The following is a 56844-nucleotide window of genomic DNA, read 5'->3' on the forward strand; positions in this document are numbered from 1 at the left end:
CCCCGCCGCCCTGCGCCCCCGCCTGCCCTCCCCCCTCCAGGAGGTGGCGGACGACCGTTTCGGCCGGCACGGCGTCGGGCTGCTGCTGAAGCGGGACGACCTGATCCATCCGGAGCTGATCGGCAACAAGTGGCGCAAACTCGCGCCGAACCTCCGGGCGGCGCACGGCCGTACGGTCCTCACCTTCGGCGGCGCCTACTCCAACCACCTGCGGGCCACCGCCACCGCCGGACGGCTGCTCGGCCTGCCCACGGTGGGTGTGGTCCGCGGCCAGGAACTGGCCGACCGTCCGCTCAACGCCTCCCTGGCCCGGTGCGCCGCCGACGGCATGCGACTGCACTTCGTCGACAGATCGATATATCGCCGCAAGTCGGAGCCGGAGACCCTGGCGGCCGTGCTGCGCGCGGCGGACGCGGAGGGCGCGTACGTCGTCCCGGAGGGCGGCAGCAACGCCGAGGCGGTGCGCGGCTGCCGCGATCTCGGTACGGAGCTGCGCGGCCGTGCCGACGTGGCCGCGGTCGCCTGCGGCACCGGCGGCACGCTGGCCGGGCTCGCCGCCGGGCTGGGGCCGGGCCAGCGCGCGCTGGGCGTGCCGGTGCTCAGGGGCGGTTTCCTGGGCGCCGAGATACGGGCGCTCCAGCAGCGGGCGTTCGGCGGGCCGCGGGGTGCCTGGTCGCTGGACGAACGCTTCCACTTCGGCGGGTACGCGCGTACCGGACCCGAACTCGACGCCTTCGCCGAGGACTTCGAACAACGACACGGACTGCCCGTCGAACGTCTCTATGTCGCCAAATTGCTCTATGCCCTCGTCACGCTCGCCGCGGAGGGCGTCCTCCCGCGCGGGAGCACCGTGGCGGCCGTCGTCACCGGCCGCCCCTTCCCTTGACGTCCTACGGGTGCGTCTCCCGGTAGGCCGCGGCCTCCTCCAGGTCCAGTCGGCGCAGCAGGGAGCGGAGCATCTCGTCGTCCATGTAGCGCGCGTCGCGGAGCCTGACGAAGACCTCGCGCTCGGCGCCGATCATCTCGCCGGCCAGCCGCCGGTAGGTGTCGTCGGCGGTCTCTCCGGTGACCGGGTTGGGCTGGCCGAGGCGCTCCCAGACCGCGTTGCGGCGGCGCTCCAGGACCGCGCGCAGCCGGTCGGCGAGCGGCTCCGGCAGGGCGTTGCGCTCGTCGGCGAGGAGTTCGTCGAGGCGCTGCTCGGCGGCCCGGGAGGCCTGCGCCTGGGCGTTGGCCTCGGTGAGCGTCTCGGCCTGGGCGTCCCGGCCGGGCAGCTTCAGCAGCCGGATCAGCGCGGGCAGGGTGAGGCCCTGGAGGACGAGGGTGCCGATGACGGTGGTGAAGGTCAGGAAGAGGATCAGGTTGCGGCCGGGGAAGGGCTCGCCGTTGTGCATGGTCACCGGGATGGAGAAGGCGATGGCCAGGGAGACCACGCCCCGCATCCCGGCCCAGGAGATGATGAACGTGCCCTTCCAGCCGGGGTTGGTCTCCCGTTCGCGGAGCCGCGCGGACAGCATGCGCGGCAGGAAGGTGGCCGGATACACCCACACGAACCGCGCCGCCACCACGACGAGGAACAGGGCGACCGCGTACCAGACCACCGACCAGTTGTCGTCGGTCCCCAGCCCGCTCAGGACGACCGGCAGTTGCAGTCCGATCAGCGCGAACACCGCCGACTCCAGGACGAAGGCGACCATCTTCCACACCGCGCCCTCCTGGAGCCGGGTGGCGAAGTCGACCTGCCAGGCGCGGTGGCCGAGGTACAGCGCGACGACGACGACCGCGAGGACCCCGGAGGCGTGCACCTGTTCGGCGACGGCGTAGGCGATGAAGGGGATCAGCAGGGAGAGGGTGTTCTGGAGCAGCGCCTCCTTCAGGTGCAGGCGCAGCCAGTGGATCGGCACCATCAGCACCAGTCCGATGCCGATGCCGCCGATCGCCGCGACCAGGAACTCGGCGATCCCCCCGGCCCAGGTGGCGCCCTCGCCGACGGCCGCCGCCAGGGCCACCCGGTAGGCGGTGATCGCGGTGGCGTCGTTCACCAGGGACTCGCCCTGGAGGATCGTGGTGATCCGGGACGGCAGCCCCACCCGGCGGGCGACCGCCGTGGCCGCGACCGCGTCCGGCGGCGCCACCACCGCGCCCAGCACCAGCGCCGCGGTCAGCGGCAGGCCCGGCACGATCAGATGGGCGGCCCAGCCGACGGCGACGGTCGCGAACAGCACGTACCCGACGGAGAGCAGGGCGACGGGCCGGATCTGGGCGCGCAGGTCGAGGTAGGAGCTGTCGATGGCCGCCAGGTGCAGCAGCGGGGGCAGGATCAGCGGCAGCACGACGTGCGGGTCGATGTGGTAGTCGGGCACTCCGGGGACGTACGAGACCGCCAGCCCGGCCGCCACCAGCAGCAGCGGCGCGGGGACCGGGGTGCGTCGGCCCGCCCCCGCGACCACCGCGCTGCCCGCCACGAGCAACAGCAGCGGCATCACGTCCATGGCACTCTCGCCCCCATACTTTTTCCGCGCGGTCACCCGCACGCCCGTCGTAATCTGGCAATCATGAAACAGTGCACGCACGCCGACGCGCTGCCACACCCCGAACCCGCGCCGCTCAGCGAGACGTGCCCGGTGTGCCTGGCGCACGGCACGCACCCGGTGCAACTGCGGCTCTGTCTGTCCTGCGGCTTCGTCGGCTGCTGCGACTCCTCGCCCGGCCGGCACGCGACAGGGCATCATGAGGAGACGGGCCACCCGGTGATGCGGACCTTCGAACCGGGCGAGGCCTGGCGCTGGTGCTTCGTCGACCACGTGCTGGCGTGAGGGACGATTCGACGGTCTGACGTCTGGGTACGTCAACCCGGCGCGCGCTCTTCCCAATTGGGCCCGCAGACCCCCTAGCCACTGTGCGTATATGTATGTTTACTATGAGTGACAGCACGGGGTTGGGGTCCCGGGGACAGGATTGTCGAGGGCGCGGTAGCGTCACCGCTGAACCACTCGCGTTCCCCGAGGGGCGACCCTCGACCCCGAACAGCTTGTACCACCTTGGAGGTGAGGGTGTCCCAGATCGCAGGCGAGCCCGCGACCCAGGACTTCGTGGAAGTCCGGCTGCCGGCCGCGGGTGCCTACCTGTCGGTGCTGCGCACGGCCACGGCCGGGCTCGCGGCCCGTTTGGACTTCACCCTCGACGAGATCGAGGACCTGCGCATCGCGGTGGACGAGGCCTGCGCGATCCTGCTCCAGCAGGCCGTCCCCGGCTCCGTGCTCAGCTGTGTCTTCCGCCTCGTCGACGACTCGCTGGAGGTCACCGTCTCGGCGCCGACCACCGACGGCCACGCCCCCTCGCGGGACACCTTCGCCTGGACCGTGCTGTCCGCCCTCGCGGGCAAGGTCTCCTCCGCCGTGGACGAGGACAAGACCGTTTCGATCAGCCTCTACAAACAGCGCGGCGCGGGACCCGGGCCGGCGTGAAGGACGGGGACGGGCCGGTGCGGGACGAAGAGCGCGGCACACGTGAGCTGCCCGCCGAGGGCGGAATTCCACCTTCCGGCGGAGCCGGGCGCATGGCGGACGGCATCGACGGCATCCCCGAGCAGGCCCGGCCGCACCCGGAGGACCCCGGCGACCCGGCGGAGTTCACGGCCGACGGGCAGCGGGACCAGCCGGGCACCGGGCAGCGCACACCTCTGGAACGGCGGAGCGGGGTCACCCCTGTCCGAGCTGCGGCACGGGCTCGGGGAAGGGCAACGGGCGGGACGATGAACGAGCACGAGCGAAACTCGGAGCAGGACGCGGTGGCCACGCGGAGCGCGCAGGGCGCGCAGCACGAACCGCCGGACCGCAGCGGGGCGCGCGCCATGTTCGTCGAGCTGCGCGGTCTGAAGGAGGGCAGCCCGCAGTACGCGGAGCTGCGCAACCAGCTGGTCCGCATGCACCTGCCGCTCGTCGAGCACCTCGCCCGCCGCTTCCGCAACCGCGGGGAGCCACTCGACGACCTGACCCAGGTCGCCACGATCGGCCTGATCAAGTCGGTCGACCGTTTCGACCCGGACCGCGGCGTCGAATTCTCCACGTACGCCACCCCCACCGTCGTGGGCGAGATCAAGCGCCACTTCCGCGACAAGGGCTGGGCGGTCCGGGTCCCCCGGCGCCTCCAGGAGCTGCGTCTCGCGCTCACCACGGCCACCGCGGAGCTGTCCCAGCTGCACGGCCGCTCCCCCACCGTCCACGAGCTGGCCGAGAAGCTGTCGATCTCCGAGGAGGAGGTCCTGGAGGGCCTGGAGTCCGCCAACGCGTACTCCACACTGTCGCTGGACGTCCCCGACACCGACGACGAGTCCCCGGCGGTCGCGGACACCCTCGGCGCGGAGGACGAGGCGCTGGAGGGCGTCGAGTACCGGGAGTCACTCAAGCCGCTGCTGGAGGACCTCCCGCCCCGCGAGAAGCGCATTCTGCTCCTGCGCTTCTTCGCGAACATGACCCAGTCGCAGATCGCGCAGGAGGTGGGCATCTCCCAGATGCACGTCTCCCGGCTGCTGGCCCGCACGCTGGCGCAGCTGCGGGAGAAGCTCCTGGTGGAGGAGTAGCGGCCTACTTCTCGGCGTTGCCGGGCCCACGGATGCCGAGGGCCCGGGTCGTCGCAGGGTTGATCAGCAGCACGAGCGCGGTGACGGCTGCGACGCCGAGGGCGATGCCGGCGGGAATGGACGCGCTCTCGGCCTGGAGCAGGTTGTAGGCGACCGGCAGGGCCATGATCTGCGTGATGATGGCGGGGCCGCGGCTCCACCCCCGCCGGGCGAGCAGCCCTCGCGCGGCGAGCAGCGGCAGCAGCGCGAGTACGGCCAGGGTGATGCCGCCGGTGAGGGCCTGCCGCTCGTTGTCCGGGTCGCCCACGAGCGCGTAGACGGCCATCCAGACGCCGCCGACGAGCAGGACGAGGCCCTCCAGGCCGGTGAGTACGGCGGCGGCCACGAGTCGGTGGGGTCGGTCGGTGTCGTCGCCGGGGACGTCTGGCTTCTGGTCACTGCTCACGTCAGCAGGGTAGCCCGCCGGCACCGGAGCGGGGCCGGGGTGGGTCGCGCACGCCCGGCGCTACGAGGTGCCGCTGCGCCCACCCGTGCCGCCCTGCGGCACGACTGCCCGCAGCTAGGCGGAACTGCTGCCCGCAGCTAAGCGAGCGACGAGGTGCGGGCGCCGTACTGCGGAAGGGGACGTGTCAGGGGGTGTCCGCCCGCAGTGGTTCGCGCGGAAAACCCCGTTGCCCATCCCGTTGGCAGATCGCGCGGTTCCGAGGACGGACACCCCCCGGCGCCGCCCCGACCCACCACCGGCCGCAGGCGCCCCGCCCGCACCCCCGCCCGCCGGATCCGCACTCCGGACTTCGCCCAGTACCCCCCAGTAGGTACGCTGCCATCCATGCGTGCACTTCTCGTGGTCAACCCGGCGGCAACCACCACAAGCGCACGTACGCGCGATGTGCTGATCCACGCCCTCGCGAGCGAAATGAAGCTGGAGGCCGTCACCACCGAGTACCGCGGTCACGCGAGGGACCTCGGCCGCCAGGCGGCGGAGAGCGACGACATAGACCTCGTCGTGGCCCTCGGCGGCGACGGCACGGTCAACGAGGTCGTCAACGGCCTCCTCCACTCCGGCCCCGACCCGGACCACCTCCCCGGCCTCGCCGTCGTCCCCGGCGGCTCCACCAACGTCTTCGCCCGCGCCCTCGGCCTCCCCAACGACGCCGTCGAGGCCACCGGCGCCCTGCTCGACGCGCTGCGCGAGGGCAGCGAACGCACCGTCGGCCTGGGCCTGGCCTCCGGCACCCCGGGCAGCGAGGACGAGGCCGTCCCGGCCCGCTGGTTCACGTTCAACGCGGGCCTCGGCTTCGACGGCGGCGTCGTGGGCCGCGTCGAACAGCAGCGCGAACGCGGCAAGAAATCCACCCACGCCCTCTACGTCCGCCAGGTGGTCCGACAGTTCCTCGGCGAGACCAGCCGCCGCCACGGCACGATCACCCTCCAACGCGCCGGCGAGGACCCGATCGAGGGCCTGGTCGTCTCCATAGTCTCGAACACCGCCCCGTGGACGTTCCTCGGCAATCGCCCCATGTACGCGTCGCCTAAGGCCTCGTTCGATACCGGGCTCGACGTATTCGGACTCAGCCGGCTGTCCACGGCCGCCGTTGCCCGGTATGGCACCCAGTTGCTCACTTCGTCCCCCGACCGGGGGCCCCACGGCAGGCACGCTGTCTCCCTGCACGACCTGACCGACTTCACCTTGCATTCGAAGGCGCCACTGCCCCTTCAGATGGACGGTGACCACCTGGGGCTGCGTACCAGCGTGACGTTCACAGGCGTACGCCGTGCACTGCGTGTGATTGTGTGAGCAGAAAGGGCGGAAGTCCTTTCACTCGAACGTTTAGGCCACGATCCACCCCATGGAAGTACGGCTGTGACCTAGTCGACACCGAGGAATCAAAAAAAACTTTTCGGAAGGGGTTGTATCCGCCGCTGAGGTTTGCGAGTCTCTACGTGGCGATCGGGACGGCCCCCAACAGCGGCCCCCACAGATCACCGGAACCCCTCTCCAAGACACAGGACCACGCCAGGGCAACCTGACGGTCGGCCCTTCACTTGTTGAGGGATTCGTGAAAGCGTTCACATTCACAAGCAATCAGCACGTAATACCAAGGAGAGGTAGCAGCCATGGACTGGCGTCACAACGCCGTTTGCCGCGAGGAAGACCCCGAGCTCTTCTTCCCCATCGGCAACACCGGTCCTGCGCTGCTGCAGATCGAGGAAGCCAAGGCCGTCTGCCGTCGCTGCCCCGTCATGGATCAGTGTCTGCAGTGGGCGCTCGAGTCCGGTCAGGACTCCGGCGTCTGGGGTGGTCTCAGCGAGGACGAGCGCCGCGCGATGAAGCGCCGCGCCGCTCGCAACCGGGCCCGTCAGGCCTCCGCCTGACACACCCACCCCGCTGACAGCCTGAGCTAGGCGGCGCGTACAGCGAGTACGCATCTCCCGCCACCCGAGTCGCAGCGCGCAGTACCCCCGATGCGCTGGAGCACTTACAGCAGCAGCGAGCACTGGCCTCGGACCCAAGGGTCCGGGGCCCTTTGCTTTCCCCGAAGACCACCCGCCCCCGCTGCGCCTACTTCTGTGCCCGCACCGGCACGTCCAGCACCACCCGCGTCCCCCGCTCCGGCGCCGGAACCATGTCGAACGTACCCCCCAACTCGCCCTCCACCAGCGTCCGTACGATCTGGAGCCCCAGGTTGCCGGAGGTGTGCGGGTCGAAGCCGTCGGGCAGCCCCACCCCGTCGTCCTGCACGGTGACCAGCAGCCGCGCCTCCTTCGACGTACCACCCCGCACGGCCGACACCTCGACCGTCCCGGTGTCCCCCTCCCGGAAGCCGTGCTCCAGGGCGTTCTGGAGCACCTCGGTCAGCACCATCGACAGCGGCGTGGCGACCTCGGCGTCCAGGATGCCGAAGCGGCCGGTGCGACGGCCGGTGACCTTGCCGGGTGAGATCTCGGCGACCATCGCCAGCACCCGGTCGGCGATCTCGTCGAACTCCACCCGCTCGTCCAGATTCTGGGACAGCGTCTCATGCACGATCGCGATGGAGCCGACCCTCCGCACCGCCTCCTCCAGCGCCGCCCGCCCCCGCTCGGACTCGATGCGCCGGGCCTGGAGCCGCAGCAGCGCCGCCACGGTCTGGAGGTTGTTCTTCACCCGGTGGTGGATCTCCCGGATGGTGGCGTCCTTGGTGATCAACTCACGCTCACGGCGCCGCAGTTCGGTGACGTCCCGGAGCAGCACCAGGGAGCCGATCCGCGTGCCCTTGGGCTTCAGCGGGATCGCCCGGAACTGGATCACCCCGTCGTTGGCCTCGATCTCGAACTCGCGCGGCGCCCACCCGCTGGCGACCTTGGCGAGCGCCTCGTCCACCGGCCCGCGGGAGGGGGCGAGTTCGGCGGTCGTACGTCCCAGGTGGTGGCCGACCAGGTCGGCGGCGAGGCCCATCCGGTGGTAGGCGGACAGCGCGTTCGGGGAGGCGTACTGGACGAGGCCGTCGGCGTCGACGCGGATCAGACCGTCGCCGACGCGGGGCGAGGCGTCCATGTCGACCTGCTGGTTGGCGAACGGGAAGGCACCGGCCGCGATCATCTGCGCCAGGTCGGAGGCGGACTGGAGGTACGTCAGCTCCAGCCGGCTCGGGGTGCGCACGGTGAGGAGGTTGGTGTTGCGGGCGATGACGCCGAGGACGCGCCCTTCCCGTCGTACCGGAATGGACTCGACCCGGACCGGGACCTCCTCACGCCACTCGGGGTCGCCCTCGCGGACGATGCGGCCCTCGTCGAGGGCGGCGTCCAGCATGGGGCGCCGGCCACGGGGGACGAGGTGGCCGACCATGTCGTCCTGGTAGGAGGTGGGGCCGGTGTTGGGCCGCATCTGCGCGACGGAGACATAGCGGGTGCCGTCGCTGGTGGGGACCCACAGCACGAGGTCGGCGAAGGAGAGGTCGGAGAGCAGTTGCCACTCCGAGACCAGCAGGTGGAGCCACTCGAGGTCGGAGTCGTCGAGGGCGGTGTGCTGGCGGACCAGCTCGTTCATGGAGGGCACGTCTGCGAGCGTACCCGGCGGTTTGTGCGGCCCAGAAATGTACGGCCCGTGAACACCCGCGGGCCGCGGCGCCTGGGAGGGACCCTCAACCCTCCCGGCACCGCAGCCCGGAGCAGCATCGGCCGTGGGCTGTGCGGTCCCGGTCGGCCGAAGGATGAGGAGCCGGGGCAGTCAGGGCAGAGAGCGCCGGTTCCTCGATCCGCCTTCCTGTGCGGGGAAGGCGGAGGCTTGTCACTTTCCCTACGCATTGTGGACTAGACCAGTTGGGTGTGTCCATGCGCGGGCGGTATTTGTTGTCGGAGACTGACTGGACTTGACGCCCGGCAAGCCTAACCCGCGCACGACTGCCGTGGGGCCGGACGGCCGGTCCAATTTGCGCCAACGCACCGGTGCGCCCCCGGTGCGACGACCTGGCCGTCCGGCTCAGCTGGTCTCCGTCACCTTCGCCAGCGCACGGGGCGCGTCCGGGTCCTGGCCGCGGGCGATGGTCACCTCATGGGCCAGCAGCTGGAGCGGGATGATCTCCAGGATCGGCTGCACCTCCTCGGCGACCCCCTCGGTGGGCAGCACGAACCCGGCGGAGGCGCGTTCGACGTGCTCGCGCGGGCCGATGACGACCAGGTCGGCGCCGCGACCGCGCAGCCGGTCGAGGACGGGCCGCAGCGCCTCGCCGCCCTTGCCGCCGGTGACCACCGCGATCACCGGGGAGACGTTGTCGACCATGGCGAGGGGGCCGTGCAGCAGATCGGCGCCGGAGTAGGAGAGGGCGGGGATGTAGCTGGTCTCCATCAGCTTCAGGGCGGCCTCCTTGGCCGTGGGGTAGCCGTAGCCGCGGGAGGTGATCACCATGCGCTCGGCGAAGCGGTACCGGGCGGCCAGGGCGCGCACCTCGTCGTGCCGGGCGAGCAGCTGGCCGGCCAGGTCGGGCAGCACCCGCGCGGGCTCGCCGTCACCGCCGCGCAGGCCCTCCACGAAGAGGTAGAGGGCGAGCAGGGAGGCCGTGTAGGTCTTGGTGGCGGGCAGGGCGCGCTCGGGCCCGGCGAGGATGTCGACGTGGTGCTCGCAGACACCGGCCAGCGCCGAGTCGGGGTTGTTGGTGACGGCGAGGGTGAGGGCCCCGGCCTCCCGGGCGGCCCGGGTGGAGTCGACCAGGTCGGGTGAGCCGCCGGACTGGCTGACGGCGACGACCAGCACGTCGGTGAGGTCGGGGCGGGCGCCGTAGGCGGTGGTCGTCGACATGGAGGCGAGCCCGCAGGGCAGCCCGAGCCGGATCTCGATGAGGTACTTGGCGTAGAGCGCGGCGTTGTCGGAGCTGCCACGGGCGGTCAGCAGCACGAAGCGGGGCCTGCGGGCGGCGATCTCGTGGGCCACCCGGCCGACGGGCCCGGCGCCCTCGTCCAGGAGCCGCCGGAGCACGGCGGGCTGCTCGGCCATCTCGCGGGCCATGATGCGGCCGGGCGCGTCGCCTCGGGGGTCGGGTGTCGTGACACTGCTCATCAGGACTCCTCCTCGCAGCCATGAGGGTGGCCTGCCGACGGCTGCCGCTCTCCTCCCATTGCACCCCTTCACGGCAGGCCCCGCTCTGTTAAATTGGACCCGAGATTGGTCTAAACCACATTGCCCGTGACTCCCTCTTCAGAACGGCAGGCCCAGCGTGGAAGTTGTCATCGTTCCGGACGCCGAGGCGGGCGGCGAACTGATCGCCGAGGCCATGGCACAGCTGCTCGGGCGCAAGCCCGACGCCCTGCTCGGAGTGGCCACCGGCTCCACCCCGCTGCCCGTGTACGAGGCGCTGGCGGCCAAGGTGCGCTCCGGCGCCGTGGACGTCTCGCGGGCCCGGATCGCCCAGCTCGACGAGTACGTGGGGCTGCCCGCCGCGCACCCCGAGTCCTACCGCTCGGTGCTGCGCCGTGAGGTGCTCCAGCCGCTCGGGATCGGGATGGAGGCGTTCCTCGGTCCGGACGGCGAGGCGGCGGACGTCCAGGCGGCGTGCGAGGCGTACGACAGGGCGCTGGCCGCGGCGGGCGGGGTCGACCTCCAACTGCTGGGGATCGGCACCGACGGGCACATCGGCTTCAACGAGCCGTGCTCGTCGCTGGCGTCGCGCACCCGGATCAAGACGCTGACCGAGCAGACCCGGATCGACAACGCGCGCTTCTTCGACGGCGACATCGACCAGGTCCCGCACCATGTGATCACCCAGGGCATCGGGACGATCCTGGAGGCGCGGCACCTGGTGCTGCTGGCCACCGGCGAGGGCAAGGCGGAGGCGGTCGCCGCGACCGTGGAGGGCCCGGTCGCCGCGGTCTGCCCGGCCTCCGCGCTCCAGTTGCACCCGCACGCCACGGTCGTCGTCGACGAGGCCGCCGCGTCCGAGCTGAAGCTCGCCGACTACTTCCGGCACACCTACGCCAACAAGCCGGAGTGGCAGGGCATCTGACGGAAACGGACGAACGCCGGGCACCCTCAGCGAGGGGCCCGGCGTTCTCCTTCGGGTCACCGCCCGGCGAGAACCTCCGCCGCCGCGCGCCCGCAGACCCGCGCCGCGCCGTAGGTGGCGATGTGCGGCGCGCCCCGGGGCGGCGCCTGCGGCACCCCCATCTCGACGACAACGGTGTCAGGACGGGCCGCGAGCAGGGTGGTGAGGGCCGCCGCCATCCACGGGTGCCGGTGCTCGTCGCGGACGACGGCGACGATACGGCGCTCTCCGGCCGCCGCCAGCACCGCGCCGCCCGCGACGCTGCCGGTGAAGGTGCCCGACTCGGTGCCGGGCAGGAATTCGGCCAGCTCGGCGGCCACGCCCCAGGGCGTCTCGTCACCGACGGCGATGTTGGCGACCGGCGTGAGCGCGGCGACGTAGGGCGCCCCGGTGAGCGGGGTGAGGTCGCCGGTGATCCGCAGGGCCCGGCGGGCGGCGCGCAGGCCCACCTCGTCGTCGGCGGTGCCGGACGGCCGGGACACCCCCGCCGTCCACTGGGCGAGCGCCCGCACCCGTTCCGCCGCGTCCGCGAGGCGTTCCTCGGCCAGTTCACCGGCGCGCACGGCGGCCACCAGGGCGTCGCGCAGCCGTCGTACCGTGTCGTCGTCGGCGAGGCCGCCGCCCACGCAGATCGCGTCGGCGCCGGCGGCGATGGCGAGGACGCTGCCGCGTTCGATGCCGTAGGTGCCCGCGATGGCCTGCATCTCCATGCCGTCGGTGACGATCAGGCCGTCGTAGCCGAGTTCGCCGCGCAGCAGTTCGGTCAGGACGCGGGGCGAGAGGGTCGCCGGGTGGTCCGGGTCCAGGGCGGGGACCAGGATGTGGGCGCTCATCACCGCCTTGGTCCCGGCGGCGATGGCGGCGTGGAACGGGGCCAGCTCGCGGGCGGCCAGCACCTCGGGGTCGGCGTCGATGCGGGGCATCGCGTGGTGGGAGTCGACCGCGGTGTCGCCGTGGCCGGGGAAGTGCTTGGTGCAGGCGGCGACCCCGGCGGACTGGAGGCCGGTGACGTAGGCGGCGGTGTGCCGGGCGACCAGGCCGGGGTCGGCGCCGAAGGACCGTACGCCGATCACCGGGTTGTCGGGGTTGGAGTTGACGTCGGCGGACGGCGCCCAGTTGAAGTTGACCCCGCAGGCGGCCAGGCGGCGCCCGAGGGCGTAGGCGACCTGCCGGGTGAGGTCGGTGTCGTCGATCGCCCCGAGGGCGTGGTTGCCGGGGAAGGAGGAGCCGGTGCGCACCTCGAGGCGGGTGACGTCGCCGCCCTCCTCGTCGATGGCGACCAGGACGTCGTCGCGTTCGGCGCGCAGCTGGGCGGTGAGGGCGGCCAGTTGGGCGGCGGAGGCGATGTTGCGGCCGAAGAGTCCGACGGAGGCGAGGCCCTCGCCGACGCGGCGCAGCAGCCAGTCGGGGGCGGTGGTGCCGGTGAAGCCGGGCTGGAGGACGGTCAGGGCGTCACGCGTCAGGGTGTCGGTGCCGCTCGCGAATGTGGTCATCGGGTGGCGTTATCCCTTCACGGCGCCCGCGGTCAGGCCACTGACGACCTTGCGCTGGAGGTAGACGAAGAGGATCAGGATGGGGATGGCGAAGAGGGTGGAGGCGGCCATGGTGGCGCCCCAGTCGTCGCCGAAGGCGGTGCGGAAGCTGGACACCCACAGGGGCAGGGTCTGCGACTCCGCCTCCTTGTTGAGCACCAGGACCAGCGGGAACTCGTTCCAGGCGGTGATGAAGCCGAACATCGAGGTCGACATCAGGCCGGGGCCGAGCAGCGGCAGGATCACCCTGCGGAAGGCGGTGACGCGGGTGCAGCCGTCGACCATGGCGGCCTCCTCCAGCTCCCGGGGCACGGCGGCGACGAAGCCGCGCAGCGTCAGGATGGTGAAGGGCAGGATCATCATCATGTAGAAGACCGTCAGCGGGACCAGGCTGTTCAGCATGGAGGCGTCCCGCACGATCATGTAGATCGCGATGACCATGACCTCCCAGGGCGCCATCTGGGCCAGCATGAAGCCGACGATGAAGCCGCGCCGGCCCTTGAACCGCATCCGGGCCAGGGCGAAGGACCCGGCGAGCGCGATCATCAGGGAGAAGACCACCGCGAGGACGGTGACGATCAGCGAGTTGGAGACGTACGTCCAGAAGTGGTCGACGCTGATCGCCGTCCTGAAGTGCTTCAGGGTGGCGTCGGTGGGGAACCAGACGGGGTCCTCGGAGATGATGTCGCCGGTCGGCTTGAAGGCCGTGGAGATCATCCAGTACACGGGGAAGACGCAGCCGACGAACAGGACGACGGCCGTGACATTGGGCCAGAGGCGGCCGAAGAGCGTGCGCTTCACAGCTCCCCCTCCTCATCCTGCTTGAGCACGATCCGCAGGTAGTAGGCGGTGATCCCGAGCAGGATCAGGATGGTCAGGACGGCGATCGCGGCACCCATGCCGTAGTGCTGGTTGCCGACGCCCTCGATGTAGGCGTAGACGGGCAGGATCTCGGTGAGCCGGTCGGGGCCGCCCGCGTTGATGACGTAGACCTGCACGAACGCCTTGAAGATCCAGATGATCTCCAGGAAGGTCGTGGCGTAGAGGAACGGCCGCAGGAACGGCAGGGTGACCGTGGTGAAGCTCTTCCAGGCGCCCGCGCCGTCGAGGGCGGCGGCCTCGTACAGTTCGCCGGGGATGACGGTGGTCGCCGCGTACAGGTTGATGGCGACGAACGGGATGGACATCCACACGATCAGCACGGTGACGACGAAGAACGTCGACATCTGGCTGCTGGTCCAGCTGTAGTCGGCCATGGAGTGCCAGCCGAGCTTGTCCAGCACCCAGTTGACGACGCCGAACCGCTCGGCGAACAGCCACTGGTAGACCGTGGTCGCCGCGATGACGGGCATCGCCCAGGCCAGCACCAGACCGATCAGCAGCGTCAGCCGCATCCGCTTGCCGAGGCGGGCCAGGAGCAGGCCGACCAGGGAGCCGAGGACCATGGTGAGGGCGACGTTGACGGCCGTGAACAGGATCGAGCGCAGGGTGACGCGCCAGAAGTCCTCGCCGGTGAGGACCTCCTTGTAGTTGTCGATGCCGTTCCACTCGGTGACGTGCTGGATCAGCTGCGCCATGTTGAGGTTCTGGAAGGACAGCAGGACGTCCTTCAGCAGCGGCCAGCCCAGCAGCAGCACGGTGGCAGCGCAGGCGGGCAGCAGCAACAGGTACGGGGCGAGCGCGCCGAAGCGCGCCGCCGCTCGCTGTACCGGCCTGTCGGATGCGCCGCCGTCCGCCCCCTTGCGGACGTCCGCCGGGCCTGAGGGCGGCCGTTCGGTCTGCACGGTCATGCTCGCGTTCTCTCTACTCGACCTGACGGAACGCGGGGCGGGGGCCCGACCGGAACCGGGCCCCCTCTCCCCTGTGCCCTTACTGCTGCTGCGACAGGCGCTTGTTGAACTCGTCCTCGACCTGCGCCGCGGCCTCGGCCGGGGACTTGCCGTTGAGCACGGCGGTCATGTACGTCTTCACCGGGTTGGGCGCGTTCTCGACGGCGGCCCACTCCGGGATCAGCGGCGTGGTGCCACCGCCGGCGGCGGCCGGGGCGGCGGCCTCGGCGACGACGTTGCCCTCCAGGTTGGTCTGGAGCGACTCCTTGTTCGGGATGACGCCGTTGAGCTTGGCGAGCTGGCCCTCGAACTCGTCGGACAGGGCGAGCTTCAGGAACTCCTTGGCGAGTTCCTGCTTCTTGCTGCCCGCGGCGACGGCCAGGTTGGAGCCGCCGAGGAAGACGCCCTCGGGCTTGTCGGCCGTCGGACCCGGGATCGTGAAGTAGCCGATCTTGTCCTCGATCTTCGGGTTGGCCTCGATGGCGATGCCCGCCTCCCAGCCCATGCCGATGAAGGCGCCGACGTTGCCCTTGCCGAAGACCTGGCCCTGCTGCGGGGTGGCCTCGTCCTTGTCCTTGGGCGCCTTGGACAGCGACTGGAACTTCTTGTACGTCTCCATGGCGGCGGCGACCTTCGGGTCGTCGAGGTTGGAGACGTACTTGTCGCCCTCCTTCTTGACCAGTTCGGCGCCCTCACCGATCGTCAGGCCGACGAAGTGGTACCAGTTCTGGCCGGGCAGGTAGATCGGCTCGGCGTCGGTCTTCTCGCCGATCGTCTTCAGGGCGTCGTAGAACTCGTCGCGGGTCTTGGGGGTGTCCTTGAGCCCGGCCTCTTCCCAGATCTCCTTGTTGTAGAGGACGACGCGGTTGGCGAAGTACCAGGGCGCCGCGTACTGCTTGCCCTCGTAGATGGAGGACTCGTTGAGGGACTCGGTCCACTCACCGCCGATCTCCGCCTTCAGGTCGGCGAGGTCGGCGAGGCCGCCGGTCTTGGCGTAGGCCGGGGTCTGGGTGTTGCCGATCTCGAAGACGTCCGGCGGGTTCTCCTCGGACAGGGCGGTGGTCAGCTTCTGCTGGATGCCGTTCCACTGCTGGACCTCGAACTTGACCTTCGCCTTGGTCTTCTTCTCGAAGGCGGCGGCCAGGTCGGCCTGCCAGTCGTCGGGCGAGGAGCCGTCCATCACCCAGACGGTGAGCGTCTGACCCGCGTAGCCGTCCGCACCGGCCTTGCCGCCGTCGCCCTCGTCGCCGTCGTCGCCCCCGCACGCCGCGATGGAGACCATCATTGCCGCGACACCGATCGCGGATATCAGCTTGCGCTTCACGCCACCCTCCTCAGGGATGCCACAAACCCCCCTCGTCCCCGCGGTGAGACCGTCAACGCGTGCTGTCCGTGGGGCCGGGACCTGGACCAATGGTGTAGACCAGTACCGGGAGCTTGGCCCAGACCAAATGGCCTGTCAAGGGCCCAGAAGTAGGCCCCGACCAGCCGTTATGGGACCTACATATGCAGGAACCATTACTAAAGAAGGCGGTGAAAACACCTCCAGACAGGACCCTTGTCGGGTAGACCACTGATGGACCACCTGGGGGTGCTGGACTAGACCAACGGTGGGAGCGGGGGTATACAGAGGGGATCACGGACCGTGCGGGGACCCCGTACGCGCAGCCGTGCCACGATGTGGGCCGTGGCCGACGGACGTCGGTCGTGCGGGACCGGGAGCCGGGAAGGCGGAGCATGAGCACCGACGTCAGCAGTGCGGAGAACGAGGGCGGGGCAGGCGTCCGTACCGCGCGCGTGCCCAAGTACTACCGCCTGAAGAAGCATCTGCTCGACATGACGGAGACCCAGGCACCCGGCACCCCCGTACCGCCGGAGCGCACGCTCGCCGCCGAGTTCGACACCTCCCGCACCACCGTGCGCCAGGCCCTCCAGGAACTCGTCGTCGAGGGCCGGCTGGAGCGCATCCAGGGCAAGGGCACCTTCGTCGCCAAGCCCAAGGTCTCCCAGGCGCTCCAGCTCACCTCCTACACCGAGGACATGCGCGCCCAGGGGCTGGAACCCACGTCCCAGCTGCTGGACATCGGCTACATCACCGCCGACGACACCCTCGCCTCCCTGCTCGACATCTCCACCGGCGGCCGGGTGCTGCGCATCGAGCGGCTGCGCATGGCCAACGGCGAACCGATGGCCATCGAGACCACCCACCTGTCCGCCAAGCGCTTCCCGGCGCTGCGCCGTTCCCTGGTGAAGTACACGTCCCTCTACACGGCCCTCGCCGAGGTGTACGACGTCCATCTGGCCGAGGCCGAGGAGACCATCGAGACCTCGCTGGCCACCCCGCGCGAGGCCGGACTGCTCGGCACCGACGTGGGCCTGCCGATGCTGATGCTCTCCCGGCACTCCCTGGACCGGGACGGCCATCCGGTCGAATGGGTGCGTTCGGTGTACCGCGGCGACCGCTACAAGTTCGTGGCGAGGTTGAAGCGTCCACAGGAGTAGTGCACGGGGTGTAGCGCACCTGCTGATCCTGCTCTACCGTCCTCCCGTCAACAGACCGTCATGACCTACGCCATGGCAGCGACGGGAGGACGACCCGGTGCGCACCGCGAACGCTCGAACCATCGTCATCTGGACCCTCGTAGCGCTGGTCGGAGCCACCGGCTGGACCGTGCTCGCGCTCTCCCGCGGCGAGGAGGTGTCCGCCGCCTGGATGGTCGCGGCGGCCCTCGGCTCGTACGCGATCGCCTACCGCTTCTACGCCAGGTTCATCGCCCGCAAGGTGCTCAAGGTCGACGCGACCCGGGCCACCCCGGCGGAACGCCTCGACAACGGCATCGACTTCCACCCCACCGACCGGCGGGTGCTGCTCGGCCACCACTTCGCCGCGATCGCCGGGGCCGGACCGCTGGTCGGCCCGGTGCTCGCGGCGCAGATGGGCTATCTGCCCGGCACGATCTGGATCATCGCGGGCGTCATCTTCGCGGGCGCCGTGCAGGACATGGTGGTGCTGTTCTTCTCCACCCGCCGCGACGGCCGCTCGCTCGGCCAGATGGCCCGGGAGGAGATCGGCCCGTTCGGCGGGGCGGCGGCGCTGCTCGCGGCCTTCGCCATCATGATCATCCTGCTCGGCGTGCTGGCCCTGGTCGTCGTCAACGCCCTCGCCGAGTCGCCGTGGGGCACCTTCTCCATCGGCATGACCATCCCGATCGCCCTGCTGATGGGCTTCTACCTGCGGGTCCTGCGGCCCGGCAAGGTCGTCGAGGTCTCCCTCCTCGGCGTGGCGCTCCTGCTGCTCGCGCTGGTCTCGGGCCGCTGGGTAGCCGAGTCGTCCTGGGCGGAGGCCTTCACCCTGGCGCCGTCCACCCTGGTCATCTGGCTGGTGGCGTACGGGTTCATCGCCTCGATCCTGCCGGTGTGGATGCTGCTGGCGCCGCGTGACTACCTCTCCACCTTCATGAAGATCGGCACCATCGGGCTGCTCGCCCTCGGTGTCGTCGTCGCCCTGCCGACGCTGAAGATGCCCGCCGTCACCGACTTCGCCTCGCGCGGCGACGGGCCGGTCTTCGCGGGTTCGCTCTTCCCGTTCGTCTTCATCACCATCGCCTGTGGCGCCCTGTCCGGCTTCCACTCCCTGATCTCCTCCGGCACCACCCCGAAGATGATCCAGAAGGAGACCCAGGTCCGGATGATCGGCTACGGCTCCATGCTGATGGAGTCGTCGGTGGCGGTGATGGCGCTGATCGCGGCGAGCATCATCGACCCGGGCCTGTACTTCGCGATGAACGCGCCCGCAGGCGCCATCGGCACCACGGTGGAGAGCGCCTCGCAGGTGGTGACCGGCTGGGGCTACCAGATCTCCCCCGAGGAACTCGCCGCCGCGGCCCGTGCCGTCGAGGAGTCGACGCTGCTGTCCCGGACGGGCGGGGCGCCCACGCTGGCCGTCGGTGTCTCGGAGATCTTCTCCCAGGTGACCGGCGGGAGCCTCAAGGCCTTCTGGTACCACTTCGCCATCATGTTCGAGGCCCTGTTCATCCTGACCGCGCTGGACGCGGGCACCCGGGTGGGCCGGTTCATGCTCCAGGACACCCTCGGCAACGTCTACAAGCCGTTCAAGAACGTCAGCTGGAAGCCCGGCCTGGTCATCACCAGCGCGATCGTGTGCGGACTGTGGGGGTACTTCCTCTGGGTGGGCGTCCATGAACCGCTCGGCGGGATCAACCAGCTCTTCCCGATCTTCGGCATCTCCAACCAGCTGCTGGCCGCGGTCGCCCTGGCCGTGTGCACCACGCTGCTGGTGAAGTCCGGGCGCCTCAAATGGGCCTGGATCACCGGCGTCCCGCTGGTCTGGGACGCCACGGTCACCCTCACCGCCAGCTGGCAGAAGGTGTTCTCCAGCGATCCGCGCGTCGGCTTCTTCGAGCAGCGCGGTGTCTACCAGGCGGGCATCGACCGCGGCGAGGTCATCCCGCCCGCCAAGGACATGGACGACATGCACACCATCGTCACCAACTCCACGGTGGACGGCGTGCTCTCCGCGGTGCTGGCCCTGCTCATCGTGGTCGTGGTCGTCGACGCGGCCCGGATCTGCGTGCGCCACATCCGCCGCCCGGCGCTGTCCACGCTGCACGAGGCGCCGTACGTCGAGTCGAAGATCGTCGCCCCGGCGGGGCTGTTCCCGACCCAGCGGGAGAAGGAGGAGGCGCGCGATGCCGTCGGTGCTGACCCGCGCGTTTAGGAACGTGCGCTGGTATCTGCGGGAGCTGACCGACGAGTCGGCGTACGACCGTTATGCGGCCCACTTCCGCAGAGATCACCCCGGCGTCCCGGTGCCGTCCCGACGCGCGTTCGAGCGGATGCGCACGGACCGGCAGGAAGCGGACCCGCGGCAGGGCTTCCGCTGCTGCTGACCGCGGAAACCGGTTTCCCGACATGTGAACAAGGGGTTCCGTTTCCGCCGTCCCCTGACCTAGATTGCCTGCGCGTTACACAGGTGATCAGTGAGGGGACGGAGCCACCGGATGCCAATAGCGTCGGAAGTGACGGAAGAGAACAGAGAGCCGGTGGTGACGCCGATCCGCGTCATCATCGCCCTCTGTCTGATAGCACCCTTCGTATCCATGCTGTGGGTCGGTTCCTACGCGAAGACCGAACCCACCCTCTTCGACATCCCGTTCTTCTACTGGTACCAGATGGCCTGGGTCGTGCTCTCGGCGGTTCTGACATCGTTGGCATACCACCTGTGGCAGCGTGACCAGCGCGCCCGCGCGTCGCAGAGGGGTGCCGGGGAATGAACGACGGCGTGAACGGCGTCGCGCTCGCCGTCTTCGTCCTCTTCTTCGTCGCCGTCACCGTGATGGGCTTCCTGGCCGCACGCTGGCGCAAGGCCGAGAACGAGCACAGCCTCGACGAATGGGGCCTGGGCGGCCGGTCGTTCGGCACCTGGATCACCTGGTTCCTGCTCGGCGGCGACCTCTACACGGCGTACACCTTCGTGGCGGTCCCGGCGGCGATCTACGCGGCGGGCGCGGCCGGGTTCTTCGCGGTGCCGTACACGATCCTCATCTACCCGATGATGTTCGTGTTCCTGCCCCGCCTGTGGTCGGTCTCCCACAAGCACGGGTACGTCACCACCTCGGACTTCGTCCGTGGCCGCTTCGGCTCCAAGGGTCTTTCGCTGGCGGTGGCCGTCACCGGCATCCTCGCCACGATGCCGTACATCGCGCTCCAACTGGTCGGCATCCAGGCCGTCCTGGACGTGATGGGCGTCGGCGGCGGCGAGAACACCCACTGGTTCGTCAAGGACCTGCCGCTGCTGATCGCCTTCGGCGTGCTGGCGGCGTACACCTATTCCTCCGGCCTGCGCGCCCCCGCCCTGATCGCGTTCGTGAAGGACACGCTGATCTACCTGGTGATCGCGGTCGCCATCATCTACATCCCGATCAAGCTGGGCGGCTTCGACGACATCTTCGCCGCGGCCAGCCAGAAGTACGAGTCCGCGGGCGCGGGCGGCCTGGCGCCGAACGCCGCCTCGCAGTGGACCTACGCCACGCTGGCTCTGGGCTCGGCGCTCGCGCTGTTCATGTACCCGCACAGCGTGACCGCCGTCCTGTCCAGCCGCAGCCGGGACGTGATCCGCCGCAACTCCACGATCCTGCCGCTGTACTCGCTGATGCTCGGCCTGCTCGCCCTGCTGGGCTTCATGGCCATCGCGGCCGGGATCAAGGTGGACAACGGCCAGCTGGCGATCCCGCAGCTGTTCGAGAACATGTTCCCGGACTGGTTCACGGGCGTCGCCTTCGCCGCCATCGGCATCGGCGCGCTGGTCCCGGCGGCCATCATGTCGATCGCGGCCGCGAACCTCTTCACCCGCAACATCTACAAGGACTTCCTGAAGCCGGACGCCACCCCGGCCCAGGAGACCAAGGTGTCCAAGCTGGTGTCCCTGCTGGTGAAGGTGGGCGCGCTGGTCTTCGTCCTCGGCATGGACAAGACCGTCGCCATCAACTTCCAGCTGCTCGGCGGCATCTGGATCCTCCAGACCTTCCCCGCGCTGGTCGGCGGACTGTTCACCCGCTGGTTCCACCGCTGGGCCCTGCTCGCGGGCTGGGCCGTCGGCATGCTGTACGGCACCATCGCCGCGTACGGCGTCTCCTCGCCGACGCAGGCGCACTTCGGCGGCTCGTCGAAGGAGATCCCCGGCATCGGCGAGATCGGCTACATCGGCCTCACGGCCTTCGTGCTCAACCTCGTCGTCACGGTCGTCCTGACCTTCGCCCTGAAGGCGGCCAAGGCCCCCGAGGGCATCGACGAGACCAGCCCGGAGGACTACACGGCGGACGCCGGGGATCCGGGAGTACAGGTCGAGCTGCCGCCTGCGACGGCGGACACCGCACGCACCTAGGGGCGCGGGGCTGTATCGATCTGCGGCTCCGCCGCGTGGGCGCGGACACCCCCCGCAACCCGCAGCGGGCCGCCTAAAGCGAGTGCTACGGCGGCCCGCTCTCGTTCACACTCACCCCCATGGACATCCGGATCCGCCCCATTGACCCCACCGAACACAGCACTCTCGGAGAGATCACCGCACACGCCTACCTCCACGACGGCCTCCTCGACTTCGGCGAGAGCGACGCCTACCTCCACGAACTGAGGGACGTCACCAAACGCGCCGCCACCGCCCAGGTCCTCGTGGCGACCGCCGACGGCCGAGTCCTCGGCGGCGTCACCTTCGTACCGGCCCCCGGCCCCATGTCGGACATCGCCCGCCCCGGCGAGGCCGAGATAAGGATGCTGGCCGTCGCCAAGGAGGCCCGCGGCCGCGGCGCCGGCGAGGCCCTCGTCCGCGCCTGCGTCGACCGCGCCCGCGCCACCGACGGCTGCACGGGCATCGTCCTGTCGACCCAGCGCACCATGCACAGCGCCCACCGCGTCTACGAACGTTTGGGCTTCACCCGCACCCCGGACCGCGACTGGAACCCGCTCCCGGAGCTGGACGACATCACTCTGCTCACCTACAAACTGACGCTCTGAAACCGGCGCGCCACAACATCTGGGGGTAGCACGGCGCCCCGGCACAAGATGTATGCTCATGCTCGCTGTCGCCGCAGGGGAATCCGGTGCGAATCCGGAACTGTCCCGCAACGGTGTACTTGTGCGTGTTCGTTCGCGCACGGGCTTCAGTCCGAGGACCTGCCGACAGTGCGCCCGGCCGACCGGCCCGGGTGCCATGACGTCCGGGCCTCGTGGAGTGGGCCGGTGGACGCGACGCCGCGCGCGCTCGTGAGCTGCCCCCTGCCCTCCCGCAAGGCCCCGTGCCGAGCGGAGAGCCCCACGTGACCATCGCGCCAGCCGACCCCGCTTCAGCGGCCCCCGCACCCGTCCCCGTCGACGAGGACGGGCCCGGCGCCGCGCTGTTGCGGACCCTGACCGAGCTGACCGCCGACCTGCCCGACGCGGACCCCGGCCGGGTCGCCGCCGCCGCGCTGCGCGGCCGGTCCGCCCGGGCCGACGCGACGGAGCTGCGGGAGCTGGCCACCGAGGCCGCCGCCGGGCTGATCTCGGAGGACCCCGCCTACTCGCGGCTGGCCGCCCGGCTGCTGACCCTCGCCATCCGCGCCGAGGCGGCCTCGCAGGGCGTCACCTCCTTCACCGAGTCGGTGCGGACCGGCCACCGCGAGGGCCTCATCGCCGACCGCACCGCGGAGTTCGTGCGCGTCCACGCCGCCCGCCTGGACGCGCTCGTCGACCCGGGCGCCGACGACCGCTTCGGCTACTTCGGGCTGCGCACCCTGCACTCCCGCTATCTGCTCCGGCACCCGATCACCCGTCGGGTCATCGAGACCCCGCAGCACTTCCTGCTGCGCGTCGCCGCCGGTCTCGCCGAGGACGACAGCCGCCGGTCCGTCGACGAGGTCGCCGCGCTCTATAGCCTGATGAGCCGCCTGGACTACCTGCCCTCCTCCCCCACCCTCTTCAACTCCGGCACCCGCCACCCCCAGATGTCGTCCTGCTACCTGCTGGACTCCCCCAAGGACGAGCTGGACTCCCTCTACGAGCGCTACCACCAGGTCGCCCGGCTCTCCAAGCACGCCGGTGGCATCGGGCTGTCGTACAGCCGCGTCCGTTCCCGGGGCTCCCTGATCCGGGGCACCAACGGGCACTCCAACGGCATCGTCCCGTTCCTGAAGACCCTTGACGCCTCGGTGGCGGCGGTGAACCAGGGCGGTCGGCGCAAGGGCGCGGCGGCTGTCTACCTGGAGACCTGGCACTCCGACATCGAGGAGTTCCTGGAGCTGCGGGACAACACCGGTGAGGACGCCCGTCGCACCCACAACCTCAACCTCGCGCACTGGGTGCCGGACGAGTTCATGCGCCGGGTCGCCGAGGACGGGGTGTGGTCCCTGTTCTCCCCGTCCGACGTGCCCGAGCTGGTCGACCTGTGGGGCGCGGAGTTCGACACCGCCTACCGGTCCGCCGAGGCACGGGGCCTGGCGAAGAAGACCCTCCCGGCCCGGGACCTGTACGGCCGGATGATGCGTACCCTCGCGCAGACCGGCAACGGCTGGATGACCTTCAAGGACGCCGCCAACCGCACGGCCAACCAGACCGCCGAGCCGGGCCACGTCGTCCACTCCTCCAACCTCTGCACGGAGATCCTGGAGGTCACCAGCGACGGCGAGACGGCCGTGTGCAACCTGGGCTCGGTCAACCTGGGCGCCTTCGTGACCGGCACGGACATCGACTGGGAGCGCCTGGACGCCACCGTCCGCACCGCCGTCACCTTCCTCGACCGCGTGGTCGACATCAACTTCTACCCGACCGAGCAGGCGGGCCGCTCCAACGCCCGCTGGCGCCCGGTGGGCCTGGGCGTGATGGGCCTCCAGGACGTCTTCTTCAAGCTGCGGCTGCCCTTCGACTCACCGGAGGCGAAGGCGCTGTCCACCCGGATCGCCGAGCGGATCATGCTCGCCGCGTACGAGGCCTCCGCCGACCTCGCCGAACGCAACGGTCCGCTGCCCGCCTGGGAGAAGACCCGCGCCGCCCGGGGCGTCCTGCACCCCGACCACTACGACACCGAACTGACCTGGCCGGAGCGCTGGGCGGCGCTGCGGACGCGGATCGCGGCGGTCGGCATGCGCAACTCCCTGCTGCTGGCCATCGCCCCCACCGCGACGATCGCCTCGATCGCGGGCGTGTACGAGTGCATCGAGCCGCAGGTGTCCAACCTGTTCAAGCGCGAGACGCTGTCCGGTGAGTTCCTCCAGGTCAACTCGTACCTGGTGGACGACCTGAAGCGGCTCGGCGTGTGGGACGCCCGCACCCGGGAGGCACTGCGCGAGGCGAACGGCTCGGTGCGGGACTTCTCCTGGATCCCCGAGGACGTACGGCGGCTGTACCGCACGGCGTGGGAGATCCCGCAGCGCGGCCTGATCGACATGGCCGCCGCCCGCACCCCGTTCCTGGACCAGTCGCAGTCGCTGAACCTGTTCCTGGAGACGCCGACCATCGGCAAGCTCTCCTCGATGTACGCGTACGCCTGGAAGTCCGGTCTGAAGACGACGTACTACCTGCGCTCCCGCCCCGCCACCCGGATCGCCCGCGCCGCCCAGGCGACGGTCCCGGCCCCCGAGGCGGTCGCCTGCTCCCTGGAAAACCCCGAGTCCTGCGAGGCCTGCCAGTGATGACCAGCCGCAACACCAACCTGCTCGACCCCGGCTTCGAGCTGACTCTCCGTCCGATGCGCTACCCGGACTTCTACGAGCGCTACCGGGACGCCATCAAGAACACCTGGACCGTGGAGGAGGTCGACCTCCACTCCGACGTCGCCGACCTGGCGAAGCTGACCCCGGGCGAGCAGCACCTGATCGGCCGCCTCGTCGCCTTCTTCGCCACGGGCGACTCCATCGTGGCGAACAACCTGGTGCTCACCCTCTACAAGCACATCAACTCCCCCGAGGCACGGCTGTACCTGTCGCGGCAGCTCTTCGAGGAGGCCGTGCACGTCCAGTTCTACCTGACCCTGCTGGACACCTACCTGCCCGACCCGGAGGACCGCACCGCCGCGTTCGCCGCCGTCGAGAACATCCCCTCCATCCGGGAGAAGGCGGAGTTCTGCTTCAAGTGGATGGACTCGGTGGAGCAGATCGACCGCCTGGAGTCCCGGGCCGACCGCCGCCGCTTCCTGCTGAACCTGATCTGCTTCGCCGCGTGCATCGAGGGCCTGTTCTTCTACGGCGCCTTCGCGTACGTGTACTGGTTCCGCGGCCGGGGTCTGCTGCACGGCCTGGCGACCGGCACCAACTGGGTGTTCCGGGACGAGACGATGCACATGTCCTTCGCCTTCGACGTGGTCGACACCGTCCGCAAGGAGGAGCCGGAACTGTTCGACGACGCGCTCGGGCAGCAGGTCACCGACATGCTGCGGGAAGCCGTCGAGGCGGAGCTGCAGTTCGCGCGCGACCTGTGCGGCGACGGCCTGCCGGGCATGAACACCGACTCGATGCGCCAGTACCTGGAGTGCGTCGCCGACCAGCGGCTGACCCGCCTGGGCTTCGCCCCGGTGTACGGCTCCGAGAACCCGTTCTCCTTCATGGAGTTGCAGGGCGTCCAGGAACTGACCAACTTCTTCGAGCGCCGCCCGTCCGCGTACCAGGTCGCCGTGGAGGGCACGGTCGACCTGGACGAGGACTTCTAGCGACCCGCCCTACTTCAGGGCCACGAAGTCCCCGGCCGACGCGGCCCGCGCGGTCGTCGTCGTGCCGGGGAAGTACCAGCGCCAGGTGCCCGCCGAGGAGACGGTCACCTTGGTGCGCAGCAGACCGGACCCGTCGGCCGTCACGGTCTTGACCGTGCGGTAGTCGGACGCGCCGCTGGGGCGGTGCTGGAGCAGTACCGCCCCGCCGAAGCCGTAGTACTTCAGGCTCTCCCAGCTGGCCCGCGACAGCTTGCCCACGACGGTGAGCGTGCCGCCCTTGGCGACCGGCTCGGGTCCGGCGTTGACCGTGATCGCGGAGGCGCGCTTGACCTTGAAGTGCGCGATGGTGTCGTAGATCCACCAGTCGCCGTCGTTGGCCTTGACGGTGGCGGCGGCCTGCCAGGTGCCCGCGATCCTGTTGGAGTTGATGTCGTCGCTGGCCGGGATCCACGCCGGGTCGACCTTCATCGTCCCCGTGCACACGGACGTGGTCGAGGACTTCTTCACACAGGTGGTGCCGGTCCAGTCGAAGAAGCCGTAGGCGTTGGACGAGTTGAAGGCGCTGAGCCGGCTGACCCCCTTCGCCCCCGAGTCGTCCTTGATGGTCATGGCGATCGGGAACGTGACCACCGCCTTGGTCCCGACCTTGACGTTCTTGCCGCCGTTGACGACGGTGCCGGTGATCCGGACGTCCCCCACCCCTTCGGCGTGGGCGCCCGTGGCCGTCAGCAGGACCAGGGCCGTGGCCCCGCCCGCCACGGCCCAGGTCGTGCGCCGCGCGGAGCGCGTGCTGTGTTCCATGATCCTCCCCTGGTGTCCGGGAGAGGTTACACACGCGCTCCACCGGTACGGAACGGGATGTTCACCGGGGTACCGGCCGCAGCAGCAGCCGGTGCGGGCGCAGGGTGATGCCGACGCGGGTGGTGTCGTCGGAGCCGGGGACCTGCTCCAGGCGGAAGGCGGTGGCCACCGCGGCGGTGATCAGCGACAGCTGGGCCATGGAGAAGTGGTCGCTGGGGCACTTGCGGTTGCCCACGCTGAACGGGCTCATGGCGTACTTCGGCACCTCCTTGGCGCGTTCCGGAAGCCACCGGTCGGGGTCGAACTCCAGGTTGTTGGCGTATGAACGCGCATCGCGCTGGATCGCGTACGGGCTGTACACGATGTCGGCTCCGGCCGGAATGCGATAGCCACCGAGTTCGGTGTCCGTGACCGCCCGCCGGGTCAGAATCCAGACGGCGGGCCGCAAACGCATCGCCTCGACGACGACATTGTTGGTGTGGGTGAGCTTGCGGACGTCGTCGAATGCCACGGGCCGACCACCCGTTACGGATTCAACCTCGTCCCGGACCTTGTCGGCGTGTTCCGGGTGCTCCGCGAGAACCTGGAGCAGCCACATGATCGTGGAGGCCACGGTTTCGCTTCCGGGGGTGAGTATCGCGACGACCTGGTCGTGGATCTCCTGCTCCCCGATGGGCTCGCCATTCTCGTCCTTCGCCTCCAGCAATGCCGTCAGCAAATCGTCCGGCCTTTGACCGGATGCCCGGCGCTCCGCGACGATCTCGTCGACGAGGAGATGCAAATCGGCCAGTGCCCGGTTGAATTCACGGTTGGCGGGCAGCGGCAGCCGGTAGAGCGGCCCGAGCGGGACGACCATCCGGCGGTACATCCCCCGGAAGACGGTGGCGAGGGCGACACAGAGCCGCTCCGCCCGCTCGTCCATGAACTGCCCGCGCAGCAGACAGCGGGCCGCGATGCGCACGGCGATCCGGAACGACTCCGAGGTGCAGTCGATCGTCTCGCCGGGCCGCCACCGCTCGGCGAGCGCGTGCGCTTCCTCCTCCATGATCGGCCCGTAGGCCGGGATGGCGTCCAGCCGGAACGCGGGCTGGATGGTGCGCCGTTGGCGCCGGTGCCGGGGCCCGTTGGCGGTGGCGACGCCCTCCTTGCCGAGCAGGCCCTCCAGCGACTCCCACAGCGGCCCGTCGATCTCGTAGTCGGGGTCGAGGGCCAGCGCGCCGGTGAGCGCCGGGGTGGTGACGGCGTACACCGTCTTCGGGCCGAGCCTCAGCCGGACCACGTCGCCGTGGCGGCGCAGCCCGGCCATGAAGGCCAGCGGGTCGCGGACCAGCCGCCAGCCGTGGCCGAGGAGCGGGAGGCCGCCGCCCGCGAGGGGTGGCTCCCGCAGTTCCCGGGCCGGGGTGGTGACGCCGGCCTCGGGCTTCGCTGACTCGACGGTCATTTCTCACCTGCCGCTTCGTTGTTGACGTACGGGGGCGTGGACCGGTCGTCCCAGCTGTCGACCATGTACCGGCCGGACTCGTGGTGGAACCAGTAGACGGAACTGAACCAGTTCCGCATATTCGCTAGGCAGGACCGCACCGCAACGCTCAGTTCCTTTCCCCGCAGGGTGCCGTCGGCGAGGTCGTCGGCGAAACGCAAGGCCTCGCGTTCGACGACCAAGAATTCGGATATGCAGCCCTCTATCCGCCGCCGCAATTCGGCTACCGTCTCCTCCAGGGTCAGCCCCTCATGGGTGATGAGACTGATTCCGAGATTGTGCACCTCGTCGCCCGCGATTTCCTTGGGCAGCGAACAGAGGTCGTTGTACCAGGCGGCGAATTCCTGGCTGAGCAGTGCCGCCCGCCGATATGCCGGGTGTTTCCGCACCGGGTCCGGGAGTTCGCATCCCGCGCTCGGTTCCAGCAGATCGGTCCAGATCCAGTGCGCGAAGGTGAGCCGCCGCAGTTCCAGGTATTCCTCGACCGGGGGCACGACCCCCTCGGTGCGATTGTGGAATTCCTGGTCGTATGCCTCGATCACCGCGTGGAAATGACGTCCGAAGCGCGCGTTCCAGGTGTGCGGCAGGAACGCGTACAGCCGCAGCACACTGTCCGCGAACGCCGCCACCAGGGGATCCTCGTGGTGCAGATGGTGGTGGGGGGAGTCGAGGGCGGTGTGCAGCCGCTCCTTGAGGCGCCGCCAGGCCGCCGGGCGGCGGTGCACGATGTCACGGTCGTGCCGGTCGTCCCAGACGAAGAACCAGGTGCTGTAGTCGGCAATGGCCTGCATGACCTCGTCCGGGGCACCGATGTAGTACCCCGCCATCAGATCGGTGTAGCACAGGCCATCGGCATATTCGGCCACCTTGTCCGGGGGCATGAGCCGTTTTTCCAGGAGCCATGCGCGTGTTGTCTCCTGGAGCCTCGGCCAATACGGATGCAGTTGCCGTGGAAAGGCCGCCTCGATCACCGGCAGAGAGAGCGACGGTGGGACCGCGACCGCGGTAGCGGTCGATGTGGTGCTGTGTGGGAAAGCGTGCAAGACGAACCCCTTTCAGCCGCCGATGACGCACGCTCCTGCCGCTGTGCCGGGCGTGCGCCGTTGCGTATCCCGCACTCTCCATTCAGCACCACAACTGACCGGTCTGGGAACGGATTTGCTCCATTCACTACCCCAACGTGCCGAGAATCCCCCCTGTGTGACTGGTTATGGATCACTGGTCGGTGTAGGCGGTCGAACGGGCGACGGAGGGACGAACGGCGCCCGGCCGGGGTGGGTCCCCGACCGGGCGCCGTGTCGTGTGGGGTGCGGGAGGTGTCAGTCGTTCGCGACCACGGGGTAGCGCGGCTCGTTCTCGGCCATCTGCCGCAGCGCGTCCTTGCGTTCCCGCTTGGAGAGCCGGTCGATGTAGAGGTAGCCGTAGAGGTGGTCCGTCTCGTGCTGGAGGCAACGGGCGAAGTACCCCGTGCCGCGCACCTTGATCGGGTTGCCCTTCTCGTCCTGCCCGGTCACCTCGGCGTAGTCCGGGCGGGCCAGCGACGCGTACGCCGTCGGTACCGACAGACAGCCCTCGTTGCTGTCGTCGAGGCGGCGCTTGTCGGCGGGCAGTTCGACCAGCTTCGGGTTGCAGACCACGCCGACGTGCCGGACACCGGCGTCGTCCTGGCAGTCGTAGACGAAGACCTTCAGGTCGACACCGATCTGGTTGGCGGCGAGACCCACGCCCTCGGCGGTGCGCTGGCTGGCGAACATGTCCGCGACCAACTGGTCAAGCTCGGCGCCGAACTCGGTGACGTCCTCGCACTCCTTGTGGAGCACGGGATTCCCGACGACCGTGATCGGCCGCGAGGTGCCGCGCTCGCGCCAGGCGGCCTCGCGCTCCTCGCAGTCCTCCGTGTCGACGACGAAACCCTCGTCGTCGACGGGAAGCACGCCCACGTGCTGCTGATCGGTGTCCTGCTGGGCCATGACCGACGTACGCCTTCCTGCACAAAACCAAGAACGAAGCGGGGATGATGCTGGTCCAGGGTACGTGCAACGCCGCGAGGGGCGCGGGGAACTGCGCGATCAACCACCAAGCACCCGCACCGGACAACGCGCCCTAACACACCTCTTCAAGATCCCGCCAGCCCCGGGAATCCGGACTGTCCGCGACCCACCCGTCCAGCAACCCCCGCACCAACGACGCCGGCGCGGCGATCCCGCACTCCCGCTCCGGCACCCACAGCTGCCCGTCCGTGCGGTGCCCCAGCGGCCCCGGGTGCCCGGGCTCACTGTGGTCGTGCGGGTCGAGGTGCTCTCCGTCGCCCTCGTCCGCGGGCATCCGTGACTCCGAGCACATCCGGCACAGCAGCCGCACCGACGACGACCAGTCCTCCGCGGCGAACCCGGCGTCGGCCGCCAGCTGCTCCAGCGCGTCCCGGTCGGCCTCGGTGGCCGCCTCCAGCAGCACCACCCAGGTGGGCACCGGCGAGGGCGCCCACAGCTCGATCTCGTCGAAGACGGGGTAGCTGTGCCCGGCGGCGGTGGTCCGCTCACCGTGCGGCACCCCGTCGTGCAGGACGACCTCGCCCCAGCGCCGCCCCGACGACGGCAGCGGGATCGACAGCACCTCGATCCGGGCGGGGTCGAGCCGCCGCCCCCACACCACCTCGGCCTCGCCCTCGGGCGACAGCCGTACGGCCGCGCTGCCCAGCTCCATCCCGACCGGCTCGCCGGAGACGGCGGCACCGCCGGGCACGTCCAGGCCGTACGCCTGCCAGGCGCGGCGGGCCAGCGGCCAGTCCTGGAGGGCGGTGGCGGCGATGCCGACGTTCCACCAGTCGGGTGCCCCGGCCTCCCGGTCGAGCAGGGCGACCGCGCGCAGTCCGGCGGCCCGCGCCTGCTCCCAGTCGTGCCGGAACTTGTGCAGCAGGGCGAGGTTGAACCAGGACTCCGAAAGCCAGGGTTCCAGGTCGGCGGCCCGGGTCAGCAGCGCGCCCGCGTCCTCGTAGCGGCCGTCGCCGATCAGGGTGAACGCACGGTCCGTGGCCTGCCGCCAGGAGGCGGAGGGCCGGTGTCGTCCCTTGCCGAAGATCCTCACGATTCCCGCCTGCCAGTTCCGTTCAGTGGGCTGGCTGTGCCTTTCGCGCCCCCGGTACACCCTCTCCTGCGCATCAAACCACGTACGGCTGGACGGGCGCTCATTACCCATGGGTTACCCAGCCATGGGCGGGGTCAGACTCGCGGGCCAGCGCCCGGGCCAGTGACTCCACCACCTCGGGAGCGTAGTCACCCGCGGTTCCCAGCCGCAGTTCCTCCAGCGCCGCCAGCGCCCCGCCGGGACCGGCGTCCCGCGCCCTCTCCTCGTAGGCGTTCACGGCCCGCACGATCCGGGCGGCCGGCGGCTGCTCCGCCCAGGGGTCGGCCTGCCGCTCCACGACCACCGCGACCGCCGGATCGACCCCGGTCTGCCGTACGACGGCCCCGCCGAGCAGCGCGATCCGCCGCTGTTCGGCGGGGTCCAGCCCGGCGGTGGCCCCGGCCGGGACCGGGTCGACGAGGCTCAGCTGCCCGATGTCGTGCATCAGGGCGGCGTGCTCCAGCACGGTCAGCTCCGGCTCGGTCAGCCCGAGGTCCCGGCCCACGGCCCGGCTGAGCGCGGCCACCCGGCGGGCGTGCCCGGCCGGGGTGTACCCGGCCACCTCGGTGGCGCGGGCGAGGGAGGCGATGGTCTGCCGGTAGGTGGCGCGCACGGCGGCGTACCGCCGGAAGGCGAGCTGCACCAGCAGCAGCGGGAGGCAGAACACCGGCAGCGCCCACAGCCCCGCCACGGCCACCGCCAGCGCCATCACCGCCCCGGTGGCACAGACCGCGGAGCCGATGCCGAGCAGCCCGCGCAGCTCGTCCTGGAGCAGCGGACCGAAGGGCCAGCCGGTGCGGGAGCGCGCCGTCGCGGCGGCCAGTACGGCGTCGCACAGCGCGGTGAGCGCCAGCAGGGCGAGCAGGAGCAGGGCGTACGCCGGTCCGATCCACGCGTCGAACACCCCTTGGTTGTAGAGCGGCTGGAAGCAGACCGCGGCGAAGCCGACGGTGAGCACCCGGCGCGCCAGGTGGTCCAGCGTGCCGCGCTGCCCGCGGGCCAGGTGCGGCACGCACCCGGCGAGGGAGGCGGCCAGCACCACGGCCACGACCTGGGCGGCACCGTGCCGGGTCGGCTCCCCGGCGGCCTGCCCGAGCAGCGCGTACGCCAGCGCCCCGGCGGCGGCGAGCGGTGCGGCCACACCCGGCTGCGGGCCGGGGTGCCGGGCAGGGGTGCCCGGCTGGGGCGCGCTCCACCGCGTCAGCTCACCCACCGCGACGAACGCCCCGAAGGCGAGCGCGACGCCACGGTCCTCCAGCCCGTGCCAGAGGGTGAGTCCGAACGAGCCGAGGGCGAGGACGAGGGCACAGAGGTGGATCAGCCGGTGCGTGCTCACGGGGACCTCCGGACGGCGCCCCCGACCCGCCCTCCGGCCGGACCGGCGCCGGTGCGGCCGTCTGGGCCTGGAGGCGGACCGGTACGGGACACACCGCCACCCGCTACCCGCGCACCCTCACCCGCTGCCCGCGCAGCCCCGCCCCCCGCCCGCACGCCATCGCCCCCTGCCCACGCACCCTCACCCGCTGCCCGTCCACCATCGCCCCCTGCCCACGCACCCTCACCCGCTGCCCGTCCACCATCGCCTCCTGCCCGCGCAGCCCCGCCCCCCGCCCGCGCGCCATCGCCCTCTGCCCGCGCACCCCCACCCGTTGCCCGTCCACCATCCCCCGCTGCCCACGCAGCCCCGCCCCCCGCCCCCACGCCAACCCCCGCTACCCGCGCACCCCCACCACCTGCCCATCCGCCATCGCCCCCTGCCCGCACGGCCCCGCCCCCCGCCCGCGACTCGTCGGCGCCTGCCACCGCCTCGTCGGCCGTCACCGCCGGGCCCCAGCCCGACCGCCGTACCACCCGCGCCAGCGCCGCCACCATCCGTGGATCGAACTGCGCGCCCGCGCACCGCTCCAGCTCCCCGAGCGCCACCGGGACGGGCCGCGCCCTGCGGTAGGCGCGCGTGGACGTCATCGCGTCGAAGGCGTCGGCGACGGCCACCACCCGGGCGGACTCGGGGATCTGCGTCCCGGTCAGCCCGTACGGGTACCCGCTGCCGTCGAGCCGCTCGTGGTGGTGCAGCACGGCCGCCCGGGCCTCCCCGAGGAAGGCGATGCCCCGGACCATCTCGTGGCCGTACTCGGGGTGCAGTTCGATCACCCGCCGTTCCTCGGGGGTCAGCGGCCCGTCCTTGCGCAGCAGCCGGGTGGGCACGCCCAGCTTCCCGACGTCGTGCAGGATCCCGGCGAGCCGGAGCGTCTCGACGCGCTCATCGTCCATGCCCAGCTCACGGGCGATCATCATGGAGGCCTGGCCGACGCGTTCGCCGTGCCCGCGGGTGTAGCCGTCCTTGATGTCGACGGCCTGGACCAGCGCCCGGATCGTCGCCCGGTGGGCGGCACGCTCCCGGTGGTACTGGGCGTACACCCACCACGAGACCCACATCGGCAGCAGCACCAGCAGCGCGGCCACGGGCCCGTAGGGGCTGCGCCAGAGGACGGCCATCATCAGCCCGGCGAGCCCGTGCACGGCGACCGCCGCCAGCGACCGCGGGAACAGCCCCCGCCAGGCGCGCTGCACCGGCACGCGCACGGCCAGCGCCAGGATGCCCCCGTCGAGCCCGGCGAGCACCAGGCAGAAGACCAGCACCGCCGCACCCGTGGGCAGCAGCGCGTAGGGGAAGTCGGGCGCCACGACCGCGTCCCGCCCGCCGAGCGCCCAGTGCGTCCGGGCGGCGGCCCACACGGCGAGCGCCAGCTGGGCGGCCCGCCAGATCCGCCGGGGCGCGGCGGGCCGCTGCTCGACATGGGACAGCAGCGCCCCCGGCACCGCGACGAGGGCAGCGGCGGGCGGGGGCAGCAGGAAGGCCCCGGCGAGGAGCACGGGGTAGCAGGTCCCGGCGACGCGCCACCGGGTGACCAGCTCACCGCCCGTGTACAGCAGGGCGAGCAGCGCGACCGCCCACCAGGGGGTGTGTACGGCGGGCAGTGGGCGCAGACAGAGCAGGGCGCCGAGGGCGACAGAGGCGACGTACACGCGTGCGCGCGCCGGTAACGCCTCCATGGGTGCCGCCCCTTCCCCACCGCCGGGCCGTCGGTTCCAGGCTCGGAGCCTAGGCGGGGACAGGGGTGACCCGAGGCGGGTTGGGCCTCGGGTTAGCACCTTCGGGTGATACGGGGGGCGGTCAGGACTCCTGTGCCGTGGCCGGGCCGGCGGCCACGTCGTGTTCGGGCACGGTCTGTCCGGAGCGGATCAGATCCAGTCGTCCCATGACCTTGGCGCGCAGGTCGGTGGGTACGTCGTCATGCCCGCAACACCGCTTGACCAGCTTCTTCACGGCCTCTTCGAGTCCGTACTTCTCGAGACAGGGCGAGCACTCCCTGAAGTGCTGCTTGAACTTGTCACGATCGGCGTCCGGCATCTCGCTGTCGAGGAACTCGTACAGATGATCGAGTACCTCACTGCAATCCGTCTCGTGCGGCTCTCCGCAGCTCATGAGCCCGAGCCTTTCGCTTCGTTCGACTCTCCGGCACCGGCCGGGACCAGACCCCGCTCGCGGGCGTAGTCCTCGAGCATGCCGCGCAGCTGTCGGCGGCCACGGTGCAGCCGGGACATCACCGTACCGATGGGTGTCCCCATGATGTCCGCGATCTCCTTGTAGGCAAAGCCCTCTACGTCGGCGAGATAGACCGCGATGCGGAATTCCTCGGGGATCGCCTGCAAGGCCTCCTTCACGTCCGAGTCGGGCAGGTGGTCGAGCGCCTGCGACTCGGCGGAGCGCAGACCGGTCGACATGTGCGACTCGGCGCGCGCGAGCTGCCAGTCCTCGATCTCCTCGGCCGCGCTGCGCTGCGGTTCACGCTGCTTCTTGCGGTACGAGTTGATGAAGGTGTTGGTGAGGATCCGGTACAGCCACGCCTTCAGATTGGTGCCCTCGCGGAACTGGTGGAAGGACGCGTACGCCTTGGCGTACGTCTCCTGCACCAGGTCCTCGGCATCGGCCGGATTGCGCGTCATGCGCAGCGCGGCCGAGTACATCTGGTCGAGGAATTCGAGCGCGTCCCGCTCGAAGCGCGCACTGCGCTCCGCGGTCGACTCCGCGCCCGTGCCGCCCAGGCCCTCGGGCTGCTCCGCCTGGCCGTTGTCGGTCCCTGCGTCGGTACCGGGAACCGGACCCACCTCCTCCAGTGTCCGGGCGGAACCGAGACCGGTCCCACCAGAATCGGAGGATAGACGACGATCCGGTCCGCCCGCCGCTCGAACAGGAGCGGTCTTGGCCGCGTGCAGCACTGTCCAGTCCAGTTCAGTGCGGCTGTCGCGGTCCGGGCAGATGGTCGAACCCATGCGGCGGACTTCCTCTCCTACGAACTGTGTCTGCCCGCCACAACACGGACACGGCCCACGGCATTCCCGAACCTTTACCCGAGTGACCCCGTCCACGCGAGGACACCGTCGGTGACGATCCGCACCGCCTCCTCCTGACCGATGTCCGCCCGCTTGGGCACGGCCAGCCCGTGATCCCCGTACGGCACCTCGACCAGCTCGTAATCGCCCTCGGGGAACTCCTCCGGCCGCCCGAAGGGGTCGTTGCCGCCCTGGACCACGAGGGTGGGGACCCCGGCGCCGAGCAGTTCACCGGCGCGGGACCGCTCCGGCCTGCCCGGCGGGTGCAGCGGGAAGCTCAGCGCGAGCACGGCGTGCGCGCCCAGCTCGGTGGCGGTGCGGCAGGCGACCCGCGCCCCGGCGCTGCGCCCGCCGGAGATCACCGGCAGGCCCGGCTTCGCGACCGCGGGCCAGATCCCGCGCCAGCCGGTGTCCAGGGTCTTCGGCGCGGGCGCGACCTTCTTCCCGGCGACCCGCCAGGGCTGCTCCACGAGGGCGACGCTCACCCCGTGCTCCGGGAGGACGGCGGCCAGCGCCTTCAGGTCGCGGGCCTCGATGCCGCCGCCCGCGCCATGGCTCACCGCCAGGACCAGCCGTGCCTTCCGCGCCCGGTGCCAGGTGACGCGGGCCTCCCCCGCGTCGGTGCTGATGATCTCGGTACTGGTGGTCTCGCTCGTCACGCTAGAAGAGTGTGCCCTCTTCCGGTGCCGCCAGCTCCTTCAGCAGCTCCGGTCCGTTGTTGCGGACGTTGCTGACGTCGGTGGGGACGGGGTAGGCGCGCATCAGCCCGGCGGGCGGCGGCGCGAGCAGTTCCCGCAGGCCCTCGGGGTCGGTGCGGGCCGGGTCGAGCCAGGCGTCCCAGCGGTCCGGGGTGAGCATCAGCGGCATCCGGGGGTGGATGTCGGCGAGGGCGCGCGGCCCGTCGGCGGGGGCGACGGCGAGCGGGCTGGTCTCCGCCTCGGTGGTGATCACCGAGCAGGTCGCCCACCAGGCCCGCGGGTGGTCGTCGGGCAGCGTCCGGTCCCGCCAGAACTCGTACAGCCCGGCCATCGCGAACACCGAACCGTCGGCCGGGAGCACGAAGTACGGCTGCTTGCGGGGCCGCTTCTTCTTGCCCTCGACCTCGAGGTCCCGCTCCTGCTTGCCGGTGACCCACTCGAAGTAGCCGTCGGCGGGCAGGATGCAGCGCCGGGTGGTGAAGGCCCGGCGGTACGACGGCTTCTCGTGCACCGTCTCGGCGCGCGCGTTGATCATCCGGGCGGCGCCCTCGGGCGTCTTGGCCCAGGACGGGACCAGACCCCACTTCAGCTTCCGCAGCTGCCGAACCGGGCGCGGGCTGTCCGCGTCCTTCAAGGGGCGGTCCAGTACGGCGTAGACGTCCTTGGTCGGAGCCACGTTGTAGTCGGGCGCCAGGGTCTCCTCGGGGTCCCACTTCTCGATCTCAAAGATTCCTGCGAGATCCTCTGGGCTACGACTCGATGCATACCGTCCGCACATACGTGCCACACTGCCAGACTCCGCCCGACCAGAGGGAGCGCCCCGGACACATGAACAGCACGACAGCCACCTCTCTCTGGGACGAACTGACCGGCATCCAGCCCGACCCCGACCTGTGGGTGGTGATCGCCACGCTGGCCGCGGCGCTCGCCGTGATCGTCCCGCACGGGGTGTGGCGCGTCTCGCGCAATGCCATCACCATCGCCCACGAGGGCGGCCACGGCCTGGTCGCCCTGCTCACGGGCCGCACCCTGACCGGCATACGGCTGCACTCCGACACCAGCGGCCTCACCCTCAGCCGGGGCAAGCCGTACGGCCTCGGCATGATCCTCACGGCCGCCTCCGGCTACACCGCGCCGCCGCTGCTCGGCCTGGGCGGGGCCGCGCTGCTCGGCGCGGGGAGGATCACGCTGCTGCTGTGGCTGGCCACGGCGCTGCTGCTGGCGATGCTGGTGATGATCCGCAACGCCTACGGCGCGCTCACCGTGGTCGTCACCGGCGGCACGTTCCTGCTGGTGTCCTGGCTGACCGGGCCGCAGGTGCAGGCCGCGTTCGCGTACGCGGTGGTGTGGTTCCTGCTGCTCGGCGGGGTCCGCCCGGCCTTCGAGCTCCAGGCCAAGCGCCGCCGCGGGGGCGCGGGCGACTCGGACGCGGACCAGCTGTCCCGTCTCACCCACACGCCCGCGGGTCTGTGGCTGTTCCTGTTCCACGCGGTGTCGCTGTGCTCGCTGATGGGTGGGGGGCGGTGGCTGCTGGGGCTGTGAGGCACCCGTGCGAAGCGTGAACGCGGGGCCCCGAAGGGGGGCACGGGGCGCCGTGCGTCACGGCGCCCCGTGCGCGGGTGCGACCAGCCACAACACGCCCGCCGTCGGGCGGCGGGCACCGTTCCCGGCCGAACCCGGCACGCCGAACCCCCACTAAAGTGGGGCGCATGACCGTTCACCCCGCACCCACCGCCCTCTGGCCCGCCCCGCACGCGAGCGGAGCCGTCGACGCGACGGTCCACGTGCCCGGGTCCAAGTCGGTCACCAACCGGGCCCTGGTGCTGGCCGCCCTGGCCTCCGAGCCCGGCTGGCTGCGCCGCCCGCTGCGCTCCCGTGACACCCTGCTGATGGCGGGCGCCCTGCGGGCCATGGGCGTCGGCATCGAGGAGACGGTGTCCTCCGCCTCCTCCGTCTCGGGCGAGCGCGTCACCGGCGAGGCCTGGCGGGTGCTCCCCACCGATCTGCACGGCCCGGCCACGGTCGACGTCGGCAACGCGGGCACGGTGATGCGCTTCCTGCCGCCGGTCGCCGCGCTGGCCGACGGCCCCGTCCGCTTCGACGGCGACCCGAGGTCGTACGAGCGCCCGCTGAACGGTGTGATCGACGCGCTGCGCGTGCTCGGCGCCCGCATCGACGACGACGGCCGCGGCACGCTGCCGCTGACGGTGCACGGGGCGGGCGCGCTGGACGGCGGCCCGGTGGAGATCGACGCCTCGTCGTCCTCGCAGTTCGTGTCGGCGCTGCTGCTCTCCGGCCCGCGCTTCAACCAGGGCGTGGAGGTCCGCCACATCGGCTCCACGCTCCCCTCCATGCCGCACATCCGGATGACGGTCGACATGCTGCGCGCGGTCGGCGCCCAGGTGGACACCCCCGAGTCCGGGGGCGAGCCCAACGTCTGGCGGGTCACCCCGGGCGCGCTGCTCGGCCGTGACCTGACCATCGAGCCGGACCTGTCCAACGCACAGCCGTTCCTCGCCGCCGCCCTGGTGACCGGCGGCAAGGTCCTCATCCCGGACTGGCCCGCGCGCACCACCCAGCCCGGCGACCGGCTCCGCGAGATCTTCACCGAAATGGGCGGTTCCTGTGAACTGACCGACTACGGCCTGGAGTTCACCGGATCGGGTGCCGTCCACGGCATCGACGTCGACCTCGGCGACGTCGGCGAACTGACGCCCGGCATCGCCGCCGTCGCCGCCCTCGCCGACTCCCCGTCCACCCTGCGCGGGGTGGCCCACCTCCGGCTGCACGAGACGGACCGCCTGGCGGCCCTCACCAAGGAGATCAACGAACTCGGCGGCGACGTCACCGAGACCGCCGACGGTCTGCACATCCGCCCACGCCCCCTGCACGGCGGCGTCTTCCACACCTACGAGGACCACCGCATGGCGACCGCCGGCGCGATCATCGGCCTGGCGGTGGAGGGCGTACGGATCGAGAACGTGGCGACCACCGCCAAGACACTGCCCGACTTCCCCGACCTGTGGACCGGGATGCTCGGGGCGGCGTAGGACGCGGGGACCAGTCATGCGCCGCTACGGCAAGCACACCGACGAGGACGACATCCGCAGCCGCCCCGGCCGCAGGAACACCCGTCCGCGGACGAACATCCGCCCGAAGCACGAGGACGCCGCCGAGGGCATGGTCCTCACCGTCGACCGGGGCCGTCTGACCTGCCTCGTCGAGGACCGGGTCGTCCTCGCCATGAAGGCCCGCGAACTGGGCCGCAAGGCCGCCGTGGTGGGCGACCGGGTCGCCCTGGTCGGTGATCTGTCGGGCAAGAAGGACACCCTGGCCCGTATCGTCCGCATCGCCGACCGCAGCTCGGTGCTGCGCCGCACCGCGGACGACGACGACCCCTACGAGCGGGTGGTCGTCGCCAACGCCGACCAGCTCGCCATCGTGACCGCCCTCGCCGACCCGGAGCCCCGCCCCCGCCTGATCGACCGCTGCCTGGTCGCGGCGTACGACGGCGGCCTGTCGCCCCTGCTGGTGCTGACCAAGTCGGACCTGGCCCCGCCCGACACACTCCTGGAGCTGTACGGCGACCTCGACATCCCCTACGTCGTCACCAGCCGCGAGGAGCTGGAGAACGGCGGCGCGGCCGAGCGGGTGCACGCCGAGCTGGACGGCAAGGTCACGGCGTTCGTCGGCCACTCCGGCGTCGGCAAGACGACCCTGGTCAACGCGCTGGTCCCGGAGGAGCGCCGCCGTTCGACCGGGCATGTCAACGCGGTGACCGGCCGCGGGCGTCACACCACCACCTCCGCGCTCGCGCTCCCGCTCAGCGACTCGGCGGGCTGGGTGATCGACACCCCGGGCGTACGGTCGTTCGGCCTGGCGCACATCGACCCGTCCCGGGTGATCCACGCCTTCCCCGACCTGGAGCCGGGCACCGAGGGCTGCCCTCGCGCGTGCAGCCACGACGAGCCGGACTGCGCGCTGGACGACTGGGTCGCCGAGGGCCACGCCGACCCGGCCCGCCTGTACTCGCTGCGGCGGCTGCTGTCGGCGCGGGAGGCGAAGGAGGGCGACTGACTTCCGCGGTGTTTGTCGGCGGGCGGGGCAGGTAAGGGCATAATCGCAAAGCCGAAACCAAGCCGAGTCAAGAACTGGCAAGCAGTCAGAAGTCGAGCGGGCTCAAGTCAAGCAGTCACATGACATGTGGACGTACGGGGAGGACAAGCCATGGCGTGGCTGCTGGTCATCGTGGCCGGGTTGCTCGAAACCGGTTTCGCCGTCTGTCTGAAGCTGTCGCACGGCTTCACCCGGCTCTGGCCGACGATCGCGTTCGCCGCCTTCGCCCTGGGCAGCTTCGGCCTCCTCACCCTCTCCCTGAGGAAGCTCGACGTGGGCCCGGCGTACGCGGTGTGGACTGGCATCGGCGCGGCGGGCACGGCGATCTACGGGATGGTCTTCCTCGGTGACATCGTCTCCACGCTGAAGATCGTCTCGATCAGCCTGGTCATCATCGGGGTCATCGGCTTGCAGTTGTCCGGCTCGGCGCACTGAGCGCACCGCGCACCAGCTCGCCGACCTCGCCGTCCTCCGGCGGCGCGGCGACACAGGAGAGCGCGAGCCGCACGGCGAGTTCACAGGACCGCGCGAGTTCCCCGCCGCCGTCCTCGGCATCCCCGGACAGCACGGCGACGGCCCGGTCCCGCACCATCGCGACGAAGTCCCCCGGCGTGGGCAACGGCCCGTCCGCGCGGCGCTGCGCGGGCACGGACGAGGAGGACGGCACCGACGACGGCGCCGGCGCGGGCAGCCGCTCGCCCCAGCAGCCGGTGAGCATCGCCCGCACCAGGGCGTTGTCGCGGGCGGCGGCGGTCGTCCACTCGGCCGTCGCGGTCAGCCGCTCCCGCGCGTCACGGTGCGTGCCGAGCGCCCGCTCGACCCCGGCGAGATACCCGTCCGCCTCGCGGCGCACCAGCGCCCGCGCGAGCCCTTCCTTGCTGCCGAACTCGTTGTACAGCGTCTGCCGGGACACCCCGGCCGCGGCGGCCACATCCACCATCCGCACCGCGGACCAAGGCCGCCGGGCCAACGCCGTATAAGCGGCATCCAGCAGAGACTCCCGCGCAGCAGGCATCATCGCCTCCCTCAGGGCGCCCAACCCTCCGCCCAGATTTGACGCCCCCATGCCCCCTGTCAAGGCCTCTCGCGCCGCCGCGGGGGCCAGCCTCCGCCCTCTGCGGTAGCCGCCGCGACTGCGGACAGCCGCACCACTGGCATAGCTGGACAGCCGCACCCCCCGGGCATAGCTGCGGGCAGTCGTGCCGCTGGGGCGGCACGGGTGGGCGCAGCGGCACCCGGCAAGCGCCGGGCAGCGCGACCCACCCCCACAGCAACCCCCACCCCGGGCACCCCGTGAAGCACAGTCACCCCCCGCCGCCCCCCATGGCCCCACCCCATCCCCGCCGTATACCGTTCCCACATGCCCGACTACCTCGATGACCTCCGCCTCGCCCACGTCCTCGCAGACGCCGCCGACGCCGCGACGACCTCCCGGTTCAAGGCCCTCGACCTCAAGGTGGAGACCAAGCCGGACATGACTCCGGTCAGCGAGGCGGACAGGTCCGCCGAGGAACTCATCCGCGGCCAGCTCCAGCGTGCCCGCCCCCGCGACGCGATCCTCGGCGAGGAGTACGGCGTCGAGGGCACCGGCCCCCGCCGCTGGGTCATCGACCCCATCGACGGCACCAAGAACTACGTCCGCGGCGTCCCCGTCTGGGCCACCCTCATCTCCCTGATGGAGGCGGGCGAGGGCGGCTACCAGCCCGTCGTGGGCGTCGTCTCCGCCCCCGCCCTGGGCCGCCGCTGGTGGGCCGCGAAGGGCCACGGCGCCTACACCGGCCGCAGCCTGTCCTCCGCCACCCGCCTGCACGTCTCCGGAGTCTCCAAGCTCTCCGACGCCTCCTTCGCGTACTCCTCCCTCTCGGGCTGGGAGGAGCGCGGCCGCCTCAACGGCTTCCTCGACCTCACCCGGGAGGTCTGGCGCACCCGCGCGTACGGCGACTTCTGGCCGTACATGATGGTCGCCGAGGGCTCGGTCGACCTGTGCGCCGAACCGGAGCTGTCCCTCTGGGACATGGCGGCCAACGCGATCATCGTCACCGAGGCGGGCGGCACCTTCACCGGCCTCGACGGCCGCCCCGGCCCGCACAGCGGCGACGCCGCCGCCTCCAACGGCCTGCTCCACGACGAACTGCTGGACTACCTCAGCGAACGCTACTGAGCGCCCACGCCCCCTTGTTGACCCCTCCTTTGCCTGCCACTCTGAGAATCCCCCCGCTTGTGAATTTGTGAAAAAATGAACAAACGGCGGGGCCCGTCCCCCAGGAGGTGGCTCCAACCCATGCTTGTCCGCGACGCCATGAGCACAGTCGTCCTCACCATCGGCCCCACCCACACCCTCCGCCAGGCCGCGGCGCTGATGTCCGCCCGCGGCGTCGGCGCGGCCGTCGTCCACGACCCCGACGCCGGCGGCATCGGCATCCTCACCGAACGCGACGTCCTCAACTCCGTCGGCCTGGGCGAGGACCCGGACGCCGAACCCGCCGACGCCCACACCACCACGGACGTCGTCTTCGCCGCCCCGGCCTGGACCCTGGAGGAGGCGGCCAGTGCCATGACCCACGGCGGCTTCCGCCACCTGATCGTCCTCGACGGCGCCGAGCCCGTCGGCATCGTCTCGGTCCGCGACATCATCCGCTGCTGGGCCCCGGCCCGGCAGCAGGTGCCCGCCTGAGCCCCGTACTCCGCACATGCCAGTGGGCCGGACCCCCGAGGGGATCCGGCCCACTGTCTACGACAAGCGGTCCAGTGCTGGAGTTCAGCCGCGCAGGGCCTGGACCGCGGCCTCCAGCCGCTTGCCGAAGTCCTCGTCGGCCTGAGCGAAGTTGCCGATCGCGCGCTCGATGATGTCCTCGCGCGAGACCTTGGAGATGAATCCCGCCAGGTTGTCGATCAGGCGCCCCTTCTCCTCCTCCGACATCAGCCGGTACAGATCGCCCGCCTGGACGAAGTCGTCGTCCTCGGCGTGCACGGGAGCCGGGTGGTTGCCGGTACCGGCGGTGTACCCGTCGAACGGCTGCCACAGCGGACGCCCGGTCTGCTGCGGCCCGCCGAAGCTGTTCGGCTCGTAGTTCTTCGCGGCGCCGTGGCGGCCGTCGTAGAGAAAACCGTCACGGGAGTTCGTGCGCGTCTCGGTGGCGTGCGGACGGTTCACCGGCAGGTGGTCGGCGTTGATGCCGACGCGGTAGCGGTGGGCGTCGCCGTAGGCGAACAGCCGCCCCTGGAGCATCTTGTCGGGCGACGGGCCGATGCCCGGCACGAAGTGCGCGGGCGAGAAGATGCTCTGCTCGACCTCGGCGAAGACGTTCCGCGGGTTGCGGTTCAGCTCCAGCTTGCCGATCTCGATCGGCGGGTAGTCCGCGTGCGGCCACACCTTGGTGAGGTCGAACGGGTTGAAGCGGTACGTTGCCGCGTCCGCCGCCGGCATGATCTGGACCTGCACGGTCCAGGTCGGGAACTCACCGCGCTCGATCGCCTCACGCAGGTCGCGCTGGTGGGAGTCGGGGTCCTCACCGGCGAGCCGGTTGGCCTCGGCCTGGGTGAGGTTCCTGATCCCCTGGTCGGTCTTGAAGTGGTACTTCACCCAGAAGACCTCACCGGCCTCGTTGTTCCACTGGTAGGTGTGCGACCCGTAGCCGTTCATGTGCCGGTACGAGGCGGGGATGCCCCGGTCGCCGAACAGCCACGTCACCTGGTGCGTGCTCTCCGGGCTCAGGCTCCAGAAGTCCCAGACGTTGTCCGCCTCGGTCGAGCCCGTGTACGGGTCGCGCTTCTGGGTGTGGATGAAGTCCGGGAACTTGATGGCGTCCTTGATGAAGAACACCGGGGTGTTGTTGCCGACGAGGTCGTAGTTGCCCTCCTCGGTGTAGAACTTCAGCGCCCAGCCGCGCGGGTCGCGCACGGCGTCGGGGGCACCGAGGTTGCCCGCCACGGTGGAGAACCGCAGGAACGTCTCCGTCTGCTTGCCGACCTCGGAGAGGAACGCCGCGCGGGTGTACTGCGTCACGTCGGCGGTGACGGTGAAGGTGCCGTAGGCCCCCGCGCCCCGCGCGTGCACCACGCGCTCCGGGATGCGCTCACGGTTGAAGTGGGCCAGCTTCTCCAGCAGGAGCTGGTCCTGGACGAGCACGGGGCCGCCGACGCCCGCCGTCTCGCTGTTCTGGTTGTCGGCAACCGGTGCACCGGCCTCCGTGGTAAGCGGTCCCTGAGTCACGTTGGCCTCCTGCGCCATTCCCTGCTGTTCCTGTCCCTTGGCTAAAGCCGGTCTCGATCCTACAATGGACAATGTCTAAGTCAAGTAAAGCTCCAAGTTCACACCCATTCGGGACCTGGTCCCCCTGCTGTTAGGCTGGGCTTCATGAGTGACCTTCTTGAACGGCTGCGCGGACGCGGATGGCGCATGACCGCCCAGCGGCGTGTCGTCGCCGAGGTCCTCGACGGCGAGCACGTCCATCTGACGGCCGACGAGGTCCACGCGCGGGCCGTCAGCAAGCTGCCCGAGATCTCCCGGGCGACCGTCTACAACACGCTCGGGGAGCTGGTCACCCTCGGTGAGGTGATCGAGGTCACCACCGACAAGCGCGCCAAGCGGTACGACCCCAACGCGCACCGGCCGCACCACCACCTGGTCTGCGCCCAGTGCGGCGCCATCCGGGACGTCCACCCCACCGGCAACCCGCTGGCCGACCTCCCGACCTCGGAACGCTTCGGCTTCACGGTCTCGGACGTCGAGGTCACCTACCGCGGCGTCTGCCCCAACTGCGCGTCGGCCTGACCCACACCCACGCCAACAGCCCCGGCTGCCCGACTGGCACCGGGGCTGACTTCTGAGCCACAAACACCTGGGGCCGGGATCCTGAGCTGTACTCAGGATCCCGGCCCCAGGCCATCAGTAGCGGGGACAGGATTTGAACCTGCGACCTCTGGGTTATGAGCCCAGCGAGCTACCGAGCTGCTCCACCCCGCGTCGGTAAACGCAACGTTACGTCACCCCCACCCCAAGAAGCAAATCCCCTCCCACCCAGGCCCTGGCAGCGGGGCGGCAGCCACGGGCAGCCGCCAAGCCGCCGCGCTACGGGCAGCCACCGAGCCGCCATAGCCACCGGCAGTCGTGCCACCGGGGCGGCGCCCACCCTGGCAGCGGGCCTGACTCCGCATAACTGCGGGCAGTCATGCCACAGGAGCGGCCCCCACCCTGGCAGCAGGCCTGACTCCGCATAACTGCGGGCAGTCATGCCACAGGAGCGGCCCCCACCCTGGCAGCAGGCCTGACTCCGCATAACTGCGGGCAGTCGTGCCGCAGGGCGGCACGGGTGGGCGCAGCGGCACCCCGTATGCGCCGGGCAGCGCGACCCACCCCCACGGCACCCCCGACGCCGGGCACCCGCCCCGCCAGCGCAGCGCCACCGCAGCGTCACGCCGACAGCTCCTCCCCCAACGCATCCCGCAACCGCGCCGCCCGCTCAGCCACCTCCCCCGGCCCCAACTCCACCGCCCGCCCGGCCCACCGCAGCCCCACCACCAACTCCCCCCCCCGCGCGTACACCAGCGCCAGCCGCAACGCCGCCCGCCCGTGCCCCGCGTCAGCGGCCCGCGTCCACCACACCGCCGCCTCCGGCTCGCTCCCCTCCCGCGCCAGCAGCAGCCCGAGATTGAACGCCCCATTCCGCGACCCCGCCTCCGCCGCCGCCCGGTACCACCGCGCCGCCTCCACCACATCGCCCCGCGCAGCGGCGAGCATCCCCACCCGCACCTGCGCCCGCCGGTGCCCCTGGGAGGCCGCCCGCTCGTACCACTCCTCGCACTCGGTCTTCTGGTGCACGGCCTCCCCGAGTTCGTGCCCCGACGTCCGGGGCCGCCGCGCGTCCAGCACCGCCGCCAGCCGGTACGCCGCCTCCGCGCTGCCACCCCCGGCCGCGCACCGCAGGTGCCGCTCGGCCGCCTGCTCGTCGCCGTCCCGCAGCCGGGCCATGCCGACCTGCAACGCCGCCTCGGTGTGCCCGGCGGCCGCGGCACGCTCGTACCACCGCAGCGCGTCGCTCTCCTCGCCCCGCCCGGCGTACAGAATCCCCAGGTTGAACGCGGCGTCCACGCTCCCCGCCTCCGCGGCCTTGGAGAACCACGGCTCGGCGCCGGTCGCGTCCCCGCCCTGGAGCAGCAGGATCGCCAGCGCGTTCGCGGCCTCCCGGTGCCCGGCGTACGCCGCCCGCCGGTACCACTGCTCGGCCTGCGCGGTGCGCCCCTGCTCGGCGCAGAGCAGCCCGAGGTTGTACGCCCCGTTGACGTCCCCGGCGTCCATCGCGGCCCGGTACCAGCGCTCGGCGGTCTGGGTCTCCCCGCGCTCGGCGTGCAGCGCGCCCAGCGCGTTGGCCGCGTTGCCGTCGCCCTCCTGCGCGGCCCGCAGCCACCACACGGCGGCGTTCTCCGTGTCCCCGGCGTCCCGCAGCAGGAACCCGAGCGCGCAGGCGGCGCGCGGCTCGCCGTCCTTGGCGGACGTCAGGTACCAGCGCCCGGCCTCCTTCAACTCGCCCCGCTTCTCCAGGATCGCCCCGAGGTGCAGCGCCGCCCGTCGGTGCCCGCGCGCGGCGGCCTGCCGGTACCACTGCTCGGCCTCGGCCACGGAACCGTCGCCGGCGTCCTCTCCGACACCGCTGTCGCCCCCGGCCGCTCCCCCGCGCAGCACTCTCCGGTCCAGCGCGCGCGCCAGCCGGTACGCCGCCTCCCGGTGCCCCCGCTCGGCCGCGGCCCGCATCCACCGCTCGGCCGCGGCGTCGGCACGGTGGTCGAGCAGGTCGGCGAGCGCGTACGCGCCCAGGGCGTGTCCCTGTTCGGCGGACTGGCGCAGCCAGTACTCGGCGGCGGGCTCGTCGCCGCGCTCACGGTGGTGGCGGCCCAGCGCGTGCGCGGCGGCGGCCGATCCGGCGACGGCGGCGATCCGCCACCATCCGGCGGCCTCGTCCGGGTATCCGCGCTGGTGCAGCAGGACTCCGAGGTTGTTGGCGGCGGCGCGGTCACCCGCGGCGGTCGCGGCACGCAGGTGGGGCTCGGCTCCGTCGAGGTCACCGCGGCGCAGCAGCATGGCCCCGAGCACGCTCATCGCCTCGACGTCACCGGCCTCGGCGGCGAGCCGCTGGCGCAGTTCCTCGGCAGCCTGCTCGGCGGCATCGGTCGTCTCGTCCGGATTCTCCGCGGTCTCCGGAGCATCCGGGCTCTCCAAGGTTCCCGGTACCTCGTCCCGGGATGCGTCCAGCACCTCGTAGCGCCCCGACGACTGCACAAATCGCCCTGACTCGAACAGAGTTGCCTTGTCCCCCATAACGTCCATCGTCGCACCACCTGCAACCTGGGTACACCTGGTATACCGCAGCCAGTGAGGTCACTTCAGCGTTTTGTCGACATGCCCACAGAGAGACAAGTCAAACACAGAACGCCCAACTCCCCACGGCGGCGCGGCGATCCCCCGCACCGGCACATGCGTTCGCACAGCACTAGGGCCCGGATCCTTGATCAGGATCCGGGCCCTAGTTCCAGTAGCGGGGACAGGATTTGAACCTGCGACCTCTGGGTTATGAGCCCAGCGAGCTACCGAGCTGCTCCACCCCGCGCCGTTGTTCTACAACCGTATCACGGCGCGGGACGGCCCCTTCACTGCGCTCTCGGCGCCTCAGCTCTCGGCGCCACTGTTCTCCCCACCGGCGTTGTCCTCACTGGCGTTCTCGCCGCCGCCTCCGGTGTTGTCGGGTTGCGACTGCGCCTTCTCGGCCCGCTCCAGGGCGTCCTGGAGGTCCTGCTGGGCCCGGCCGTACGCCTCCCAGTCACCCTTCTTCAGGGCTTCCTGGCCCGCCTCGAAGGCCTTCTGAGCGTCGTCGAGGGCCTCCTGGACGGTCGGGTTCTCGGCCGTCGGCGGTGGTGTGGTCGTACCGCCGTCGTCCTCGCCCGTGCCCTCGCCCTCGTCCGGTGGCGTCGGCTGGGTCGCGCCCTCCTGCCCGAAGACCTTGTTGAGGGCTTCCTCGAGCGTGTCCTCGAAGGCCGTGGCACCGCCGTAGGTCACCAGCACCTTGCGCAGCAGCGGGTACTTGAGCCCGCCACCGCGGACGTAGACCGGCTCCACGTACAGCAGTCCGCCGTCGAGGGGTACGGCGAGCAGGTTGCCGTACTCGACCTCCGAGTCACCGCCTCTCAGCAGCCTGATCGTCTCGGCGATGTCCTGTTCGGAGTTGAACTGGGACTGGATCTGTTTGGGTCCGGAGACGGTCGTACTGGTGGGCAGTTTCAGAATTCTGATCTGGCCGTACCCCTCGGTGCCCGCTTCCGCGTCGACCGCCATGAACGCGCTGAGGTTGTCACGCCCGTTGGGTGTGAACGTCGTCGTCAGCGAGAAGGCCTGTTCCTTCTGGTCGGGCATCCGCATGCTGAGGTAGTACGGCGGCACCGACTCGCTGGCCTTGTTGGTCGGGTCGTCCGGCACCTGCCACACCTCGCTGCCGCTGAGGAACGTCGTGGCGTCCTTGACGTGGTAGCGGGTGAGCAGCTCGCGCTGCACCTTGAACAGGTCCTGGGGATACCGCAGATGGGCCATCAGCTCGTCGCTGATCGCGCTCCTGGGCTCCACCGTGCCGGGGAACGCCTTCTTCCAGGTCTTCAGGACGGGGTCCTGGGTGTCCCACTCGTAGAGCTTGACCTCGCCGGTGTACGCGTCGACGGTCGCCTTCACGGAGTTGCGGATGTAGTTGACCTGGTTCTGCTGGGCGACCACCGCGCGCTGGTTGTTGGTCGCGGTCAGCGAGTCGGCCGTCGTGTCCCCGAGGGTCGTCCGCGAGGAGTACGGGTAGCCGTTCGTCGTGGTGTAGGCGTCGACGATCCACTGAATACGGCCGTCCACCACCGCCGGATAGGCGTCACCGTCGATGGTCAGCCACGGGGCGACCGCCTCGACGCGGTCCTTCGGCGTGCGGTTGTACAGGATCCGCGAACCCTCGCCGATCGCTCCGGAGTAGAGGATCTGCGGCTCGCTGAACGCCACCGCGTACGCGGCCCGGTTCACCGGGCTGGAGAGGTTGACCCCGCTGTCGCCCTGGTAGCTGTAGGTCTTCTCGCCGCTGTCGTCGGAGTAGTCGATCTCCTTCTGGGGACCGCCGACGATCGAGTACATGCTGGTCTTCTCGCCGTAGTAGATGCGCTGTTCGTACTTGCCCAGCTCACCCTTGGACGGCAGATCGGACTCCGTGAACTTCGGGCGGCCCTCGGAGTCGGCGCTGGTTCCCTCGGCGGCGACGACGCCGTAGCCGTGGGTGTAGCGGAAGTGGTCGTTGATCCAGTTGTTCTTCGGGATGCCGTTGAGGTTGATCTCACGCAGACCGATGACCGTGTCCTGGTCCTGACCGTCCTGCCGGTAGCGGTCCACGTCCAGGTTGGTCGGGAACGCGTAGTAGTTCCTGATCTGCTGGAGCTGCTGGAACGTCGGCGAGACGATGTTCGGGTCCAGGATGCGGATGCTGGCCGTCTGGTCGACGTCGTCCCGCAGCTGGGTCCGGTCCTCGGTCTGGCTCGAGCCCGGGTAGTCCGAGACCTTGGTGCCGTCGATGCCGTACGCCTGCCGCGTCGCCGCGAGGTTCTTCTCGACGTACGGGGCTTCCTTGGCCTGCTCGTTCGGCTGGACCTGGAACTTCTGCACGATCGCCGGGTACAGCCCGCCGATCAGGATCGCCGAGAGCACCATCAGGCCGAAGCCGATCACGGGCAGCTGCCAGGTGCGCCGCCAGATGGTGGCGAAGAACAACAGCGCGCAGATGACGGCGATGCAGAACAGGATCGTCTTCGCCGGGAGGTAGGCGTTGGCGTCGACGTACCGCAGACCGGTCCAGTTGTCCGTCGCCTTGAAGTCGCTGGACTTCACCGCGAGGCCGTAGCGGTCGAGCCAGTACGCGACCGCCTTCAGCGCGACGAAGATGCCGATGAGCACCGACAGGTGCCCGGTGGCCGCGGACGTCGCGCGGGCGCCCGGGCTGGTGATGCGCAACCCGCCGTACAGGTAGTGGGTGAGCGCGGCGGCGATCACGGAGAGGATCGCGGCGGCGAAGCCGAAGCCGAGCAGGAACCGGTACCAGGGCAGGTCGAAGGCGTAGAAGGAGACGTCCAGGTTGAACTGGGGGTCCTTCTCACCGAAGGAGACGCCGTTGACCCACATCAGCCAGGTCCGCCACTGCCCGGACGCGGAGGCGCCCGCGATCAGCCCGACCAGGGCGGTGATGCCGAACAGCAGCCACTTCTTGTAGGGCGCGATGCCCATGCGGTAGCGGTCGAGGTTCTGCTGCTCCATCGACATCGCGCTCAGCGGCGGGCGCAGCCGGTGGGCCAGCCAGATGTTGAAGCCGACCGCCAGGGCCATCAGCAGGCCGAAGACGAAGAACAGTCCGATCTTGGTCCACAGGGTCGTGGTGAAGACGGACGAATAATGCACCGACCGGTACCAGAGCCAGTCCGTCCAGAAGCCCGCGAACATGGTGAACGCCATGCCGAGAACGGCCAGCACGCCCAGTGTCATGAGCAGGGTCCGGGCTCGCCGGGACGGGCGGCCGACTCTGATCCGTGGCCCCGTCGGGCCTCCGCCGCGGTCCGGCATCTGGAAAGCCAAGGTGGCACCTCGAAAATCGCTGTGTTGGTCTGTCAGGCCCCCGGGTCCGCGGGCCGTGCGTCGGGCCCCGTGATCGTAGGGCCTCACCTATGCAACTTACCTACGCTTTACTCAGTTCCCGATTCCGGGAGGGAACGAGGCAGGATTGTGACCATGTCCAACACTCCCATGGCGGCGAGCCCGCTCACCCGGGCCGTACTCGAGATCGACGAGTACGTCTCCGGCCTCGGCTGGGACCAGCCCGCCCGTCTCTTCGCCCTCGTCGACACCGCTCGGCTGCGCACCCAAGAACCCTCCCTCGCGGCCCAGCTCGGCCTGGGGGAGGAACAGGAGACCGCCGGTCTCACCCCGATCGAGCAGGACGAGATTCCAACGGACAGGGCGCTCGACGAGTTCCTCGGCACGATCGCCTGGCCCGACGCGGTGGCCGGGTGCGCGCTGACGGTGGAGCGGCTGATGCTCCCGCCGTCCGCGGAGGCTCAGGTTCCGAAGGATCTCGACGAGGGCCAGCTGGCGAGCTGGGTGGCCCGGCACCCGGAGCGGCAGGAGGTCCGGATGACGGTCGCGGTGCTGCGCGACGGGGCCCGCGAGTCTGCCCTCCGGCTGCGGGAGAAGGATGCGCCGACCGAGGTGCTCACCGGCTCCGACCTGGTGCCGGGCCTGGCCGAGGCCCTGGCGGCCACCTTCGAGGACTGACCGGCGGGGGCTGCTCCGCGGCGGTCGCGCGGGTCAGTCCCCGGTACCGCACTTCGGCAGGTCTGCGGTGTCGCCCTCGCGGATGTCCTTCAGGGCGCCGAGGGCGTCGTCGATGGTCTTCACCTTGACGAGCGTCAGCCCTTCGGGGGTGTCCTTGGCGGCCGAGGCGCAGTTGTCGGCGGGCGTCAGGAAGTACTCGGCGCCCTTGTCGCGCGCGCCGACCGTCTTCATCTCCACGCCGCCGATCGGGCCGACCTTGCCGTCGTCGTCGATGGTGCCGGTGCCCGCGACGAAGGAGCCGCCCGTGAGGCTGCCCGGGGTGAGCTTGTCGTAGATGCCTAGGGCGAACATCAGTCCGGCGCTCGGCCCGCCGACGTCCGCGAGCTTGATGTCGATCTTGAACGGGAAGGTGTGGTCGGTTCCGGCGGAGATCCCGACGATGGCCCGCTTCTCACCGCTGTCGTCCGACGTCGTGGTGGTGATGGTGACGTCCTCGGTGGCGGTCGCCGTCCGGTTCTCCTTCTCGGCGGCGGCCTGCTCCTTGGCGGGCACGACCGTGAAGACCACGTCCTCACCGGGCTCGTGCTTCGTCACCAGCTCGGCGACGTCGGCGGGCTCCTTCACCGCGGTCCCGTCGACGGCCTTGATCACGTCCCCGGCGTGCAGCACGCCCTCCGCCGGGGAGTCCTTGACGACCGTGGAGACGACGACCCAGGACTTCACCGACACGCCGAGTTCCTTCAGGGCGGCGACCTTGGCGCTCTCCTGGGACTGGCTGAACTCCTCGGCGTTCTCCTGGGTCGACTCCTCCTCCGTCTTGCCGTCCGGGTAGAGGGTGTCGTGGGGGACGACCTTGTTGTCGTGCGCCAGCCAGCCGTAGACCGCCTCCACGAGGTTCATCTTGTAGTCGGCGCTGGTCACCCGGACCGTGGTCATGTTCAGATGACCCGTCGTCGGGTAGGTCTTGCGGCCCTCGATCTGCAGCACCGGCTCGCCGTCGTGCTCGGCGAGGGTGTTCACCGTCGGCCCCGGGGACATCTCCGAATACGGCACGGGGATGAGCACTCCCGCGCACAGGAGCGCGATCAGCATCAGGGTGGAGGCGAGCATCGTCGCGGTGCGGCGTGGCATGCCTCGACAGTACGGGACGGCTCTGTCAGCGCACCGTCAGGGCCGTCCGTCCGGGGACGACCCCCGTGACCTCGCCGGACTCCCCGTCCTCGGGGGGTCAGCCGCCCGAGTGGGACTTCTCCATGGCCGCACGGAAACGGGCGTACCCGTCCAGCTCGGGACCGTCGCTACGGGCCTTGCGGGTCCGGTTGGCCCAACTGCCCCACAGGCCCGCGCCAATCGCAGCCACAAGCGGAATCAGCAACCAGGCGAGCGCCCCCATGCCGACCTCCAACCCCAACGCGTCGCAACTGACTGATCAGCAGATTAACCATCCGCCATCACAACGCTCACGCCAGGGGTCCGGTTACGCAACCGGAATTGTCAGCAGGCCCCCACCCGCCCTCCCGTCGCCCGACCACCACCCCTCAACGACGGCGCTACGCGCCGACCCATTCCTCTGTGCCGTCGGAGAACTTCTGGTGCTTCCAGATCGGCACCTCGTGCTTGAGGTCGTCGATCAGCTTCCGGCAGGCCTCGAAGGCCTCCCCCCGGTGCGGGCAGGAGACGGCCACGACCACCGCGAGATCACCCACCGCGAGGTCCCCGATCCGGTGCACGGCGGCCAGGGCGCGCACCGGGTACTCCGCGACCACCTTCTCGGCAATCCGCCGCATCTCGGCCTCGGCGGTGGGGTGACATGAATACCCCAGCTCGTCGACGTCGGCCCCGCCGTCGTGGTTGCGCACGGTCCCCACGAACAGCGCGGTCCCACCCGCGGCGTCGTCACCGACGGCCTTGAAGACCTCGTCCAGGGAGAGCGGGGTCTCCCGGATACCGATCAACTTGACGGGCTCCTGAGCGGCCTGCTCACCGGGGTGGTCGTTCTTGTCTGCCATGAGCCCATCGTGCCTCATGGCGGACGGCGCACGGGAGTCTCAGCCCGTCCGGCGTTTGAGGACAAGGCCCGTTCAGGGCCGAAGCGGGGGTCCGGGGGTGGCAGCCCCCAGGGCCGACGGGGGATCCCCGTGTCAGATCCGCCGCCGCGCCTTCCGCGCCCGCCGCACCACCGCCGCCGCCCCCAGCAACGCCACTGTCGCCCCGGCCGCCCCCGCCGCCGTCGCGTCCTTCCGCCCCAGCCGCCGCCCGGCGACCGTGTGCCGCCCGGACACCTCGTCCAGCAACTCGGCCAGCACCTCCTCGTTGGTCCACCGCGCCCGCCACCCGGCGTCGTGCAGCCGGCTCCCGCTCACCACCCAGGGATACATCGTGTAGGCCAGGTCCCCGGCCGGGGACGGCGTGAGCCCGATCCGGTGCAGCCGCGCCGCCGCGCCCAGCGCCACGGCAGACGGCAGCTCCATCCGCCGGATGCCGCTCAGCTCCTCGACCTCCTCCTGTTCCAGCCACCCGTCGCAGCCCACGGCCAGCTCCCCGTCGACCTTCTCCAGGACGGCGTACTCCAGGGCGCTGCACAGGTCCTCGACATGGCAGAACTGCCAGGCGGGCCGCGACCCGGCCACCACCAGCAGCCGCGGTGACTCGAAGTACCTGGTCAGCGCGGTGTCGGTGCCGCCGACGAGGATGGCGGGGCGCACGACGGTGACATTGAGCCCGGGGTGCGCCCGGGGCGCCCGGCGCGCGAGCCGTTCGATCTCCAGCAGGTCGCCGACCCCGGTGGCCTCCGCGGTGGCCCGCAGCTCGGCGTCCTCGGACAGCGGCAGCTCGTTGTCGGGCAGGGCGCCGTAGACCATCGCCGAGGTGCACAGCACCGCCCGGTGGACACCGGCCGCCGCGGCCGCGGTCAGCACGGTCTGCGTCCCCCGGACGTTGTAGGCCGTTCGGGCGGCGGCGTCGGTCTCCAGGTCGAGGTCGACGGCCAGGTGGACGACGACGTCCGCGCCGCGCAGCTTCTCCGCGATCGCCGGGTCACGGACGTCGAGGATGTGCCACTGCGCCGCCGCGCACTCGCCGCGCCGCTCGTCGACGGCGATGACCTGCTTGATCTCCTCCGACGCGGCGAGCCGCTCGGTGAGCAGGGCGCCGATCCCGGACGCAGCACCGGTGACCGCGACGACGGGCCCGCGCGGGGCGGACGGGGTTGAGTGGTTTCGCGCTGCGCGAACCTGCGGATCTGGGGAACTCACCGGGCGTCTCCAGCGGTTGTCTTCATACGAGCGCGAGTGACGCGTACGTACCAGGTGGCATCCATCCTGCCGCAGGCCTTGCGTCGGCGAAGCACCGAGGCCCGAACCGCCCGCGGTGTCTACGCTGGAGGGTGTTGTCGGGCAGCCGCGCCGCCGGAAAGAACCGGTGGCCTTACCAGCCGAGGAATCCCGTGAGTGACACCCCATTCGGATTCGGCCTTCCGCCGGAGGAGCCGGACGACGGCGACGAGGGCAAGAAGAAGGACCAGCAGAGCGGTGGTGGGCAGGGACCGGCCAACCCGTTCGGTTTCGGAGGTCTGCCCGGCGCCGGGGGCTTTGGCGGCCCCGGTGCGGACAACCCGCTCGCTGCCATGTTCGGTTCCCTGAACCCCACCGACCTGGGCGCCGCGTTCCAGCAGCTGGGCCAGATGCTCTCCTACGAGGGCGGCCCGGTGAACTGGGACATGGCCAAGCAGATCGCCCGCCAGACGGTCTCCCAGGGCTCCCCGGACGGCACCAAGGACGCCAGCGTCGGCCCCGCCGAGCGCACCGCCGTCCAGGAGGCCGTCCGCCTGGCCGACCTGTGGCTCGACGACGTGACGTCGCTGCCTTCCGGTGCCGCCTCCGCGGTGGCCTGGAGCCGCGCGGAGTGGGTCGAGGCCACCCTGCCCGCCTGGAAGGAGCTGGTCGACCCGGTCGCCGAGCGGGTCGGCGGCGCCATGGGTGACGTCCTGCCGGAGGAGATGCAGGCCATGGCGGGCCCGCTGATCGGCATGATGCGCTCGATGGGCGGGGCGATGTTCGGTACGCAGATCGGGCAGGCCGTGGGCGTGCTCGCGGGCGAGGTCGTCGGCTCGACCGACATCGGCCTGCCGCTCGGCCCGGCCGGGAAGGCCGCGCTGCTGCCGGTCAACGTCGACACCTTCGGCAGGGACCTGGGCGTCCCCAAGGAGGAGGTGCGGCTGTACCTCGCCCTGCGCGAGGCCGCCCACCAGCGCCTGTTCGCCCATGTGCCGTGGCTGCGCTCGCACCTGTTCGGCGCGGTCGACGGCTACGCGCGCGGGATCAAGGTCGACACCGCCAAGCTGGAGGACGTGGTCGGCCAGTTCGACCCGCAGAATCCCGAACAGTTGCAGGACGCCCTCCAGCAGGGCATGTTCCAGCCGGAGGACACGCCCGAGCAGAAGGCAGCCCTGGCGCGTCTGGAGACCGCTCTGGCGCTCGTCGAGGGCTGGGTGGACGCGGTGGTGCACGCCGCCGCCAAGCCGCGGCTGTCGTCCGCGGACGCCCTGCGGGAGACGCTGCGCCGCCGCCGCGCCTCCGGCGGCCCCGCCGAGCAGACGTTCGCCACCCTGATCGGGCTGGAGCTGCGCCCGCGCCGTCTGCGGGACGCCTCCCGGCTGTGGGCGTCCCTCACGGACGCGCGTGGCGTGGACGGCCGGGACGGCCTGTGGGCCCACCCGGACATGCTGCCGACCGCCTCCGACCTCGACGACCCGGACGGCTTCGTCCACCGGGAGCACGCCGACTTCTCGGAGCTGGACAAGATCCTCGGGGAGGCGGCGGGCGGCTCCCCCGGGAAGCCGGACCTGAAGAAGGGCCCCGAGAAGGACAAGGACGACGACGGCGAGTGAGCCTGTACGACGACGCGGTCCTCGTGCTGAAGGGGTACGAGGGCCAGCCCGAGCTGCGTCAGACCTACCTGGACCATCTCGCCGGGCACCCGGACGGCCTGTGGAAGTCCTGCGGGGACGGGCACATCACGGCGAGCGCCCTGGTGATCGACCCGCCGCGCGGGCGTGTGCTGCTCACCCTCCACCGCAAGCTGCGCATGTGGCTCCAGATGGGCGGCCACTGCGAGCCGTCCGACGGCACACTGGCCGCCGCCGCCCTGCGCGAGGGGACCGAGGAGTCGGGCATCGCGGGTCTGGGCCTGCTCCCGGGCGGCCCGGTGCGCCTGGACCGGCACCACACCCCGTGCGCCTGGCACCTGGAC

51 protein-coding genes, 2 tRNA genes, 1 pseudogene and 1 riboswitch (1 of these 55 only partly in view) are annotated in these 56844 nt (G+C 70.9%); of the genes and pseudogenes, 25 read left to right on the plus strand and 29 right to left on the minus strand.

Annotation, left to right across the window (positions count from 1 at the left end; genetic code table 11):
* A partial coding sequence (locus tag KBY47_RS28925; protein ID WP_210926116.1) for a 1-aminocyclopropane-1-carboxylate deaminase/D-cysteine desulfhydrase occupies window positions 1–886 on the plus strand: 886 nt, incomplete at its 5' end.
* Between the two features lie 4 nt (window positions 887–890).
* Here KBY47_RS28925 and KBY47_RS28930 read toward each other — a convergent pair.
* Window positions 891–2489, minus strand: a complete 1599-nt coding sequence (locus KBY47_RS28930; protein ID WP_210926118.1) for a Na+/H+ antiporter — start codon at window positions 2487–2489, stop codon at window positions 891–893.
* A gap of 63 nt (window positions 2490–2552) precedes the next feature.
* Between KBY47_RS28930 and KBY47_RS28935 the strand changes: the two genes are divergently transcribed.
* From KBY47_RS28935 to KBY47_RS28945, 3 genes are all read left to right on the plus strand, one after another.
* Window positions 2553–2813 (plus strand): UBP-type zinc finger domain-containing protein, encoded by a 261-nt coding sequence (locus tag KBY47_RS28935; RefSeq protein WP_210926120.1) that lies wholly within the window; start codon window positions 2553–2555, stop codon window positions 2811–2813.
* Between the two features lie 237 nt (window positions 2814–3050).
* Complete coding sequence (locus tag KBY47_RS28940) at window positions 3051–3464, plus strand: anti-sigma regulatory factor (RefSeq protein ID WP_004925829.1); 414 nt, start codon at window positions 3051–3053, stop codon at window positions 3462–3464.
* Window positions 3465–3481: 17 nt separating this feature from the next.
* Complete coding sequence (locus KBY47_RS28945) at window positions 3482–4579, plus strand: RNA polymerase sigma factor SigF (protein ID WP_210926218.1); 1098 nt, start codon at window positions 3482–3484, stop codon at window positions 4577–4579.
* Window positions 4580–4583: 4 nt separating this feature from the next.
* Here KBY47_RS28945 and KBY47_RS28950 read toward each other — a convergent pair whose 3' ends face one another.
* Complete coding sequence (locus KBY47_RS28950; RefSeq protein ID WP_210926122.1) at window positions 4584–5024, minus strand: hypothetical protein; 441 nt, start codon at window positions 5022–5024, stop codon at window positions 4584–4586.
* 384 nt (window positions 5025–5408) lie between these two features.
* Here KBY47_RS28950 and KBY47_RS28955 point away from each other — a divergent pair, with 384 nt between their 5' ends.
* On the plus strand, window positions 5409–6377 hold the full coding sequence (locus KBY47_RS28955; protein ID WP_210926124.1) for a diacylglycerol kinase family protein: 969 nt from the start codon (window positions 5409–5411) through the stop codon (window positions 6375–6377).
* A gap of 320 nt (window positions 6378–6697) precedes the next feature.
* Window positions 6698–6955: a WhiB family transcriptional regulator gene (locus KBY47_RS28960; protein WP_006142322.1), complete on the plus strand. Its 258-nt coding sequence runs from the start codon at window positions 6698–6700 to the stop codon at window positions 6953–6955.
* Window positions 6956–7142: 187 nt separating this feature from the next.
* Here KBY47_RS28960 and KBY47_RS28965 read toward each other — a convergent pair whose 3' ends face one another.
* Entirely contained in the window at window positions 7143–8609 is a 1467-nt protein-coding gene (locus KBY47_RS28965; protein WP_210926220.1) for a sensor histidine kinase, read from the minus strand.
* Between the two features lie 432 nt (window positions 8610–9041).
* A complete protein-coding gene (locus KBY47_RS28970; RefSeq protein ID WP_210926126.1) occupies window positions 9042–10115 on the minus strand; it encodes an SIS domain-containing protein in 1074 nt (357 codons plus the stop codon).
* A gap of 157 nt (window positions 10116–10272) precedes the next feature.
* Here KBY47_RS28970 and nagB point away from each other — a divergent pair, with 157 nt between their 5' ends.
* On the plus strand, window positions 10273–11058 hold the full coding sequence (gene nagB / locus KBY47_RS28975) for a glucosamine-6-phosphate deaminase (RefSeq protein ID WP_210926128.1): 786 nt from the start codon (window positions 10273–10275) through the stop codon (window positions 11056–11058).
* Window positions 11059–11114: 56 nt separating this feature from the next.
* On the opposite strand, the gene KBY47_RS28980 is transcribed toward nagB, so the two are convergent.
* The 4 genes from KBY47_RS28980 to KBY47_RS28995 all read right to left on the minus strand — a co-directional run bounded on the left by KBY47_RS28980 (window position 11115) and on the right by KBY47_RS28995 (window position 15782).
* A complete protein-coding gene (locus tag KBY47_RS28980) occupies window positions 11115–12590 on the minus strand; it encodes a glycoside hydrolase family 3 protein (RefSeq protein ID WP_210926131.1) in 1476 nt (491 codons plus the stop codon).
* 9 nt (window positions 12591–12599) lie between these two features.
* Entirely contained in the window at window positions 12600–13430 is an 831-nt protein-coding gene (locus KBY47_RS28985; RefSeq protein WP_210926133.1) for a carbohydrate ABC transporter permease, read from the minus strand.
* Entirely contained in the window at window positions 13427–14419 is a 993-nt protein-coding gene (locus KBY47_RS28990) for a carbohydrate ABC transporter permease (RefSeq protein ID WP_210926134.1), read from the minus strand. The genes KBY47_RS28985 and KBY47_RS28990 overlap by 4 nt, the downstream gene beginning before the upstream one ends.
* Window positions 14420–14498: 79 nt before the next feature.
* Window positions 14499–15782: an extracellular solute-binding protein gene (locus tag KBY47_RS28995; RefSeq protein WP_210926136.1), complete on the minus strand. Its 1284-nt coding sequence runs from the start codon at window positions 15780–15782 to the stop codon at window positions 14499–14501.
* A gap of 413 nt (window positions 15783–16195) precedes the next feature.
* Here KBY47_RS28995 and KBY47_RS29000 point away from each other — a divergent pair, with 413 nt between their 5' ends.
* The 8 genes from KBY47_RS29000 (at window position 16196) to KBY47_RS29035 (ending at window position 25652) form a co-directional block, all read left to right on the plus strand.
* The gene (locus KBY47_RS29000; RefSeq protein ID WP_210926138.1) at window positions 16196–16960 is read left to right on the plus strand and encodes a GntR family transcriptional regulator; all 765 of its coding nucleotides are present in this window, start codon (window positions 16196–16198) and stop codon (window positions 16958–16960) included.
* 97 nt (window positions 16961–17057) lie between these two features.
* On the plus strand, window positions 17058–19196 hold the full coding sequence (locus KBY47_RS29005; protein WP_210926140.1) for a carbon starvation CstA family protein: 2139 nt from the start codon (window positions 17058–17060) through the stop codon (window positions 19194–19196).
* A complete protein-coding gene (locus KBY47_RS29010; RefSeq protein ID WP_210926142.1) occupies window positions 19168–19368 on the plus strand; it encodes a YbdD/YjiX family protein in 201 nt (66 codons plus the stop codon). The genes KBY47_RS29005 and KBY47_RS29010 overlap by 29 nt, the downstream gene beginning before the upstream one ends.
* 111 nt (window positions 19369–19479) lie before the next feature.
* Window positions 19480–19752, plus strand: a complete 273-nt coding sequence (locus tag KBY47_RS29015) for a DUF3311 domain-containing protein (protein WP_210926144.1) — start codon at window positions 19480–19482, stop codon at window positions 19750–19752.
* Window positions 19749–21362, plus strand: a complete 1614-nt coding sequence (gene mctP, locus KBY47_RS29020; RefSeq protein ID WP_210926146.1) for a monocarboxylate uptake permease MctP — start codon at window positions 19749–19751, stop codon at window positions 21360–21362. The genes KBY47_RS29015 and mctP overlap by 4 nt, the downstream gene beginning before the upstream one ends.
* 119 nt (window positions 21363–21481) lie before the next feature.
* Window positions 21482–21988 (plus strand): GNAT family N-acetyltransferase, encoded by a 507-nt coding sequence (locus KBY47_RS29025; RefSeq protein ID WP_210926148.1) that lies wholly within the window; start codon window positions 21482–21484, stop codon window positions 21986–21988.
* 77 nt (window positions 21989–22065) lie between these two features.
* Window positions 22066–22148: riboswitch (cobalamin riboswitch) on the plus strand.
* A gap of 142 nt (window positions 22149–22290) precedes the next feature.
* Window positions 22291–24639: a ribonucleoside-diphosphate reductase subunit alpha gene (locus tag KBY47_RS29030; RefSeq protein WP_210926150.1), complete on the plus strand. Its 2349-nt coding sequence runs from the start codon at window positions 22291–22293 to the stop codon at window positions 24637–24639.
* Window positions 24639–25652 carry a ribonucleotide-diphosphate reductase subunit beta gene (locus KBY47_RS29035; protein WP_210926153.1) on the plus strand — a complete coding sequence of 338 codons (1014 nt, stop codon included), beginning with the start codon at window positions 24639–24641 and terminating at the stop codon, window positions 25650–25652. Before KBY47_RS29030 ends, KBY47_RS29035 begins: the two co-directional genes overlap by 1 nt.
* A 9-nt stretch (window positions 25653–25661) precedes the next feature.
* Here the strand turns inward: KBY47_RS29035 and KBY47_RS29040 are convergent, their stop codons facing one another.
* The 11 genes and pseudogenes from KBY47_RS29040 to KBY47_RS29090 all read right to left on the minus strand — a co-directional run bounded on the left by KBY47_RS29040 (window position 25662) and on the right by KBY47_RS29090 (window position 36927).
* Entirely contained in the window at window positions 25662–26453 is a 792-nt protein-coding gene (locus KBY47_RS29040) for a hypothetical protein (protein ID WP_247695393.1), read from the minus strand.
* A gap of 61 nt (window positions 26454–26514) precedes the next feature.
* Window positions 26515–27894, minus strand: coding sequence for a cytochrome P450 (locus tag KBY47_RS29045; protein ID WP_210926161.1), 1380 nt, complete (start codon window positions 27892–27894; stop codon window positions 26515–26517).
* Window positions 27891–28976, minus strand: coding sequence for an epi-isozizaene synthase (gene cyc1 / locus KBY47_RS29050; protein ID WP_210926163.1), 1086 nt, complete (start codon window positions 28974–28976; stop codon window positions 27891–27893). The genes KBY47_RS29045 and cyc1 overlap by 4 nt, the downstream gene beginning before the upstream one ends.
* Window positions 28977–29252: 276 nt before the next feature.
* A complete protein-coding gene (gene def, locus KBY47_RS29055) occupies window positions 29253–29903 on the minus strand; it encodes a peptide deformylase (RefSeq protein ID WP_210926165.1) in 651 nt (216 codons plus the stop codon).
* 133 nt (window positions 29904–30036) lie between these two features.
* Window positions 30037–31017 (minus strand): hypothetical protein, encoded by a 981-nt coding sequence (locus tag KBY47_RS29060; RefSeq protein WP_210926167.1) that lies wholly within the window; start codon window positions 31015–31017, stop codon window positions 30037–30039.
* A 103-nt stretch (window positions 31018–31120) separates the two neighbouring features.
* Window positions 31121–32392, minus strand: coding sequence for an HD domain-containing protein (locus KBY47_RS29065; RefSeq protein WP_210926169.1), 1272 nt, complete (start codon window positions 32390–32392; stop codon window positions 31121–31123).
* A gap of 470 nt (window positions 32393–32862) precedes the next feature.
* Window positions 32863–34110, minus strand: a pseudogene (locus tag KBY47_RS29070) (HD-GYP domain-containing protein); the annotation flags it as partial.
* A gap of 121 nt (window positions 34111–34231) precedes the next feature.
* Window positions 34232–34543 carry a mycothiol system anti-sigma-R factor gene (gene rsrA, locus KBY47_RS29075; protein ID WP_210926171.1) on the minus strand — a complete coding sequence of 104 codons (312 nt, stop codon included), beginning with the start codon at window positions 34541–34543 and terminating at the stop codon, window positions 34232–34234.
* Window positions 34540–35226: an RNA polymerase sigma factor SigR gene (sigR, locus tag KBY47_RS29080; RefSeq protein ID WP_210926231.1), complete on the minus strand. Its 687-nt coding sequence runs from the start codon at window positions 35224–35226 to the stop codon at window positions 34540–34542. The genes rsrA and sigR overlap by 4 nt, the downstream gene beginning before the upstream one ends.
* A 239-nt stretch (window positions 35227–35465) precedes the next feature.
* Window positions 35466–36110, minus strand: a complete 645-nt coding sequence (locus tag KBY47_RS29085; protein WP_210926173.1) for an alpha/beta family hydrolase — start codon at window positions 36108–36110, stop codon at window positions 35466–35468.
* 1 nt (window position 36111) lies between these two features.
* The gene (locus KBY47_RS29090) at window positions 36112–36927 is read right to left on the minus strand and encodes an SOS response-associated peptidase (protein WP_210926175.1); all 816 of its coding nucleotides are present in this window, start codon (window positions 36925–36927) and stop codon (window positions 36112–36114) included.
* A 50-nt stretch (window positions 36928–36977) separates the two neighbouring features.
* On the opposite strand from KBY47_RS29090, the gene KBY47_RS29095 reads away from it, so the two are divergent.
* The 4 genes from KBY47_RS29095 (at window position 36978) to KBY47_RS29110 (ending at window position 40700) form a co-directional block, all read left to right on the plus strand.
* A complete protein-coding gene (locus KBY47_RS29095) occupies window positions 36978–37691 on the plus strand; it encodes a M50 family metallopeptidase (protein ID WP_210926177.1) in 714 nt (237 codons plus the stop codon).
* Window positions 37692–37858: 167 nt separating this feature from the next.
* The gene (aroA, locus tag KBY47_RS29100) at window positions 37859–39199 is read left to right on the plus strand and encodes a 3-phosphoshikimate 1-carboxyvinyltransferase (RefSeq protein WP_210926179.1); all 1341 of its coding nucleotides are present in this window, start codon (window positions 37859–37861) and stop codon (window positions 39197–39199) included.
* A 16-nt stretch (window positions 39200–39215) separates the two neighbouring features.
* The gene (rsgA, locus tag KBY47_RS29105) at window positions 39216–40226 is read left to right on the plus strand and encodes a ribosome small subunit-dependent GTPase A (protein WP_210926181.1); all 1011 of its coding nucleotides are present in this window, start codon (window positions 39216–39218) and stop codon (window positions 40224–40226) included.
* A 150-nt stretch (window positions 40227–40376) separates the two neighbouring features.
* Window positions 40377–40700 carry a multidrug efflux SMR transporter gene (locus KBY47_RS29110; RefSeq protein ID WP_210926184.1) on the plus strand — a complete coding sequence of 108 codons (324 nt, stop codon included), beginning with the start codon at window positions 40377–40379 and terminating at the stop codon, window positions 40698–40700.
* Here the strand turns inward: KBY47_RS29110 and KBY47_RS29115 are convergent.
* Window positions 40666–41283: a TetR/AcrR family transcriptional regulator gene (locus KBY47_RS29115; RefSeq protein WP_210926186.1), complete on the minus strand. Its 618-nt coding sequence runs from the start codon at window positions 41281–41283 to the stop codon at window positions 40666–40668. The two genes, KBY47_RS29110 and KBY47_RS29115, sit on opposite strands and share 35 nt — an antisense overlap.
* Before the next feature lie 342 nt (window positions 41284–41625).
* On the opposite strand from KBY47_RS29115, the gene hisN reads away from it, so the two are divergent.
* Both hisN and KBY47_RS29125 read left to right on the plus strand, forming a co-directional pair.
* Window positions 41626–42426 carry a histidinol-phosphatase gene (hisN, locus tag KBY47_RS29120; protein WP_210926188.1) on the plus strand — a complete coding sequence of 267 codons (801 nt, stop codon included), beginning with the start codon at window positions 41626–41628 and terminating at the stop codon, window positions 42424–42426.
* Window positions 42427–42546: 120 nt separating this feature from the next.
* Window positions 42547–42939, plus strand: coding sequence for a cyclic nucleotide-binding/CBS domain-containing protein (locus KBY47_RS29125; RefSeq protein WP_210926190.1), 393 nt, complete (start codon window positions 42547–42549; stop codon window positions 42937–42939).
* Window positions 42940–43023: 84 nt separating this feature from the next.
* Here KBY47_RS29125 and KBY47_RS29130 read toward each other — a convergent pair whose 3' ends face one another.
* Complete coding sequence (locus KBY47_RS29130; RefSeq protein WP_210926192.1) at window positions 43024–44496, minus strand: catalase; 1473 nt, start codon at window positions 44494–44496, stop codon at window positions 43024–43026.
* Between the two features lie 126 nt (window positions 44497–44622).
* Here KBY47_RS29130 and KBY47_RS29135 point away from each other — a divergent pair, with 126 nt between their 5' ends.
* Window positions 44623–45039, plus strand: a complete 417-nt coding sequence (locus KBY47_RS29135; protein ID WP_210926194.1) for a Fur family transcriptional regulator — start codon at window positions 44623–44625, stop codon at window positions 45037–45039.
* 118 nt (window positions 45040–45157) lie between these two features.
* Here KBY47_RS29135 and KBY47_RS29140 read toward each other — a convergent pair.
* The 4 genes from KBY47_RS29140 to KBY47_RS29155 form a co-directional block, all read right to left on the minus strand.
* Window positions 45158–45231 (minus strand) — tRNA-Met (locus tag KBY47_RS29140).
* A gap of 447 nt (window positions 45232–45678) precedes the next feature.
* On the minus strand, window positions 45679–47589 hold the full coding sequence (locus KBY47_RS29145) for a tetratricopeptide repeat protein (protein ID WP_210926196.1): 1911 nt from the start codon (window positions 47587–47589) through the stop codon (window positions 45679–45681).
* 206 nt (window positions 47590–47795) lie between these two features.
* A tRNA-Met gene (locus KBY47_RS29150) sits at window positions 47796–47869 on the minus strand.
* A 59-nt stretch (window positions 47870–47928) separates the two neighbouring features.
* The gene (locus KBY47_RS29155; RefSeq protein WP_210926234.1) at window positions 47929–50886 is read right to left on the minus strand and encodes a UPF0182 family protein; all 2958 of its coding nucleotides are present in this window, start codon (window positions 50884–50886) and stop codon (window positions 47929–47931) included.
* 165 nt (window positions 50887–51051) lie between these two features.
* On the opposite strand from KBY47_RS29155, the gene KBY47_RS29160 reads away from it, so the two are divergent.
* Window positions 51052–51594, plus strand: coding sequence for a PPA1309 family protein (locus tag KBY47_RS29160; RefSeq protein WP_210926199.1), 543 nt, complete (start codon window positions 51052–51054; stop codon window positions 51592–51594).
* Between the two features lie 33 nt (window positions 51595–51627).
* On the opposite strand, the gene KBY47_RS29165 is transcribed toward KBY47_RS29160, so the two are convergent.
* The 4 genes from KBY47_RS29165 to KBY47_RS29175 all read right to left on the minus strand — a co-directional run bounded on the left by KBY47_RS29165 (window position 51628) and on the right by KBY47_RS29175 (window position 54848).
* A complete protein-coding gene (locus KBY47_RS29165; RefSeq protein WP_210926201.1) occupies window positions 51628–52725 on the minus strand; it encodes a PDZ domain-containing protein in 1098 nt (365 codons plus the stop codon).
* A 97-nt stretch (window positions 52726–52822) separates the two neighbouring features.
* On the minus strand, window positions 52823–52954 hold the full coding sequence (locus KBY47_RS37095; RefSeq protein ID WP_282108454.1) for a hypothetical protein: 132 nt from the start codon (window positions 52952–52954) through the stop codon (window positions 52823–52825).
* A 190-nt stretch (window positions 52955–53144) separates the two neighbouring features.
* Window positions 53145–53603: a molybdenum cofactor biosynthesis protein MoaE gene (locus KBY47_RS29170; protein WP_210926203.1), complete on the minus strand. Its 459-nt coding sequence runs from the start codon at window positions 53601–53603 to the stop codon at window positions 53145–53147.
* Window positions 53604–53735: 132 nt separating this feature from the next.
* Window positions 53736–54848 (minus strand): SDR family oxidoreductase, encoded by a 1113-nt coding sequence (locus KBY47_RS29175; RefSeq protein WP_210926205.1) that lies wholly within the window; start codon window positions 54846–54848, stop codon window positions 53736–53738.
* A gap of 191 nt (window positions 54849–55039) precedes the next feature.
* On the opposite strand from KBY47_RS29175, the gene KBY47_RS29180 reads away from it, so the two are divergent.
* Window positions 55040–56482, plus strand: a complete 1443-nt coding sequence (locus KBY47_RS29180) for a zinc-dependent metalloprotease (protein ID WP_210926207.1) — start codon at window positions 55040–55042, stop codon at window positions 56480–56482.
* A protein-coding gene (locus KBY47_RS29185) for an NUDIX hydrolase (RefSeq protein WP_210926209.1) crosses the window boundary here: on the plus strand, window positions 56479–56844 show its 5' portion. The gene runs 150 nt beyond the window's last position; the window shows 366 of its 516 coding nt (coding positions 1–366); its start codon is at window positions 56479–56481; the stop codon falls past the right edge of the window. Before KBY47_RS29180 ends, KBY47_RS29185 begins: the two co-directional genes overlap by 4 nt.

The sequence above is a fragment of the Streptomyces sp. B93 genome (assembly GCF_018070565.1).
Lineage (GTDB): Bacteria > Actinomycetota > Actinomycetes > Streptomycetales > Streptomycetaceae > Streptomyces.

Coding starts and splice junctions, on each gene's coding strand:
- KBY47_RS28930 (WP_210926118.1), bottom strand. CDS start 2,489: ATGGACGTGATGCCGCTGCTGTTGCTCGTGGCGGGCAGCGCGGTGGTC.
- KBY47_RS28935 (WP_210926120.1), top strand. CDS start 2,553: ATGAAACAGTGCACGCACGCCGACGCGCTGCCACACCCCGAACCCGCG.
- KBY47_RS28955 (WP_210926124.1), top strand. CDS start 5,409: ATGCGTGCACTTCTCGTGGTCAACCCGGCGGCAACCACCACAAGCGCA.
- KBY47_RS28960 (WP_006142322.1), top strand. CDS start 6,698: ATGGACTGGCGTCACAACGCCGTTTGCCGCGAGGAAGACCCCGAGCTC.
- KBY47_RS28965 (WP_210926220.1), bottom strand. CDS start 8,609: ATGAACGAGCTGGTCCGCCAGCACACCGCCCTCGACGACTCCGACCTC.
- KBY47_RS28970 (WP_210926126.1), bottom strand. CDS start 10,115: ATGAGCAGTGTCACGACACCCGACCCCCGAGGCGACGCGCCCGGCCGC.
- KBY47_RS28980 (WP_210926131.1), bottom strand. CDS start 12,590: ATGACCACATTCGCGAGCGGCACCGACACCCTGACGCGTGACGCCCTG.
- KBY47_RS28990 (WP_210926134.1), bottom strand. CDS start 14,419: ATGACCGTGCAGACCGAACGGCCGCCCTCAGGCCCGGCGGACGTCCGC.
- KBY47_RS29000 (WP_210926138.1), top strand. CDS start 16,196: ATGAGCACCGACGTCAGCAGTGCGGAGAACGAGGGCGGGGCAGGCGTC.
- KBY47_RS29010 (WP_210926142.1), top strand. CDS start 19,168: ATGCCGTCGGTGCTGACCCGCGCGTTTAGGAACGTGCGCTGGTATCTG.
- KBY47_RS29015 (WP_210926144.1), top strand. CDS start 19,480: ATGCCAATAGCGTCGGAAGTGACGGAAGAGAACAGAGAGCCGGTGGTG.
- mctP (WP_210926146.1), top strand. CDS start 19,749: ATGAACGACGGCGTGAACGGCGTCGCGCTCGCCGTCTTCGTCCTCTTC.
- KBY47_RS29025 (WP_210926148.1), top strand. CDS start 21,482: ATGGACATCCGGATCCGCCCCATTGACCCCACCGAACACAGCACTCTC.
- KBY47_RS29035 (WP_210926153.1), top strand. CDS start 24,639: ATGACCAGCCGCAACACCAACCTGCTCGACCCCGGCTTCGAGCTGACT.
- KBY47_RS29040 (WP_247695393.1), bottom strand. CDS start 26,453: ATGGAACACAGCACGCGCTCCGCGCGGCGCACGACCTGGGCCGTGGCG.
- KBY47_RS29045 (WP_210926161.1), bottom strand. CDS start 27,894: ATGACCGTCGAGTCAGCGAAGCCCGAGGCCGGCGTCACCACCCCGGCC.
- def (WP_210926165.1), bottom strand. CDS start 29,903: ATGGCCCAGCAGGACACCGATCAGCAGCACGTGGGCGTGCTTCCCGTC.
- rsrA (WP_210926171.1), bottom strand. CDS start 34,543: ATGAGCTGCGGAGAGCCGCACGAGACGGATTGCAGTGAGGTACTCGAT.
- KBY47_RS29090 (WP_210926175.1), bottom strand. CDS start 36,927: ATGTGCGGACGGTATGCATCGAGTCGTAGCCCAGAGGATCTCGCAGGA.
- KBY47_RS29095 (WP_210926177.1), top strand. CDS start 36,978: ATGAACAGCACGACAGCCACCTCTCTCTGGGACGAACTGACCGGCATC.
- aroA (WP_210926179.1), top strand. CDS start 37,859: ATGACCGTTCACCCCGCACCCACCGCCCTCTGGCCCGCCCCGCACGCG.
- rsgA (WP_210926181.1), top strand. CDS start 39,216: ATGCGCCGCTACGGCAAGCACACCGACGAGGACGACATCCGCAGCCGC.
- KBY47_RS29110 (WP_210926184.1), top strand. CDS start 40,377: ATGGCGTGGCTGCTGGTCATCGTGGCCGGGTTGCTCGAAACCGGTTTC.
- KBY47_RS29115 (WP_210926186.1), bottom strand. CDS start 41,283: ATGATGCCTGCTGCGCGGGAGTCTCTGCTGGATGCCGCTTATACGGCG.
- hisN (WP_210926188.1), top strand. CDS start 41,626: ATGCCCGACTACCTCGATGACCTCCGCCTCGCCCACGTCCTCGCAGAC.
- KBY47_RS29125 (WP_210926190.1), top strand. CDS start 42,547: ATGCTTGTCCGCGACGCCATGAGCACAGTCGTCCTCACCATCGGCCCC.
- KBY47_RS29130 (WP_210926192.1), bottom strand. CDS start 44,496: ATGGCGCAGGAGGCCAACGTGACTCAGGGACCGCTTACCACGGAGGCC.
- KBY47_RS29135 (WP_210926194.1), top strand. CDS start 44,623: ATGAGTGACCTTCTTGAACGGCTGCGCGGACGCGGATGGCGCATGACC.
- KBY47_RS29145 (WP_210926196.1), bottom strand. CDS start 47,589: ATGGACGTTATGGGGGACAAGGCAACTCTGTTCGAGTCAGGGCGATTT.
- KBY47_RS29155 (WP_210926234.1), bottom strand. CDS start 50,886: ATGCCGGACCGCGGCGGAGGCCCGACGGGGCCACGGATCAGAGTCGGC.
- KBY47_RS29160 (WP_210926199.1), top strand. CDS start 51,052: ATGTCCAACACTCCCATGGCGGCGAGCCCGCTCACCCGGGCCGTACTC.
- KBY47_RS29165 (WP_210926201.1), bottom strand. CDS start 52,725: ATGCCACGCCGCACCGCGACGATGCTCGCCTCCACCCTGATGCTGATC.
- KBY47_RS29170 (WP_210926203.1), bottom strand. CDS start 53,603: ATGGCAGACAAGAACGACCACCCCGGTGAGCAGGCCGCTCAGGAGCCC.